This window comes from Ammoniphilus sp. YIM 78166 (assembly GCF_004522215.1).
Classification (GTDB): domain Bacteria; phylum Bacillota; class Bacilli; order Aneurinibacillales; family RAOX-1; genus YIM-78166.
This window is the reverse complement of record NZ_SDLR01000004.1, coordinates 804,133-861,803: the sequence shown is the minus strand read 5'-3', so window position 1 is coordinate 861,803 and position 57,671 is coordinate 804,133. Positions and strand designations below refer to the sequence as shown.

The following is a 57,671-nucleotide window of genomic DNA, read 5'->3' as shown; positions in this document are numbered from 1 at the left end:
GCAGTGCCTGTACACTGTCGAGGACCCGACTTGGCGCTATCGCATCGATGTGGGCGTCAATGGAAAGGACATAAACCTGGCTCCCCCATTCCTTCCCTAGGCATTCTACAGAGCCAACAATAATACTACAGTCACCACCCAAAATTAACGAAAAAGTCCCTGCCGAAAACAAGGTGTGACTTTGCTTCGCCATCGCTTCCCACACCTGCCGTGGAGCTGGCCAGTTTCGTATCGGCTCGATGTTATGGCGTGGTAGATATGGGGGAAGTTCCAGATCACCCACATCCTCGACATCACAGCCTCCATCTAATAATCTATCAATTAAGCCCGCTACACGAATCGCTTGAGGAGCATTTTCCGTCCCCGGGTATAGCGCTCCAGAAAATGTCGGGACCCCAATAACCTTTATCCTCATATCTACCTCCGATCAACCTTTTTCCAGATCATCATACCGCAACTCTCAACTCAACGGTTATTGTTCAGAGTGATATTTTTTGACAAATTTCGGGGATTTTCGGGGAGTGACAGTCACCCATTAAGGCAGGGGTCCAAGCAATTCTTCCTTCACTCTCATATGCTTGTAGGAGAAACAAATCTAGTTAATAGAGGAGGTTTGGAAAGATGTTGCTAGAGATTTCTTTTGTCGTTGGCGCTGCCATGATGGCAGCTGTGGCTTACTTTTTACATGAACAGCACCTAGACAGTAAATTCCAGCCTCATAAGCCTAACGAATTGGTCGTAAAGTTCACAGAAGGCACGTCTGCAGAGGAGATCGATCAGATCCATCGAAAAGCCCGGTGTGAAGTGCTGGAAAAAAACGAGGAGCTAGGGACGTATACTGTGAAATCGACTCGTAAGATGCGGCGGATGCTGAACCATTATGAGAAGCTTTCACAAATCGAGTACGCCGAGCCAAACTATACGTTTAAAGCTTTCTATACACCAAATGATCCTTTCTTCTCTTCTTTTCAATATGGATTGCAAAGGGTTCAAGCTCCTTCCGCCTGGGATGTCACTCAAAGCACCCCCACTACCATCATCGCCATTCTCGATACCGGTGTTGATCCCAATCATCCCGACTTACGGGGCAAATTGCTCCAGGGATATGATTTCGTCGAGCGCGATCTTGCCCCCAATGATGCAAATGGCCACGGCACCCATGTAGCCGGGATTGCCGCGGCCGTTACAAATAATGCTGTTGGTATAGCCGGGATGGCTCCTCGCGCCTCTATCCTTCCCGTTCGAGTGTTGGGCAGTGACGGCAGCGGATCCCTGCAAGCTGTTGCGAATGGTATTATTTACGCCGCAAACCAAGGAGCCCAGGTCATCAATCTAAGCCTTGGATCACCAGCCACCTCCACTACCCTTCAAAACGCCATCCAATACGCCTGGAACCGAGGCACCGTAATTGTTGCCGCAGCAGGAAATGAAAACTCCCGAACCCCGAACTATCCGGCCAACTATCCTCACGTCATTGCGGTTGCCGCAACCAATCAAAATGACACTCGTGCCTCTTTTTCCAACTATGGGAGATGGGTCGAAGTGGCTGCACCCGGTCAAAGCATTCTCTCCACCTATCCAGGTAGCCGCTATACGTATTTAAGTGGAACCTCTATGGCCGCTCCATACGTTGCAGGTCTTGCCGCATTGCTTGCCGCACAAGGACGTTCACAAACCCAAATTCGTGATGCGATCCTTAATACCGCAGACCCAGTCGCCGGAACAGGCGTATTCTGGGTGCACGGAAGAATCAATGCCGCGCGGGCCGTGAGATCGCCATAGGATCGACAGGATTCGAGGAGTTTCGGGGGATTTCGGGGAGTGACAGGCACCATTTGAAACAAAAACCACCAGCTCCGACTTAGCGGACTGCTGGTGGAAATCTCTCTTTCAATGCATCTAACATCCTTTTACTCGTTGTGATGATCTTCCCCGGCAATTGATCCAAGGAGAAATAACGAAGCTCCAGTCCTTCATGATCCTTTTCTAGTTGGCCCCTAACATCCTTGGTAAGGAAACTGACGATCACATTGTACACTTGGTCTCCATTCGGATAGGTGTAGAAAAACTCTTCACCGGAAAAAATCTCAAAAAAATTCAATTGACCAGCGGTTAATCCTGTTTCCTCTAATAGCTCTCTTCTAGCTGCTTCCTCTACGGTTTCCCCGAGTTCCATAAATCCCCCAGGAATGCCCCAATCCTGTGTGTCAACCCGATGTTGCAGCAAAACTTTATCCTGCTCATCCATAACCATTACAGCCGAGGCCACCAAAATCAGGGGCCGATTTCCTACAGCCTTACGCAAACCTTCTATGTATCCCATCCCGTTCCTAACCTCCTAGGTTACTCTCCATCCCTTATATTTTACCGTATCTTTCCACCAGTCTCCATTCGGTTTCTGGACATCACACCACTCTTTCATTAAACTTAGGTCGAAACACTACTCCGTAACCTAATAAATAAGGACTGAAGCGAAACATGAATTTTCTAGATAAAATCGAACCCTTTATCCTTAGTGACGATCCCATTGTCCAGGAATATATCCTACATACCTTTAGAGATTACCCTGATGTCCCAGAGCAATGGACCGAAAAGCTAATTAATGAAGCGTTGCATTCCAAAGAAAAAGAAACCAACATTCTCATCAATATAGAGAATCACAACCTGAGTGAAGGAGCTGTACAAGCTCTCCTAAAAGGGTTGAAAAACGCAGACCGTAATAAAGTTCATCTTTTTGCCCAACTGCTGAATCATGTCGAGCCTGACATCGCCATGAAGCTGAAGGATGAATTGACCCCTTTGGCAAACAAGGAAGCATGGTCGTTCTATGAGTTACTCCTAAACGGTTCCGAGGAAGAGATCTGGGAAGAGTATGGGGCGACATTGGGTGAGCTTGAGGACTCCACGGATTTTGTACCCTACTTATTTACAAAAGCGAAGAAACTAGCTCGAGTATTGGCTCGTAAAGGATGGATCACCGAAGATGAACTTGACATTGTCATGAACGAGCAATTAGAGCGAGAATGGTTTTCTTATGAAGGAATCTTAAATATCTACTTCATCCAACTTCTTAAAGGTAAAAAACACATCCCAACCCTAGCCAGCCTGCTCGTAAGGGATGAAGATATTCTGCTGGAAGAAGTGTCAGATGCGCTGATCTCCTTTCAGTCGGATGAAGTCGTCCAAGCCATTTCGCCATACCTAACTAAAAAAGAATCCTTTATCTTCGCCTTCTCTATCCTTGAAAATACCAAGACTCCTTCTGCCATTGAAGTCCTGCGTGATTTACAGATTGATCAAAAGAATGAAGATCACAAGGAACTTTATATCCAGTCCATTTGTTATCAGCTCAACCCCGATCTGATTCCAGAGCTTGAAAGGACCCTTCAACAGGGCTATTCCTCCTTTCTTACGGATACGGAAAGGAATCTTTATAGTTTTTATACTATACTCGGCGAGAACCATCCTCAATTACAACGCTGGGGCCAAGTCGTGCAGGAGAAAGAGCTCCATTTCCAAAAACAGCTGCAAAAAATGAACGTCGCGGGGCCAAAAGTAGGAAGAAACGAGCCTTGCATTTGCGGAAGCGGGAAGAAGTATAAGAAGTGTTGTGGGGCTTAGTCTCGATTCGACATAATCCGAGGCGTGACAGGCACCGCTTAAATGCATATACAAATAAAAATGGTTGCGAACACTCGCAACCATTTTTCCATTATTCGACAATACCCGAGCAATTTCGGGGAGTGACAGGCACTCTTAAGAAAACCAATACACCCCATTCTCCACTTTCTGCAGCTTCACCACTTGCCCGATCAACACCTGCTCCAGCTCGGTTCTCGCGGTGACCCGTAATCCGTTTTCCAACTCCACCAGGAGAATCGGATACGGTATCTCCGAGGAGAACGCCCCAGGGGCGACGCGAATCGTGGTGTGTGAAAACACTTTGCCCTTACCCGGGATCTCGACTTCACTCAAGCTCTCTTCATGGCAGTTCGGGCATGTATATTTTGGAGGAATCGCTCGATATCCGCAAGATTGACAGGCTAATACCGTAAGGTTCATCATGATGTCTTTCCCCCTTCAAAAATATGGACAGTAGAGTACGCGCCGGTTCCGCCGAGGTTTTGTGCCAGGCCAATTCGAGCCCCCTCAACTTGATTACAAGCCGTCCCTCTCAGCTGCGAAACCACTTGATAAATCTGAGCTAAACCCGTCGCCCCAATCGGATGACCGCGAGACAGCAAGCCCCCGCTCGTATTCACAGGCACCTTTCCGCCAGGGCTGAAGCACCCCTCTTCCAACGCAACCCACCCTTGGCCTTTTTCGGCAAAGCCCAACTCTTCCACCGTAATCAACTCCGTCATGGAAAAGCAGTCATGCACCTCGACCACGTCCACATCATCCGGCCCCAACCCTGCCTGCTCGTAAGCTTGGCGAGCCGCCTCCCCAATCGCAGGAATCCGCAGCAAATCCGGGATTTCCTGCATCAAAGGTGGACCTGAAGCCTGGCCGGAAGCCAACACACGAACCCCCTCGCCACCAGCTTCCAATAGCATCGCCGCCGCCCCATCCGTCACCGGAGAGCAATCGAACAAGCCCAGCGGATCCGTAATCGCCCGCGCCGCCAGGATCTCCTCCAAGGAAGTCGGTTTCCGGAACTGAGCTAAAGGATTCTCCAGCGCATACGTCCGATTCTTCAACGCCACCCTCGCTAAATGCTCCTTCGAAGCGCCCGTCTCATGAAAATATCGGTTCGCCACCACCCCGAAGAATCCAGGGAACGTCAACCCCGCCAACCCTTCATTCGAGTCATTATCCATTGCCGTGTTGATCGCACCCGTAATCTGCTCAATCGAGCCATGGGTCATTTTTTCCACCCCGACCACCAGCACCCGCTCATACACCCCGCTGGCAATCAAGTGATACGCCTGTCGAAAAGCAATCCCACCCGAAGCACAAGCCCCCTCGACCTTTGCCGCCGGTACCGGACCCAAGCCCAGCTCATTAGCCAACATGGAACCTAGAATCTCCTGCCCCGCTAAAGAACCGCCCATAAAATTTCCCACATAAATCGCATCCACCTTCGGATAACCGGCATCCTTCAAAGCTTGGCGGGAAGCTTCTACCGCCAGCTTTTTGATGGAGCCCTCATGCTTGCCAAACCGGGTCATTCCTATCCCTTTGACCGAGACCTGCCTCATTTACGCATTCCTCCTATATTCCTCGCGAATTTCCTTGCGCAGGATCTTACCGTACGAACTCTTAGGCAGCTGAGCCACAATCCGAATCCCCTTCGGTTTCTTAAAACTAGCCAGATGCTCCCGACATAGCTCAATCAACTCCTGCTCCGTCACCGACACCCCGTGTTCCTCCCGCAACACCACATGGGCAAAAACAGCCTCGCCCCACTTGTCATCAGGAATCCCAAACACACACGTTTCCTTTATCGCCGGATGGAGATTCAGCACTTCCTCCACTTCCCGCGGATAAATGTTGGCCCCGCCGCTGATGATGACATCCTTGGCTCGATCCACCAGGTACACATAGCCCTCCGGATCCATCCACCCCAGATCGCCCGTGTGCAGCCAGCCGTCCTTCAACGTGTCGCTGGTCGCCTCCGGCTGGTTCCAATACCCCTTCATCACCAAGGACCCCCGGCAAATCACTTCACCGATCTCCCCCTGCGGCACCTCATTCCCCTCTTCATCCACAATCCTCACGTCCACAAAAGGACCAGCGGCCCCACAAGAAGCCGGACGATGCTCCAGCTGCTCGCGCGGCATCATCGTAATCGTCATCGGCGCTTCCACTTGTCCGTAGGTTTCCACCAGCTTCGGCCCGAGTAGCTCCAAGGCCAGCTTCAGCTTTTCCACCGCAATAGGCGATCCTGCCATATTGATCGTGCGCAACGAGGACAAGTCACGGTCAGCAAAACTCGGCTCGTGTATCATCAAATTCACCATCGTCGGAACCAGAAACACCGTCGAAATCTTTTCCCTTTCAATGGCTTCCAAAAATCCCTTCGGCTCAAACTGATTAAACACCACTTGCTTGTTCCCTAAGATATATGCACACTGGGACAAAAAATTGCTCCCATGGGTCAAAGGTGCCACATGCCCCATCACATCCCGCTGCGTCAGCCCGCAACCCACAATCAACGAAAGAGCACCCGCAATGAAATTCCGATGCGAAAGCATGACCCCTTTTGGCCGCCCCGTCGTCCCTGAGGTATACATGATGGCAAATAGATCATCTTCCTCAACCGGAACCATCGGATCTTCCTCTGGATGCGCAGCTACCCACTCCTCATACTCCTCACCCACCCGGATCACTTCCGGCAAAGCCTCAATCCCACCCAGCAGCTGCTCTTCCGCAATCAACAGCTTCGCTCCCGAATGCTGAAGGATATACTCATGCTCCTTTGGATGCAAACGATAATTCAACGGAACCTTAACCAGCCCCGCCATTGCAATGGCAAGATCCAGCTCAATATGCTCCGTTCGATTCGACATCAGAATGGCCACGCGATCGCCCTTGGTCAGTCCTTTGCCCAACAACGCTTGCGCCAACTTCAACGTCCGCGAACGAAGTTCGTTAAAAGTAAACGATTTCATTCCATCCGACAGCGCGGGTTGATCCGCGTACTGCCGGCAGGTTTTCATGGCTAATCGATGAATCGTCTCCACAGCTCATCACTTCCTTCTATAATTGATAACCGGAAACCCCAGCTCCGGGTCAAAAGAACGAACCGCCTGAATGCCCTTGCTTGTCTTCACCGTAAACTCCAGCGTGATCAACACCGGATTTTTTCCCTTGAGAAAATGTCCCCCACGAATCTGCCCTTGTTTGTCCACCACGAGCCCATGAAAATGAAGATCCAACCGCCCCGCCTCATCCCGGCAAAGGAACCCCGTTCCGTTCAAAATCTCCATCGGTCCTCGGAACGTGACAGGATCGCTGTAGGCCGGCTTTCCGTCCGGCCCTTCCACCCCATGGACATAATACGCCTCGTCTAAGGAACCGATGCACGTGACCTGCCCTGCATCGATTCCATGCCGCTCACACTGCTGCAGAATCCCTTCCATGAGGTCCGTCCCCTTGGTCAAAATCCCCCATAACGTCCCTGTTTCCTCATCCAAAATCGAATGGTTCTCTCTCGCCACGAATCCCGCCTCCTATACCATCTGCCAACCACCGCATACATTGAGGGACTGACCGGTAATGTAGCGCGCTTGATCAGACGCCAAAAACAACACCGCTTCCGCCACGTCCGTCGGCTGACCCAGCCGACCCATGGGAATCGGTCCAACATAATCCAGAATCGCTTCCTCTGGCGAACCGCCAAACAGATGAGCTCGCTCCTGCCCTATCCGCTGCAGCATCTCCGTATCCATCGCACCCGGGCACACCGCATTGACACGAACCCCGTGCTCTCCAAAGAAAGCCGCCATCGACCGAGTCAAGCTCAAAACCCCGCTCTTGGAAACCCCATACGGCATGGCCAACGGACGCGGCCAGCGTGCCGCCACCGAGGCAATGTTGACAATCGATCCTTGCTTCTGCTCCATCATCTTCTTCCCCACCGCCTGCGAAAGGAAAAAAGCCGCCTTCAAGTTCACCGCCAGCACCCGGTCCCAGTCTTCCTCTTCGATTTCGAAGAACGACTTCGTCTGCATAATGCCGGCATTGTTCACAAGAACATCAATCGGGCCGAGGACTGCGATCTGGGCACGTACAGCTTCGACGTCGGTAATGTCGAGGGTGAGCGTTTCTACCGACTCCGCCCCCCTACACTCCTCAGCGGTCTCCTTCAAAGCCGCCTCATCCCGGTCCACGAGCCATAGCTTCGCCCCCGCTCGAGCTCCCGCCAACGCGATGCCTCGTCCGACCCCTCGGGCAGCCCCAGTAATCATCATGGATTTTCCCGCTAGATTATCCAATGGCCAACCCTCCACACACTTTCAATACCTGTCCCGACACATAGTTAGAAGCCGGAGAAGCTAGATAAACCACCGCTTCTGCAATATCCTCAGGCTCTCCCATCCGTTGGATCGGCTGGTTATCTACCGGATAGTTCATATTCCGTGTCAACTCCGTCACGACCGACCCAGGCGCGATCGCATTACAGTAGATTCCGTATTTCCCCACTTCTTTCGCTACCCATTTGGTAAAAGCATTCACCCCACCTTTGGAAGCTGCGTAAGCCGGGCCGGAACGACCGGAATCCCCGCCTTGCACCGAGGAAACAACGCCTCCAATCATCCCAGAAATCGAGCTGATATTGATGATCTTGCCATACCCCTGCTCCTTCATATAAGGAAACACCACCGCTTGCGTGAAGAAAAAGCTGCCCTTCAGATTGGTGCTGATATCCCGATCCCAATCTTCTTCCGTCATTGCTTCTAGACTCAGTCGCGAGCACGTCCCCGCGTTGTTGACCAGGATATCAATATGGCCCCACTGCTCCGCCGTCGCTTGAACGGCTTGAACTACCTGGCCTTTGTTGCGAATATCAATCTCATAACCTAGCGTTTGCACCTCGGGAAAATCCGTTTCAATCTTCCCCCGAATGTCGTCTGCTGGCAGCAAATCCACAATGGCAACGTTTGCACCTCTTCGAGCAAGAGCATACGCGCAAGCCGCTCCAATCCCTCTGGAAGCCCCCGTTACGATCGCTACTTTTCCTTTTAAATCCTCATGACTACTTAAAGGCCACATGATAAAACCTCCTTTTGTATGTTTAATAGATAGGCCCCGCTTCATTAAGCGGAGACCTATCCGGTCATTTTCCTAATCCCACCAAGCGAGAAGCCATTAACCTAATTCCACTCCGGTTAATGCTACTTCACCCCCAACAAATCTGGCAACCAAGTCGAGAAAATTGGGAAGTAGGTTAATAGAATCAAAACCACGATCCCTGCCAAGATAAACGGCCCGACCGCGGAGGAAATCTCTTTGATCGACACCTTCGCAATCCCGCAAGCCACATAGAGATTGACCCCAACTGGAGGTGTAAACAATCCAATTGCGAGATTCACGGTCATGAATACACCAAACACCGTGGGATCAACACCCAAATGCAGCATCACCGGAAGCAAGATCGGCAGGAACAAATAGTAGGCAGAAATGGCATCAATAAAGGCACCAGCCACCAACAATAAAATATTGACCATCAACAAAATCAAAATCTTACTATCCGTAATCGACAGCAACATCGACGAGATGCTTTTGGCAATCTGCTCGGTGGTAATAATGTAAGCAAACACTGAAGCAGAGCTGACAATCAGCATGATCACCGCCGTTTGAATGCCGGAATCCCCCAAGATCTTATACATATCCTTGAGCTTGAGGTCACGATAAACCAAAAAGCCAATCGCCAACCCGTAGAACACAGCCACCACCGCTGCTTCGGTCGGCGTAAACACCCCGCCGTAGATCCCGCCCAAGATGATGACCGGAATCATCAAGCCCCAAAACGCATCGATAAACGCTTTAAAGATTTCCTTCAAGCTCGGCTTCTCGCGAACCACCGTGGCAGCCGACTCCATGGCCCCAAGCCCCTTCAACCCAGCTTTCTCCCGACGATTCATCACGTACATCGTCGCTACGATAAACGAAAGCCCCAGCATCAACCCGGGTACAATCCCCGCGATAAACAACCTTCCCACAGATACCGGAATCTGGTCCCCCGCGACGACGGCAAAGACGATAAAGGCAATACTCGGCGGTATGATAATCCCAATGGACCCGGAGCTCGCCAGCAAACCCGCTGCGGTCGCCTTCGGATAGCCATTCTTTACCAGAGCCGGAATCAAAATTGTCCCCAGTGCCGCCACCGTTGCCGGGCCGGAACCTGAGATGGCGGCAAAAAAGATTGCGGTAAACACGGTGACGAGGACGATGCCTCCTTTGCGATGGCCAATGCAGACATCAGCAAAGTGAATCAGCCTTCGCGAGATGCCCGCATACTCCATGATGACCCCCGCCAGAATAAAGAACGGAATGGCCAAAAGGGTAAATTTCGCCGTACTGGCATACATGATATCGGTGAGCAAAGAAAGAGAGGAAAATCCGTTCGTAACCACCAAAGTGATTCCCGCAGCAGCAGCCAGCGCAATGGCAATCGGCACATTCGCTAAGAGAAGGACAGCAAAAAGACCAAATAAGATCCAACCTGTCATGACACGGCCCCTCCTTCTTTCGCTAACATCTTCGCTTCTTGCCAGGTGACTTGCAAGGTTCGAACCAAACAAAACAGGCTACCCAGCGGAAGACCTAAGGAAAAGATCCATTGCGGCCAACCGAGAGCGGGTGTCATTTGGTTGAGCTGTTTTTGGAACAGCACCATATCCACGCCGTAGTAAGTCAGCGATACAAAAACAAACGAGGTAATCAACCCAATAAACAGGAGAAGCACCATCTGCATTTTGCGTCCGGCATTTTCAAATAAGAGATTAAACCCCAAATGACCTTTCCGATGAATCCCCACAGCAGCCCCCATAAACGTGACGACGACAAATAGGTTAATGGTGATTTCTTCAGTAAACGCGAGCGAGTGCGATAAAAAATAACGGGAGATTACGTTGACAAAAGCTACAATACACATAACGGCAAGGCTTAGCGCCAGGATGCTAAATTCGATTTTCTCAAGGAGCTTACTCAAGAGTCGCTCACCTTCCTCTAGATAGAATAAAAGGCAGGTATAATGGTTCTACCTGCCTTCATTTTTTTACTTCGCTTGGAATGCATCCAATAAATCTTTTGTCCAGATGGACTCGTACTGAGAGTAGATCGGCTCAACCGAATTCTTAAATGCCTCAAGCTGTTCTGCTGTCGGCTCGTAGAACTGCATGCCCTTGCTCTTCAGATCGGCGATTTGCTCGGCTTCCTTCTCACGGGCTAGCTTGATCTGAAATTCGTTCGCTTTCGCGGCTGCTTCTTGAACCACTTTTTGATCTTCTGGGTGCAAGGAATCAAACTTCTTCTTGTTCATTCCTAGAATCAGCGGGTCATAGGAATAGTTCCACATGGTGACATACTGTTGAACCTCATTCAGCTTAGAAGAATGGATGACATCGACTGGATTTTCTTGTCCATCGATCGTCTTCTGCTGAAGCGACGTAAACACCTCGGAGAACGTCATCTTGGTCGGGTCAGCGCCCATCGTTTGCCATAGATCCACATACATCTTGATTCCCGGAATCCGGATCTTTAACCCTTTAATATCCTCAGGGCCTTGGATCTCCCTTACACTATTAGTGACTTGACGGAACCCGTTTTGACCAAAGCCCAGCGGCTCCACGCCCTTTTCGCGAAGAAGGTTCTTAATCGCTTCTCCCCCGGCTCCGTTCATCGCTTTATCCACTTCTTCTAGATCCTTGAATAGGAAAGGAGCACTCACGACGCCCAATCTCTCATCTACAATAGAGTAAATAATGGTGGAGTGATAAGAAAGGTCGGTATTCCCCTTGATCACAAGCTCAACGCCTTTACCCGAGTCGCCTCCGGATAACTGTTCATTTGGGAATAAGGATACGGTAATGCGCCCATCGGTATTTTTGCTAACTTCATCGGCAAAAAGCTGTCCAGCTTGGTACCACGTGGACGTGTCTCCCACCGTGATGGACATTTTCAAATTATGCTTGTCTGTCGGCTTATCAGCCGCCTGCTCAGCTGGGGCGGAACTCCCTTGAGTCGCTGGAGCGGAATTGTTCGAGGAGGAACATCCTACGAGGGTTAAGGAAAGAGATAAGGCCAAAGACATAAACACTTTACTATACTTTTTCATCATGATCCCCACTTTCTTTTTCTATTAAATCCTCTTGATCACTCAAGAGGTTGATGCCTCTGATAAAGCAGCTCCCATCCGGCTCGAAATCTGGGCAGCCATGCGGCGAACGGTCGGTGACAGTTCCACCAATCTCTCTTCTGTCAAACGGAGGGAAACCCCAGCCACACAAATGGCCGCGATAACACGACCTGTCAAATCAAAAATCGGCGCCGCGATCCCGCGAAGCCCCACTTCATATTCCTCATCATCGGTGGCGTACCCTTGCAGCCGGACTTGTTCTAATTCCTCCAAAAGGGCTTCCTTCGACTGAATCGTACGGCTGGTGATGGGTTGAAACTTCAGTTGATTCAGATAATTAAAAAGCTGCTGCTCCGACAAATGGGCAAGATAAACCTTCCCTGAGGCCACACAATAGCACGGTGCACGCTTCCCCGCTTCCAGTACGATCCGAACCGCATGAGGGCTCTGCACCTTGTCCAAATAAAACACTTCATGCTGACTGAATCCAGCCAACAGCGTACACTCCCCAATCTCCTGCGAAAGCTCCACGAGATACGGCTTCGATACTTGCGTCAGCTCGAGATGGCTTAGAGCGCCCAAGCCCAGTTGAATAAACTTCTGCGACAGGTGATATTCATTCGTTGGGGATTGTGTAATATAATCCTGCTTCTCTAACGTATAAAGAAACCGATGCAGGGTGCTCTTGTTCATCCCTAATCGTTCAGTGAGGGACTTGGCCGTGGCCGGCTTTTCCGAAAGAGCTTCGAGGATTTCAAAAGATTTCACTACACTCTTGATCGTATAATCCATGTAAAGTCCCCTTAGTTTCACTATGGTAAACCGCGGTTTTACAAGAAGATCATACCATAGCCCTATTTAACCTGTCTACTCTGAATTGTCAAATTATCTGAAAGATTTGTTGCCAAACTTTTTTTAGAAAGCTGCAACGCAACATAAGCCCCCACCGACAAATTCACCACCATATTCGCCACTGCAGGCACCGCCGCCGCCGCACTGATATGATCGAGAGCCAGCAACGCAGCCAGAGCCGTATTGCAAATCCCGGTTTCAAACAAGATCGCCCGGCACTCCTCTTCTTTCAGTCCAAACCATTGGGCCAGCTTATACCCCAACCACATGGGCGCTGTTACTTGAATCACCACGGCTACACCCAATACAGGCAGCAAGTGAATATTTTCCGCCAGCATCGCCTGCGAATTCGAGACCACCGCGAGAACAATCGTAAACAAGCAAAGAGCCGACAAAACCGGCATCCAAGGGCGCACCCGTTCTACATGCTGACCCCACTTCCACTGAATCAACAATCCCAAGCAGATCGGAAGAAACACGATCAAGACCATCCTTGCGAAAAGCGGCCAAAACTGCACATCCACAAACGTCCCAGCGGAAACCTTCACGATAAGCGGGGTCAAAAAGGGGCCAATAAACGTGTCAATGGCCGACATCGCAATACTCAGCGCCGCCGCTCCATTGGCCATAAACGTATACAAATTCGCCGACGTCCCGCTCGGAACTGCCCCTGCCAAAATCACTCCGGTCGCCATCTCCGGCACATCCCGAAACGCCACATAAGCAATCAGGATGGAAATCCCTAACGTCACCGTCCACTTTAATAGAATTCCGATAAACATCGCCCTTGGATTACGGATGACTTGCCAGATGCTCTCCGTTTTCAAAGAAAGACCCATAAAAAACAACACCAGCCCCAGCGCCGGCCCTGTCCAGCCATGCAGATCCTGGAACCAAGCGGGCTTCCAAAACGCCACCACCGAACAGACCACGATCCATAGGGGCATGAATTTCGTTATCAACCTTACCAACCTTCCACCTCCCCCTCCTTCACCATTTGCTGGATATTGTATCACTAAAGCGTGGGGGATGGTATCCCTTCCTTTTCACAAACCCGAAGAAGCTCCAACAATAGAATATATGAACATTTTTCGAAAGATATTGAGTAGGATTAACTACCTATTGTATAATAAAGGAAATAGGAGTTAGGTACTAGGAAGGAAGTTGAACATGGGAATTCAAGTAGTAGATGAGCAGGCAGTCTTGGACTCCCTCCAACTCGAAATCCAGCTATTACAAGAGAAAATGTACGAGGCCGTTTCGCGATTAGGTTCCTTTACCCATCCTCAGGTCGTCAGCATCAGTGTAGATATAGATAAAAGAGTACTAGCATTCCAGCGAATACTGGCTCAACGATAAACTAGTGAATCCTCTACTTGTATGTAGAGGATTTTTTCAATCCTATCTGGTTGCTAGCTTCCGCATCCAGCGAAGCTTAAACCGCTTGCGGTCATGATGCTTTTTCCATTCCTTTGGATCTGCTAGAGCATCCATCATATGTCCAATCTCGAATGTTGTTTTATTTAATTGCTTTGTCAAAGCTACACATAGAATTCTTCCCGGTACACTTGCCCCGACAAGTGCAAGGTCCCACCGGTCTTTCGCATTTTTGAGCTGATTAAAAGTTTGAGTTAAATGGTAATAGTCAGGGAGATCCACTGCCCCGGCTACAGGGAGGTTCCTTTTTCGCAACTGCTGGGCTGCTGCACTAGCCGAACGCCCCACGAGTACGACCCGATGGCTACGAATCAGGCGGTGAATATAACCATGATCATACATTAGATCATTAATAAAAGAGTCGGTAATCAACCGTGGAGTCCAGCCTCTTATCTTCATATAGTCCTGAAGCTGCATCGCCCGCTTAGGAAAATAGGTCACCCCCACCACATCTGCCTGCCTCACCGACCAGTCAAGCTCATGAAGCAGCCTCAGCGTAGGCGGATAGGGAATACCTAAAAAGGGCGAAGCCTCTCGTAAACTAGCTAGATCTCTTTGTGATAACAGCTTTGCCATGACGTCCCCTAAACGAATGACAGAGATCGCTTTTTTCTTTTCGATGGAGGATCGAATCAACCGAAACACTTGATGCGGACGAAGCAGGTCACGCTTATACAGCTTTTTCATCAGAACAGCACGTTTTTTGGTTTCAAGGATCACCGTATTCACCACCTTAAGGATAATACATAGTACTATACTAGCTTTTTCTAGTCAGAGGGTGACCCCAAATAAATTAAGAAATTATATAATTGACAATTTTGTGAACAGCTTGTATAGTAGGACTAACAGCACCCCCGGAGGACTGTTAGGGATGAGATCATCAACATTAAATCTAGGCCTGCTCAAGCAAGAACTCATGAAGGATTACCAAGAGATTAATCAACAGCTTTTTGGCAATGGGACGAAGCATCAGCGCGTAGACATTCTTGGAGACAAGATTATGTTTATTGCCGCTCACCGGCGGGCGCCTGCGATTCGAGCCCTTGACGGCAAGAAGCGCGAAGCCACCCGGATGATGGATATCCTGCTGATTGATGAATTCAAGGAACACTTCAAGCAGAAGTTAGAGAGCAAATATCCTTTTAAGGTGGTCACCATCCTCAAGGATTACGACCCGTTTGTGGAGATATCCGCAACAGTGGTTGTATTAGATCGGATGCTGGAGACCAGCCTGTAGCTATTAAGTACTGAATGGACGAATGAACTCCCTATGAGGAGCGCAGGAACGCCGTCAGTTAAGTTAAACGTACCGCCCAAGTATGCTTGAGCGGAGGCGTTTTCTTACTGACGGCTTTTTTCATTATCTAAGAAAGGAGAAACATCATGACAACTTTACAAAACGTCGTAGAAGAACTGAATCATTTAACAGGAGGAAGAGTCCTGCTCCATCGGGAGCAATCGAAGCCTCAGCATCCCTTTGTTATTTTGAAGAGCTCTGGCATCGTCGGGAAGGAAGTGCTGGAAACCCCCGGGCTCGTCTACGGCGATCCGAAGCGACCAGTCAAAAAGCTCGCGGTGGCCATGACCTTATCGGAGCAAGACATTGAGCTAGCTGCTGCTACAGGGGTGGATGCGATTGTCGCTCACCATCCGATTGCAGATGGTGCCAGCTCAGGAGGAGTAACACTGCGCAACTATCTGGACTTGTACAACATTGCCGTTCTTGAACTGCATGAGGCCTTTCACGGTTTACACCCGGGAATCCCGTTTCTTCACGGTCATCGTGTACATCATGCGGATATCCACTTTGGGGGAAAAGAAGGCAACGTCCTCTACGCGGGGCGCACCCTACCCGAGATCGACGTGTTAGGGGATATCTTGGATCGACTGGATTCCTTTATGGGACTGGAAAAAGACGAAATGCTCCTAAAAACCGAGCAAGCTCTTCGGGATTCCTCTTCCCTCATTGAAACTTCTCAGGTCACCAAAGGACGCATTGTCCTAGGGGCTAAGGACAGTCCTACAGAGCATATTTTGCATATTTTCCCGCATACAGGGTTTACCCCTGAAGACTTGCGCCAAGCCAAAAAGCAGTTTCCAGCGTCCGATACGGTTCTGGCCTCCATCAGCCGCGTGCCAAACCATCATGCCTTAGTCCAGGAAGCGCGCAAGCTGGAACTGAACTTTATCATTGGAAACTGCCATGTCCTCGAAATCTTTGAAAACGGCTTACCCTTGGCTTATGCCTTAGATTATTTACTACCTGAGGTGGAGGTGGTGGTGTTTCGAGAGAAAGTCGTATCCTTCCCTCTCCGGCAGATGGGCTCTCCCCTGCTGAAAGAGTATGCACAACAGATGGCCATGCAGCATTTAGTCAAAAAGGTAAACGTTTAACACTATATTCCTTAAAGGGGGCTGTCCACTTATGGCACAAATTCCAGGCAAAATTCAACCCATGTACGATCTACCCCAACAGCAGGCGGAACCGCAGAAAAATAGGATGGCCACCGTCGGGCTTGTTCTTGTTGGAGCTCTTTTACTCCTCCTCATGTTTAAACCGGAGTGGATCGGAGGAGCCTTTACGGCTATGCTGGAAAAAGTCCAGCCCATGGTTGTCAATGTATTCCTAACCGGATCGGTCGGCGTCGCAATCATCCTTAGTGTCATGACCGGTCGGATGCTCGAGCGCCTGGGCTTTACCGATGCCTTGATGCGCCTGTTTGTCCCGATCACAAGTAAGCTAGGAGTAAATTCCTCCGTCGTCATCCCAGGAATCTATAATATCCTAGGCGATATCAATGCCGCCGGCCGGATCGGCGGTCCCATCCTTCAGCGAGCCCAAGCGACCAAAGACGAACAAAAAATTGCGATCGCGACCATGGTGCAGTCCCAACAGTCGTTCTCCTGTTTTATGCTTGGATTAATTGTCCTTTCTACTGCAGGAATCCACGCGTTCCCTTTAGTTATATTGACCATTTTTGCTCCCTTGGTCGTCGTCCCCTTTGTCTTAAGCAAAACCATCTGGCGGGATACTCGTTCGGTTTCACTTAAAGAAATGCCTTCTTTTACCCCGCGGACCCCTTTTTTCACTACTCTTTTCAACGGGGCCAAAGAAGGGGCGGAACTCCTGTTCCTCCTTGTCATACCAGCCATTGCAGTCATCTTTGGCATCATTGGCTTACTTGATTACATTGGCATTTGGAAGTCGATCGAGACCAGTATGTCTTTCGTGCTCGCTTGGATTGGCGTCGATCCCCAAACCGGAATCACCGCCATCATGGCCTCCCCTACCTTGGCTATGGCCCAGCTCAAAGACATCGCGGCCTCCATCGATCCACGGCTGGTCGTCGGCGCCTTTGTCCTAGCAGCTTCAGGACTCCCTCTTTCTGATATTTTTGGACAAATTCCAGCCATCTGGTCCACAAACTCAGACCTGAGCGCCAAGGAAGCTCTAACCGCTGCTTGCCTAGGCATGGTCATGAGATTAGTGACCGTTGCCATCATCGCTTATGGACTAACGCCCTTTATTATTAAATAATGAACAACGAAAAAGCTGTTCCTCAAGGGAACAGCCTTTTGTTGTGAACCTGGGTAAGTGGAGTTTCGACCATTATTTCCAATATGCAGGACGATCTCCCCATAAATAGATGGACATTCTCCATCTACAGCCGTGAAACACCCTAAAAACTGACTGTTCCTCGGATTTAATTAACGATTCTCCATCTACTGCCGCATGATTAGGGCTGAGCGAACTAAGTAAGTGGAGAATTTCCACTTAACCCCCCCTACCTCACTCCACCCTAAAAACATTCTCCAATTCAATCCTCATCTCTTCCAAAATACCGACCGGTAGAATATCATCCTTAAAATAAACCCCACTTGGCTTAAAGCTGCCCCCATCCCCTAGATAAACCTCAACGGAATGGTTATAAGGATCCACGATCCAATACTCCCTGACCCCTGCTTTTTCGTAGCTCTTAAATTTGATCAGCCTGTCATTCTTCGCTGTCGAAGGAGACAGCACCTCAACCACTAAATCAGGCGCTCCCACAATATTCTTCTGCCCGATCTTATCCTTATCGCAAACCACCACTAAATCAGGTTGGACCCAGTCTATAATATCCTCATTCCGTGTTGTCCGATCAGCAAACAAGCAAACCTCGATAGGGGCCGCGAATACCCTGCATTCTTTGCCCCTCAAGTACATCGTAAATTCAGCCGTTAGTTCAACAGCTATCGCCTGGTGCTGAGGCGTAGGGGAAGGAGACATGCTGATAATATCCCCATCAATCACTTCACATCTGTCGGTTTCGTCCCAAGTCAAATAATGAGCATAAGAGTATTTGCGCTGACCAGCAGGCATTCCCAATTTGAGCACCTCAACCTTCTATAGATCTCAGTATTTTCCATTATTATACCATATCCGCGAACCTCACTACTCCCCCCACACCACTCCCCGTTCCCGGAAAAACCGCTCCGCTCCTGGGTGGTAGGGTACGGGCAGATTGGCCCATGCACGCTCTAACTGAATATCCTTCGCTGCTTCATGATAGTCGGATAACTCCTCCAAGTTCTCAAAAAGCACTCTCGTTAAGTCATACACCTTTTCCTCAGGCAGATCCTGCCTCACCAGCATCATGTTTTGGATCGACACCGTGGGGATGGCTGCCTCGTTATGATACATTCCTGCTGGGATTTCCGAAGGCCTAAAAAAAGGATACCCTTCCGCTAACCGCTCTGCTTCCTCCATCGGGATAGGGATCATTCGCACGCCATGGCCATTAGCGGGGAGCATCTCTAACACGGTAGGATTGGGCAAACCAGACGTTACAAACGCGGCATCAATTGTCCGCTGCCGCAGTTGTTCCATTGCTTCCGCATAGGACAAGTAATGGGGCTCAAAATCCTCATACTGAATGCCATACGCATTCAACAACGACCTAGAGTTCGCCTCTACACCGCTATTTGGCGCACCGACTCCCACCTTTTTCCCACGCAAATCCTCCACCCGATGAATTGGGCTTCCCTGCAGTGTAACGATCTGCACATGATTCGAATACAAGGCAGCCATCGCTCGCAAATCCGTAGACGGTCCCCCTAGATAAAAAGAAGCCGTATCCGCCATCGCCAACGCCATCTCCACTTTGCCCGCTCGAAGCAGTTCTAAGTTTTCTACCGTGCCATCGGTCGATTGAACCGAAGTGGCCACCCCACCCGCCAAATCTCTCTCATAAATCTTCATCAGCCCCGTGCCAATCGAATAATAGGGTCCTTGAGGACTGCCTGTGGCAATCGAGATCCCATCCGGTACGCTGGGTGGAGGAACCAACCGCGCCCCGCCTCCCCATCCACAAGAGGAGAGCAGCAAACAAAGCAACACACACCACACCACTCGCATCCGCTACTCCTCCTCCTCTCCTTCACGGTACTTTTTCAGCTTATCTCGTAGACCTCGCTCACTGATTTGAAGCTGATCGGCCGTTCGCTTACGCTGCCCTCCGCACTCGTCCAAGGTATGCAGGATATAGCGTTTTTCCACTTCCGCCATGGGCAGACCGGAAGGGAGAAACAGTCCATCCACCGAAGGTCCACCCTCTTGCTCTTTCGCACGATCCCCCATCATCCCCGCGGGCAGATCGCGAACCTCCAGCACCTCACCTTCGGACATCGCTACGGCATACTCCATGATGTTGGAGAGCTCTCGAACATTGCCAGGAAACGAGTAGGAGTACAGCCGTTCCTTCGCCTGATGACTCAGGGTTAAGCTCCGTCGTCCCATCCGCAAGGCATATACCTCAAGGAAATGCCGAACGAGCAACGGAATATCCTCTGGTCGATCCCGGAGGGCAGGCAAGGTGACAGGGATGACGTTCAAGCGGTAATACAAGTCTTCTCGGAAGTTTCCTTTTCGTACTTCTTCTTGCAGATCCCGATGGGTCGCCGAAAGTATTCGCACATCCACTTCTTTTCGTTGCACGGACCCGAGCGGGGTAATTTCCCGTTCCTGGATCACGCGAAGGATCTTCGCTTGCAACGGAAAAGGCATTTCTCCAATCTCATCGAGGAAAATCGTCCCTTGGTGGGATTGCTCGAACAGCCCTGCTTTACGCATGGTAGCACCAGTGAAGGCTCCTTTTTCGTAGCCAAACAACTCACTTTCCAACAAGCTCTCCGGGATCGCGGCACAGTTGATGACGGAAAAAGGCGCTGACCTCCGAGCTCCCTCCTGATGGATGGCCCTCGCCACCAACTCCTTGCCCGTTCCACTTTCCCCCATGATCAACACGTTGGAATCAATATCCTTGACTTTGCGAATCAAGTCAAACACCTGCTCCATCCGAGGGCTTTGGCCAATGATCCCGGCATAGCCCACCTGGGGGTGGACAACCGAATGGAGGCGCTTGAACTGAAGACCTTTCTCGAGAAGCAGCTTGATCTCCTCGAGATTCAGCGGCTTGGTCGCATAGTGATAGGCGCCCTCTTTCATGGCGCGGATTGAGGTGTCGATGCTGCCGTAGGCAGTCATCATGATCACCACCACTTCCGAGGATATCGCCTTCAGCTGGGGAAGACAGTCCAACCCGCTGTCTTTTCCGATGCGGAGATCGAGCAAGACCGCGTCCATTCGGTGTTCTTGCATGAGCGCGAGTCCGGTCGCTACGTCCGTCGCCGTCCACACGTCATATTCATCCTCTAAGGCAAACCGGATCGAAGAGCAAATCGCCTGCTCATCATCGATTACGAGTAACTTCATCATAGGGTGTTCTCTCCTTTCGGAAAAGACAGCAGCATCTTCGTGCCCGCATGCTCTTGAGATTCCACGGTGATTTCGCCGCCGTGCTCTAGCAAAATATTATAGCTGATATACAGTCCTAGCCCCACGCCGTTTCCTTTGGTCGTATAAAAGGGCTGAAACAGATTTTCCATCTCCCGCTTGGTCATCCCTTTTCCCGTGTCGGTCAGCTCCAGATAGCACATCTTATCATCTTCCCGGGTCTCGATGCGAATTCGCTTCTCAGCAGCATCGGTCACCGCATCCACGGCATTGGCGATCAGGTTAATCAATACCTGCCGCACACGCTGACGGTCTCCATACACACGAGGACTACCCTCCAAGGCCAATTCGAACTGAATGTGTTCTTGGGCAAAACGGATTTCAAACGAACGCACGATGGAGTAAAGCAAGTCTTCCCACTCGATCCATTCCTTAACCGGCTCTTTTCTGCGCGTGTAATCCAACAGATCCTCGACCAAGTTATTGACCCGATTCATTTCCGCGGGAACGTGACGGAGCAGCTCCTCCCGGTAACGAGGATCGTCCACCTTTTTGGGCAACACATCCAAAAACATCTTCATTGAGGTCAAAGGGTTCCGCAGTTCGTGGGCGATGCCCGCCACCAGCTGTCCTAAGGCACGCAGCTTTTCTTGGACGCGCAGCTTTTCCTGCAGCTGAAGCTGTTCCGTCCGATCCTGCAAGCTGATAATCCAACCTCCTGAAGGAAGCGCCGCAATGTAATAGTAAATGTACTGGCTCCCAGACGACTGCATCCAAGTCACTTCTCCGCTTTCGCCTTGACCCGGCTTCGTATGGTCGAGCTTCTCCCAAATTTCCTGCCATCCGGAGCGATCCTCGTTCACCCCCAGAATCTCGTGGGCCCGCCGGTTCATCAAGGTGATTCGTTTCTCACTGTCACAGGAGATAATCCCATTGTCGATCCGCTCCAACACCTCTTGCTGAAAAGCCAACGAATGACTGAGCTCATTCGTACGCTTGTCCACTTCTTGTTTGAGCCGTTTGTTCCAGAAGAAGCTGAGAAACGCCGCCAGCAAGGCTGACAAGAGCCCCCCTCCCAACAGCCACGCCATGCGCTGCCACCAAAGGGTCTGGGAGTCGAACGGATCAAACCATTTGCGATAAATCGTCGCATACTCTCCGGATCGCTTAAACTGCTGAATTTGCTCATTGATCTGATCGAGCAGCTCCTTATTTCCGGCTTTGACAGCAAAAGAATATTCCGCAGGCTGGATAAAGCTAATCCGGATATCGTACTGGTCGGCAACTCCCATATGTTCGAGCACGGTTTGGGCGGTCCATCGGTTGCCGATAAACGCCTCCGCACGATCCTGCATAAGCAGGTGCAAGGCATGCGGTTGGGTCGTGGCCGCGTTCAGCTTGACTTTGCGAACATTGTCCAGCATGTCCACGGTGGCGGTTCCCCGCTGAACCGCGACGACTTTTCCTTTGAGATCGGTAAGATCATAGATGGCGTCATTCGCCTTAGGGACAATCAGGGCCTCGGACATGGTGAAGATGGAATCGGAAAAACTCAACACGGGCTCGTAGGAGCCTCGATATTTCATCCCAATCACCACATCGACCCGGCCGCTTTCGAGTTGGGAGACAAACTCATCCGCCGGAAGCGGGATAAAGTTGAGCAGCCACCCCGACGCTTGAGCCATTTTGCGAATCAGCTCTACGCTATATCCATCGGGGATTCCTTCCTTGGTAAAAGAAAAAGGAGGAAGGTTCGGGTCATACCCCACCTTCAAACTATTGCCCTCCAAGGTCGCTCCCGTTTCACTCATCATGAGGAAGAACAAACAAAGAAGCAGCACCCATTTTTTCATGTCTTCCTCCTTGAATCGCCAAAAGGGAATACGCGCGCGTATTCCCTTTTCGTATTAGGCTTCGACCGAGTGCTGCTGTTTGCGCTGCACCCAGAATTGAGCTCCTAAAATCGTTAATACAATCACTAATCCTATGATGTCCGTACTGCCTTCCGGGATAATCATCAGAAGCGCACCCGCGCCTAGGATGAGACGAGTCAACCAGTTAAAACGAGATTTAAAGTATCCTTCCACCGCTGCACTCAAGGCAATAACCCCAAGGAACGAGGTGAAGGTCACGGCGATAATATCTAGGACCGGCGGGAGCGGAAACTCCTTGGCATTCATCGCGAGCCCTGTGGTGTCAATCATCAGCATCGTTGGATTATAGACAAATAGGTAAGGCACGATAAATCCAGCCAGCGCGAGCTTCAAGGATTGGAAGCCCGTTTTCATCGGGTCTCCCCCCGAAATCCCGGCCCCCGCAAAAGCCGCCAACGCCACTGGCGGGGTGATGTTCGCAAAAATTCCAAAGTAGAATACAAACAAGTGTGCCACGAGCACCGGAACGCCAAACTCAGCCAAGACCGGAGCCGCCATCGTCGCGGTAATGATATAGCACGGAATGGAAGGCAGCCCCATTCCTAGAATCATCGAAGCAATCATCGTAAAGAAAAGAGTGAGGAACAAAGATCCTTGACCTAAATCCAAAATGGAGGACGTCATGACGGATCCAAAGGAAGTCAAGTTCACGACCCCAATGACAATCCCCACGACCGCACAAGCGACCATAACGGATAGAGAACCTTTCGCCCCGGCTTCCAATGCTTGCAGGATATCTTTGACCGACATACGGGTTTCTTTCTTCAGCATACTCACCAACACGGTGATCACAATCGTATAAAAAGCAGCATATCCAATCGGCAAACTAATATACAAGAAGTACACCAACGCTACAATCGGCAACAGTAAATGGCCGCGCGCTTTCAATACTTCTTTGACCCGAGGCAAACGATCCTTGCTTACCCCTTTTAGATCTTCCTTGCCTGCACGGAAATGAACCTGCGCGATGACGCCTACATAATACAGCAAGGCAGGCAATAACGCGGCTAGAGCAATCGTACCATAACTTACGCCTGTCGTCTCGGCCATGATGAAGGCACTGGCCCCCATAATCGGGGGTAAGATCTGCCCACCTACAGAAGCACTCGCTTCGACCGCTCCGGCAAATTCTTTTTTGTAGCCAATTCGCTTCATCAGCGGAATGGTGAACGCTCCGGTTCCTACCACGTTTGCAACAGCCGCTCCGTTGATACTTCCCATAAATCCGCTGGAGATAACCGCTACCTTTGCCGGTCCCCCTTGTTTATGTCCCGCGAGTGCAAGCGCCAAGTCGTTGAACAGTTGGCCCATTCCGGATTTTGCCAGGAAGGCTCCGAACAGGATGAACAAGAAGATAAAGGTAACAGACGCTCCGATCGCGGAGGAGTAAAGTCCTTCGGTTTTCAAATAAATTTGCCCAAAAATATCGCCTAGATCATAAGGTCGAGTCAACAGCTTATCCGGCATCCAATCCATATGACTGACAAACGGATACGCTAAGAAAATCAGGGATAGGATCGGCAAAATCCAGCCGGTAATGCGTCGGGCCGCTTCGAGCACGAGCGCCACCGTCAAGATCGCAAAGCCAATATCCGTCGGAGTCGGAATTCCTCCACGTGTGGTCACGATGGCTTGATACTCAATAAATAGATACGCCGTCGATGCGATCGAGAGGAGAAAAAGTACCCAATCGATGAGGGCAATGCGGCTTCGGTCCGAATTTCGGCTAGCCGGATAGATCAGAAAGATTAGGGCCATCCCTAAACCAACGTGAACCACTCGTTGTTTGAGCTCCGGCATCGGGTAATAGGTATTGTATAAATGGAACAAGGAATAAAGAATGGCTAGACTCGAGATAAAAAGAGCAATTTTGCTGTTGGCTAAAGTTCGAACGACGGATTCTCGGTCAAATTTTTCGAGTATTTCTTTTGTATTAGGTTCACTCATGGGGAATCCCTCCTTTTTCAATCAGATACTTAACATAGGCATAGGCCGGCAAGTGCGCCGGTTGGATGAGAACTTCTTCGTACGGGTCGGTGAGCTCGTATAAGTTGGTACGGCCCGACGTGGTTGTAAGCGTTGATTGGACGAGAGGAGAAACGACCAGACGGATCTCTTCCATCTCGCGTTGGACTTGCATTTCAATGTAACCGTCCTCGGTTAAGGTGGTGGGGCCTGTTACAGGGACGCCTGCCCCATAGGTTTTGAAGCGTGTTTTTTCTAGTGTCAATCCGGAATCGGTTTTATGGTAGGCTTCTATCCACTCTTCCTTTTCCACAGAATGAATCCACTGGATCGAAAACGAATCTTCGTTGAGATAATGAGTTTGATCCTGCCAGCTAACCTGGATCAGCTGCAACGGAAAGAAAAGCAGGGGCAGCATGAGCGTCAACACAAGCATGGCCCCTAAATTTCTCTTACTTCTTTTCGTCATAGTACTTTTGGGCACCCGGATGAAGCGGAGCAACCAAGCCGTTTTGAGCACCTTCTAGGGAGATTTCCTTCGCAGATTGGTGCGCATTGGCCAACGTATCTAAGCTTTCAAAGAAGGTCTTGGTCAACTTGTAGACATCCCCTTCACTTAGGTCAGAACGCACTACCAACGCATTCATGATCGCCGCAGTCGGGATATCCGCTTCATTCTTATACGTGCCAGCAGGAATCGTACCCGTTACAAAGTAGTTCTTCGTTTTCGCCAGCTCTTCAATCGCCGATCCTTCGATAGGAACAATCTTCAGGTCAAAGCTCTGCGCCAATTCCATCAAAGAAGAGTTCGGAATCCCGCTCGTTAAGAAAGCTGCGTCCAATTTACCTGCTTTTAAGCCATCCGCCGCTTCGGCATAGCCCAAGTAGTCGACTTTAATATCGTTGTACGTGATGCCATGAGCTTCTAAAAGGGTGCGGGCATTGACTTCTACCCCAGAGTTTTGTGCTCCAACCGCGATTCTCTTTCCTTTTAGATCAGAAAAAGTTTCGATTCCCGTGCTGTTGGAGGTCACGACTTGCACATAGTTCGGATAAAGAGCCGCGATCTGCTGTACGTTGTCTACTTTCTCGGTAAAGCTTCCTTCTGCATTGATAGCCTCGCTCAATACGTCACTCATCACGAAGGCCATCTCCACTTTGCCTTGCTTCAAAAGATTCATATTTTCAACGGAAGCCCCCGTGGTTTGGGTCTTCGAATTCACGCCATAAGTCTTGGAATAGATGTCCGTAAGGGAAGTGGCAAGGATATTATAAGGACCAGATGCTCCACCTGTGGCCACGGTGGCAAACTTCGTCTCTAGCTTGTCATCCGCTGCTGCTTCCTTCGGCGCTTCTTGAGCGGCATCCGTTTTAGCCGGTTCGATTGTCGTCGTGTTGGAACCTCCTCCACAAGCGGTGAGAACGCTTCCTAGCAAGAAAATCATAGATACTCCTGCAATAAAATGCTTTTTCATCTGTAAATCCCCCTTTGTATGTGTGTAAGCGATTTTAATTCGTTGACACATTACTATATAGCAAGAATGATGCCAAGTTAAAAAACACGATAAAAGGGAGCGTTCGAGGGGGAACGGCGGGATATACCGGCATTTTTTGCCGCTGGGTGGAGGTTTCTTCCGGCTGAAATTGCCGGGTTCTCGACAAAATTCGGGGAGTGACAGGCACTATCTAGTACCTAAGACTCTCTTCACAACCCTCTCGTTTTATGGTAAAAATATCTTATAACCTCGATAATCGCAAACTCACTGAAAGGTGAAGACGCAAAGCCACGGGCCTAAAGTTCCTTAAACAAACTATGGCAGCCGGGTTGCCGAAAGGAGATTCGAATATGTATACAGTCAATGACATTGAGATCCTCATTGAAACGAAGGAAAAGCTGAAGGACAATATCATGGACTCTTCACTAAACTGGAGAGAACGAATGGACCTATATCAATCCATTCAAGGCATTAACGCACAAATTCAAAAGCTGAGCAGCAGTATAGAACAAAGACCCTCTGCATAGAGGGTCTTTCTGTTTGTGAAATAGGTCTACCCTATTTCTGAGCAATGCGAGGTTTTGCCGGAACAAACAAATCGGCAATTCCAATAACCAAGGCGGCTAAGATGGCGCCCAAGATCGTCACTCGCATCCCGGCGAGGAAAAACTGGGTAAAGTAAATCACCACAGCACTCACGATAAAGCCAACCAGCCCGCGGCTGTAGGGAGAAATTCTCGGTCCCATCAGCGCTTCAATCCCCCACCCAATCAGGGAGATCAGGATAGCGGCCATAAACGCGCTCCAGAACCCAACGAGCTGAAAGCCAGGAACCATCCAGCCTACGATTAGCAATACAATCGCAGTTACGGCAAATCGAATCAGATGACGCATAATTGTCATGATGCAATCCTCCTTTCGAGTGTACCTTATGTTTTGTCCCTTTTTAAAAATAATATGTACGCTAGGCCCTACTTTCTATTTTTTTCAGCTTTTCAATTCCCCATTTAGCCACCACCGCATTCATCACATAAATGGGAACAGAGTAAATATGCTTCCATTTGATGGGGTCGTAGATCCCCATCCATTCCAGGAGCGGCTCAGAAATATAAGCAAAACTAAACGCAATCACAAGATTGACCCCCAAAAATGCCTTCCAACTCCTAAAAAACTGATAAACAAACATTTGTACAATTGGCAAGACAGAAACATCAAATGGCAATAAGGGGATACATACCGGAAGAAGCTGAATCGGATAACGCCACATCCCCCGATTCCAGCCATAAACATCCTGCAAAGAGGCAATGGTCGCGACAAAAAGTCCCACCGCTAAAATTTCTATGATTCTCCGTTTGTCCACCACTCTCCACCATAAGATCCAAGGTACGACAGACAAAACGACCAGCAACCACCATTGCCAAGTAAACAGTTCATAATGTAGCCAATGCTCATAATTAATCTGAACAATCTCGCTCTCCACTTGCTTCAGCCTATCGTACATAGTATCCCGTTTCCCCTCAACTATCGTCATTCCCTTTATTTTTTCCCTTTTGCGTACAAGCCAAACTACAGCCATCAAAGATGGTTACCTAAACCTCACAAAAAGGGTGTCCCCCAATTGGGAACACCCTCATTTTGCTTCGTGACTACGCGGCATGATCCTTTCGATCCAGACCATCATCCAGGCTGGCACCCTCTTCGCGACGTTTCACGGCCGAACGGAAGAAGAGATAAGTCACCACTACGGTAGTCGCGGCCGCTGCTACATAAGATAGATTCATCGGCAAGTTAAACCCGATTTTGGCATTGAAGATGTACGTAAACGTAGCCATCGTCATAAACAAAGCGGGAATCACGGAGATCCAGTAGTTTTTCTTCGCGATGAACAGATACATCGCCCCTACCCACAAGGCGATCATCGCTGTGGATTGGTTGGCCCAAGAGAAATAGCGCCATAAAATGCCGAAATCAATTTTCGTTAAGGCAAAGGAAATCACGAACAACGGCACAGCAATCCAAAGACGGCTGGCAAGCTTTTTCTGGGACAGGTTAAAATAGTCCGCAATGATCATTCTGGCGCTACGGAATGCCGTATCTCCAGACGTGATCGGGAGAATAATAACGCCTAGAACCGCTAGCGTACCCCCAACGGCACCCAGCATCATCGTCGCCACTTCACTCACGACCGCTCCTGGTCCGCCATTTTTCAATACTTCATTTAATCCGTTTCCATCTCCGAACAAGCTCATGGCAGCTGCAGCCCAGATCATGGCGATAATCCCTTCCGCAATCATCATGCCGTAGAAAATGCGGCGGCCTTGCTGTTCATTTTGCGTGGTACGAGAGATAATTGGCGACTGCGTCGCATGGAACCCAGACAATGCCCCACAAGAAATCGTCAAGAATAAGAGCGGAAAAATCGGTAAATTTTCAGGGTGCATATTGGTCAGAGAAAGCTCAGGAATCGGAGCTCCCGTCAGGATCAGAGACCCCCCAACCCCGATCGCACTAATCAAAAGAAGCGCGCCAAAAATCGGATAGAGGCGACCGATCACCTTATCAATCGGCAATAGGGTAGCAATAATATAATAAACGAAGATAATTCCAACAATGACACTTAAACTCATCCAGCTAGAAGTCAGGTTGTGCAGCAATCCGGCTGGTGCAGAGACAAACACCGTACCTACAAGCAATAGCAAAAGCACAGCAAAAACGTTGACCACATGCTTCATCGCAGAGCCCAAAAACTTTCCTGCCAGCTCCGGCAAATGCGCACCGCGGTTGCGGATGGAAATCATCCCTGTCAAATAGTCATGAACCGCTCCAGCGAAGATACATCCTAAGACGATCCAGAGGAAAGCAACAGGTCCATAAAGTGCTCCCATGATCGGTCCAAAAATCGGTCCAACCCCTGCAATATTCAAAAGCTGAATTAAAGAATTGCGATGAATGCCCATCGGCACGTAATCGACGCCGTCTTTCTTCGTGATCGCAGGCGTAGGCCGCTCTGCCTTCACTCCGAAAACCCTTTCAACAAACTTTCCATAGATGAAATAGCCAACGATGAGAAGAATAATACCTGCAATAAATGTATACATGTGAAATCCTCCTTCCAATGATTCGTGCCTTCAGTATAGCGTGAAAGCGTGAACACAGGAGGTTTTCACCAACAAGATGCAGAAATTGCCCCTTAACATGTCCGTTTTACCAATTAACATGCTACAGCTCTAGGCGATCCCGAAGCGATTTCACATAATTTCGGCTGACTGGTAAGGTCTCTTTTCGTCCCATCAGCTCCAGATGGTAGGCTCCATTAAACCAAGGGATCAGCTTTTGGATATAGTCTAGGTTGACGAGGAAGCTTTTATGAATGCGGACAAAGGCGTAATCCTTAAGCCGCTGCTCTAGCTCTTTTAAAGTCAGCTTGATCTCATACATCTGGTTCTCCGTGTAGATATGCGTACTATTTTCCTCACGGGATATATAGACCATTTCGCTCGGAGAAAGATAGACAATTTCTTTTTCTCCTTCCACCGCTAATTTTCCTTTTGGAGTCGCCTCCGGCTCTACCGGGGTCATCTGAAGCGCCCGTTCAATCCGCTGAACCGTCACGGCCAGCTGTTCTTCATCAAACGGCTTAAGCAGGTAATCGATCGCCTGGTAACGGAAGGCTTCCGCGGCAAAATTTGGATAGGCGGTGGCAAAGACAACCAGCGGGGGCTTTTTGAGCTTTTGAATCACTTTAGCCAGTTCCATCCCTGACATCTTGGGCATTTCAACATCGAGAAAAATTACATCTGGCTCCATGTCCGCAATCTGAGCTAGGCCCGCCGTCGCGGATTCCTCTGCGCCCATCACTTGAATCGAGTCATGGGCCTCTAGCAAATGCAACAGCTCCTCGCGAGAATAGCGTTCATCATCGATAATTAGCGCTTTGATACGTTTTTTCATCCGTCGATCCCTCCTTCTTGAATTTGGGGACATTAAAATAAACGAGCGTGCCTTGGCCTAGATGGCTTTCCACTTGAATGGCCGATTCTTCCCCTAGCATCATCGTGAGGCGCCGATTCGTATTATAAAGTCCAATCCCCGTTCCCTCGGCGGAGGCCAGCTGCTCCTTTCCAAGCTTCTGAAGCCGCTCACTCCCCATGCCTTGACCATTATCCTGCACACTGACCCGTGCTCCATCCTTCCCCTTTTCCACCCGAATCACGATCTCACAATCCTTCTCCATCCCATGGATTCCATGCTTAATGGCATTTTCCACGATGGGCTGCAGGGTCAAAGGGGGGATCTCGTAATGAAGAACTTCCTCATCCACCTCATAGCTTACTCGAAGCTTGTCCACAAAACGGGCTTCTTCAATATTCAGGTAAGCCTTCACCTGATTCAGCTCCGCTTCGATCGTGGTCCATGACGTGGTGGTACCGGTAAGATTTTGCCGGAAAAAGTGAGATAACGAAACGAGCAGCTTTCGCGCCTTCATCGGATCTGTACGAATGAGCGACACGATTACGTTCAGCGCATTAAATAGAAAATGCGGACTGATCTGCGCCTGCAAGGATTTGATCTCCGCTTCCTTGGCCAACTTATGGTAGCGGTCGGCTTCCGCAATTTCTAGCTGGTGGCTAAGCAGGGTGGACAGTCCTTTGATCAGCTCCATAGCCAGAAACGAAACCTCCTTCCCTTCTCGAAAATAAAAAATGATCGTCCCAATCGTCTCCTCCTTGCGTTTCAAAGGAGCAATCACAGCAGATGGGGCTTGTACGACGGCCAGCTCCCCAGCTTCGAGCACCCTCCTGATCTCCGCCGCTCCGATCCTTTCCCTTTCCCTTTCCCTTTCCGCGCCCACATGAGCCAGGATCACTTCGCCATCTGTCATGGCAACCGCCTTGACCCCCACCTCATTATGCACCAGTTCACAAGTCGCGCGGGCCGAATCAGCCGTCAAACCTTTCCGCATATGCTGTAAAGTAAGACTGGCCAGCCGCAGGGCTTTTTGCGCTTGAATGGCACCCGCGCGCTCTTCTTCGTTTAATACATTTCGAATGATCAAAATAAATAAACTGCATCCGACTCCATTTGCGAGGATCATGGGCAATCCAATACTTTGCACGAGCAGCCAAGCCTCCGTAAAAGGACGCGCCACCAGAAGAATTACCAGCATTTGAATCGCTTCGGCAAGCGCCCCAACTGCGAATGCCGTGGGAAGCTCCAGCCTGCGCCCTGGCATCTTGTGATGGAACCATCCTGCCAACCATCCCGCAAGTAGAGCGGCCCCCCCGCACGCCACATTCGTGAAGCCTCCCAGCAAAAATCGGTGAATCCCTGCGATCAGCCCTGCTCCCAAACCGACCCGGTAACCTCCTAACAATCCTGCCGCAACCACGCCGATTACCCGAGAATTAGCCAAAGCTTCTTCTTCATCCAAGGCAACGGACCATCCGGAGAACTCCCCTAAAGCGGGGTTGAAGGCAACCCCGGTATACGTCCCGATAATGCCAAAAAAACCGAACATCAGCATCACGACGCCCTCCCGGGAACGAGTGACCTGCTGCCGGTTCATCGTCTGGCGGAAAAAAGCAAATCGGGTCATGACGAAGGCCACCGTCACAATAATACCCATACGCTCTAACATGACGATCAGCAAGTCATACACAGCGTTGTTCCTCCTGTCGTTTTTTTTATAATCCACATAATAAAACCTCCCCAGCGTTTTACGCAAGGGAGGTTTTATTATGGTGCAGCAACATATTCAAAATAATTCTTCTCGGTCTCCCAGATTCCGATCTTGTGCAGTTGCGGTAAATGAGGTTCGAGCATCTGATACACCACCATCGCAACGACTTCTGACGTCGGATTCAAATGCTTAAACTCTTCCACCTCATAATTCAGATGCTTATGGTCAAGCTTAGAAAGTACTTCCCGCTGCACAATCTCATCCAAATCGGCCATATTCGTAACCATCCCTGTGACCGAATCGATTTCCCCTTTGACGCTGACTTCGAGGTAATAATTGTGGCCATGACCGTAGGGATTATTGCACTTCCCAAAGATTCTCTGGTTTTCTTCATCGCTCAGCTGGTCGCTATGCAGACGATGCGCCGCGCTAAAGTGGTATTTTCTCGTGAATTGCACCAAGGGTCCTTCCTCCTTCTCGGCAAATAGGAATGCATGTTCATACAGCCTGATTTTCTGAAGGGTATGAGGCCTAAATTTATCCTTCAACGTATTCCAAAGGTATTTTACGATATTCTCGGTAGTCGGTACGACCGTTTCAAAATAAGGATGTTCCCGATTCAAGAACCGCCCATCAAACTCGTTTTCGATGACATCCTTGATTACTCGATCCATATCGGTAATGTTGACAACGATCCCAGACTTAACATCTAAAGCTCCTTCGACCGTCACTTCTAAACTATAATCATGCCCGTGGCCATAGGGACTGCTGCATGGCCCAAAGATCTGTCGGTTCTTTTCCTCACTCCAGCTCGATATCCGGTAATAATGGGCAGCGGAAAATCCAACCTTTCTCATCAGTCGCATAGACATCTCTACACCTCCTTTCTACACAGGTAACATTTACCTATTTCAATTCGACTATATCCAATCAATCCCTTTAGGACTTTTGTCACATTTTGTCGGATTAGAAAGAAAAAAGGGACTCCCACGAAGGAGGCCCACTACACTTTCTTATTTTTGTTAAACCTTACTGATCTTAGTCATGGCAGCTTCTTGAATTCCCTGAAACAACCGATTAAAGTCTTCAACCGATAACGGCTTGCTAAACAGATAACCCTGTGCCTCATTACATTGGAGTTCTCGCAAGAGATCAAGCTGCTCCTCCGTTTCGACTCCTTCAGCAATCACATTTACCTTGAGCTGGCGGGCCATGGCCATAATCGTACTAATAATCATCGCATCGGATTCATCGCCAATATCCCGCACGAAGGATTTATCAATTTTGAGGCAGTCAATTGGAAACTTCCTCAAGTAACTTAAGGAAGAGTAGCCTGTGCCAAAATCATCGATGGCAATCTTCACCCCAAGGTTTTTCAGGGCTTGAAGCTTAGAAATCACATATTCCTCGTTATACATCGCGATGCTTTCCGTAATCTCAAGCTCCAGGTACTGTGGATCTAAGCCAGTTGCCTCCAGCGCCTCTTTGACTTGATCCACCAGGTTGATTTGCTGGAACTGGTGCACGGACAGATTGACGGAGATCCGCATAGGCGGGAATCCGTTTTCTTGCCACTGCTTATTTTGTTTGCAGGCTGTACGGATGATCCATTCTCCCATCATGCTGATTAATCCCGTTTCTTCTGCTAAGGGAATAAACTCCATCGGGGAAATCATGCCCAAATCCGGATGATGCCAACGAATCAACGCTTCATTCCCCGTGAGAATTCCCGTCTGAATATCCACCTGGGGCTGATAATGAAGAATGAACTCCCCTCGCTCCAGCGCTCGGCGCATCCCTTTTTCCAACAGCGCTCTTCGCTGAATCGCCTCATTCATATCCGAACAGTAGAACTGGTAGTTGTTTCGGCCTCGCTCCTTTGCCCGATACATGGCCATGTCCGCATTATTGACAATCGCCTCTACATCCGTGCTATCGGTAGGATAAAGACTGATTCCGATACTTACCGTTATGAAGAACTCGTTACCTCCATAAACGAACGGCTTTTCAAACTCTTTCTTGATACGTTCCGCCGTCTCCTTCGCCCTCTCCCGCTGACTATTCGGAAGCAGCAGCAAAAATTCATCTCCGCCAATGCGAGCCAAGGTTTCTCCGTCCTGTAGAAGACTCGTCACGCGCTCCGCTGCCGCTTTGAGAATATGATCTCCCGCGGCATGTCCCAGCATATCATTGACAAATTTGAATTTATCCAGATCCAAAAACAAGATCGCAAACGAGGATTGGTTGGCTTCAGCGGCCTTTTCCGAAGTGATCTGGTTAAACAATCGCAGGTTAGGCAGACCGGTCAGATAATCGTGATTTGCCTGGTATTGAATTTCGTTTGTATAGTTGAGCAGGTTAGTTGACATCTTATTTACACCGTTGGATAGCAAGCCAAGTTCATCTCGGCGGTCAATTTTCACCTGGGACCCAATATTGCCTTCCGCGATCTCATTGACTTTCTGCAGAATTCGGTTGAGTGGCCTCACAATGTAGTCGGCCAAGAGATAGCTGATGCAAAAAACAAAGACAAGGACAATCACAGAAATAATCAGACTATTGAGCAGCTGCTTATCTAGCACTTCTTGTACCACCTTATAATCGGTAACAATTCCGATCACATAAGGCGTTTCAGCCAGAATAGGAATAAAGCTCTTTAAAACAGCTTGGCCACTCCATTCCGCTAAGAAGCTAACGACGTTTCCCGATTCCATCGCCATTCTTACCGCTGGAACATCCAACTCTTCTTGTTGAAACTTATAATCGCCAAATTGGATTTCTTGATTAGCCAGCTCCACAAACTTTTGGCCATTCTGTTCGGTATACACAGGCGGGTGTCCAAATGTCCGTGGATTAAAGCCGGTAATGGATAATAAAACCGGGTTGCTGCTTAAAGTTTTTTGAATGACGGCTACGGGACCAATCTGATCCTTGAAATCCATGATCTGCTTGTCTCGCATATAGGGGCTGATGATATAGTTGGTAGTCCCATCGTAATAATAGCCCCATTTATCCACATGATTAGGGTCGGAAGCGGAGACGTTCATCGGGCCTGCCCAATAATTTTTGAGCTTTTGCCCTTCAGGGATCGTCACCTGCTTGTGTTCAAATAACTGCTGGAAGGCTGTATACCAATAGCCCCATTCCTTGGTACTCAGATCTCGTTCTTTCGGATCGGATGATTTTACCCCTCTGATATCATCCTGCTCCTGAACCATTAAAGTGATATAGGATACGCCAAGCTTTTCACTTAGAGCAACCAGTTCTTCATCAGAGACCTTCTCGATGTCTGGATCCAGGGCATACTGGGCAGCCAAGCCAGCCACACGCAACTTTTCCCCAATCAAATCTTCTACGTAATTCGCTCCATACTGAGAGTGCTCAATGGAAATGCTGATCTCCTTAGCCAACAGCTCCATCTGCTTCACTTGGTCCTGCTGCAAGAGATCTTGGGTATAAAAATAGAATAGGGTGTTATTGATGACCAAAACAATGGTTACAACTGAGGAAAAGATAATGGCTAATTTCTTTTTTAACGACATAGCTACAGCACTCCCTTAGGAGGTGTTACCGTGATATCATCTATTCTCACATGGAGGGGGGTCGTTGCAATAAAGCTGACCACGCGAGCCACATCGTCAACATGAAGCATATCCTCAGCCGAAAATCCTTCTGCATCCTTCCAAATATCCGTATACGTAGCTCCTAAATGTAGATTCGTAGTAAAAATATGATACGGAGCCCACTCTTCCCCTAATACGCCGCCAAATCCCCTAAGCGCATGCTTAGAAGCGGCATAGACGGTATTGAAGGGGAGCTTTCGTTCGGTGGCAATCGAACTCACATTGATAATGCGACCGCCCCTCTGCCTTAGCAGTGGAAAAGCTTTTTGCGTGCACTGTAAAATCCCCAGTACATTGGTCTTGAATACATTCTCCCACTCCTGAGTCGTGATTTCCTCGAAGGCTTTAAACACGCCAACTCCTGCATTATTCACCAGCACATCGAGTGATAGCCGATCTTTTCCAATCTGATTCATTGCTATTTCCACATCTTCTTCACTTGTAACATCCAGTTGAAGAGGAATCAGATGTTCACTCCCGGTATCCGCTACTTCCTCACGAGTGGTGGCATACACGGTAAAACCATGATGGACTAGATCCTGACTAATCGCCCGCCCAATCCCTTTTAGCCCTCCAATAACAATAGCTGTCTTGCCCAATTCTCCCCCTCCTTCCTTTCTTTTCGGACAACATACGAGTGGCCGAAGATATCTATCCATCTCTCATAATGATCATATCGTTTTTTTTCCTTAATCCAATTTCCATTAAGTCGGAGAAGAGAACGTTTCACTCGATCCTCCATCTCTCCCTGATCCACATGGTAATTATACTCTTCAATCTTCCCATGTTTCAGATGAAAATATATCCACTCAAAAGGAGCTGAGACCCTCAATCCGTCCCCTGCTGGCACTGGTCGGGGAACCCGGCTGCTCTTGCATGACCTTCCAGGCATTATAAACTGATAGACTACCGAATGATCCCCTATCAGATCAATATCATCGGTATAATCAAAGGCATTAATCTTAATAGGAACATCCCCTAGCTCCCGTTTTAGTCCCTTAAGTTCATAAAGGGAAAAAGGAATCTCTGAACGTTTTGTATACTCTTTCTCCTGCAGATACTCCAGGTTAAAGTCTTCGATGATCTGATGAACCGAGGCCTCAATACCTAGGGTTGAAAGTCTCTTGACAGCCGTTTGAATCGCAATCCTTGAGTTATCGCTTGCAATCCATCTCCGATTCATTTTTTGGGCGACAAGGGGCAGCGTTCCACTTCCACAGTAGAAATCACCCACGAGTGCGCCGGCCTCGGTCGTCATATCGAGTATCCGCTCGATTAGCTTTTCAGGCTTTTGGGTAGCATAATAGGTATTTTCTGCTTGCATGTCATCGTAAGTTCCAATATCATCCCAAACGGAGGAGTAGCACTTCTCTGCTTTCTTCGTGAACGCTTCCGATTTCGCATAAAAAAACAAGGTTTCATGGTTTAACCCAAACTGAGCCTTTTGGTAGACCGGACCATTAGCAAACTTCCAAACCACTTCGCCGAGAAATTGTCTCTCTCCAAACACCTCATCAAGGATGACCTTTAAATAATGCCCTTCTTTTTGTGAAGTATGAAAGACCAAGATCCCTTCATCGGCTAACAGATGCTTGGCGACCTCTATTCTCTTTCTATAATCATTGCGATAATCCCCGGGATTAAAAAAGTTTCTTATCGTTTTCCATTCGTTCCACGGATCCACAATCTCTTCTTTTAATTCCTCACTGTATGACGAAAAGACCCATCCTGAATTAAAAGGTCCATCAAAATAGATCATACTAAATTGCCCTTCGTATCCTTGCTTCTTTAATTCTTGCATGATAAGAAGATTATCACCATAAAAAAGTCCACATGATGAGGACCACTCGGGTTGAATGACCATAATAGATACCCTTTCCAATATGCTTCTAAGCTTATTTTAAAACCAATAAGGAATAAAGACATGAATCTATTATCCTACTTATTATCCTATAGTTCGTACTAAAGTTCTATATAAGTAAAAATTGGATAAAAAATATAGCAAATTTTGTTAATACGACTTAGAATAAGATTATCGTAATAATATTGGCGGTGATTCGATGCAGTTCAAGGGAAGAATGATAAGCTCCCTTTTCGTCCTGTTTCATACTTTCTATTTTCTACTATTCTATGATTTATCCATCTCAGAGCATCCCATTTCCTTTTACTTGATGACAGGCAGCTTCACTCTATTTGGATGGCTGTTAGGCTTTCAATACGATAAAGCAATGTACTTCTCAGCGAAAGACCCCTTAACCCGCGTCTACAACCGCAGATTTGTCACCCAACGCTTCGCGAAACTTGCCAACCATGCCTTAAAGAACAACAGTACCTTTTGCTTGTTCATCCTCGACTGCAATAATTTCAAAACGATCAATGATACCTATGGCCATAAAATGGGAGATAACGTACTATCCGGCCTCTCGAAAATTCTTAAGGAAAACACCAGAAGACAAGACATTGTCGCTAGGTGGGGTGGAGATGAATTTGTCATCCTTGCCTGCCTGCACCATCCGTCCGCGATCTCAAGCTTTCAACACCGCTTGGATCAAAACATAGCCAAATTATCTCTCTCCATGAAAGTCGACATCAGCGTGTCCGTCGGTGTCTCGGTTTCTCAAGGAAAGATGAAGTCCCTTCAGGAGATGATCCATGAGGCGGATGAGAATCTTTATAGTCAGAAACGATTGTTTCGTCATGGAATAAAAAAAGAGATGGCTGAGTAAAGAGTCACGATATCCATGAAACCTATGTATTATTATACAATTATTGGATATTATAATTCACATATACAATAGTCCGTCAAATAAAGAAATTTGCCGTAGAGGACTCCTTATACTGTTAAATGGAGGGCGACAATTGAAAACCGAACATCACTCTAGATTAACGGCCCCAGAAATAGGTAATCTTTGGACCCAATATTTAAATGATACGGCGGCAATTTGTTTTCAAAAGTATGCGGTCGCGAAAATCGAGGATGAAGATATCCGATTGTTATATCAATTTGCCCAAGAGCTATCAGAGCGTCATGTAAAAAGGATTAAGGAATTTTTTATACAGGAAAACTTTCCAATTCCCCACGGTTTTACTGATCAGGATGTAAATATAAATGCTCCGCGCCTTTTTGACGATGCACTTTTCTTAAACTATTTGTATGTCATGTCATTGCACGGCATAGATGGTTATGGAGCGGCTGTGACTACTTCTATTCGCTCGGACCTTAGATCATACTATATCAAGTGCAATATGGAAGGCATGATTCTCTATCATCGAATTATGGAAGCTATGCTGGCAAAAGGGCTTATGGTCCGCCCTCCTTATATCAATCCTCCTGAATTGGTGACTTTCGTTAAACAGCCTGATTTTTTAACCGGATGGATTGGAGAGCGACGTCCGCTAACTTCTGTAGAAATTAATAGCATCACGTTTAATTTGATAAAAATGAATCTGCATAGCACCTTAAAGGTTGCCTATAGTCAAGTTGCTCAATCACAGAAAGTCCGAAATCATCTGTTGAGAGGACTTGATATATCAAATAAGCATATCGAGATTTTCAACTCGCTGCTTAGTGAAGATCACCTCAATTCCCCTATTTCTTGGGAATCAAGAGTGACAAACTCCACCACTTCGCCTTTTTCGGATAAATTGATCATGTTCCAAATCCAAATGTCAACTATCACAGCCGTAGCGTTTTACGGGTTAGCTTTATCGGTATGCAGCAGAAAAGACCTGGGCACACATTATTTGCGCCTTATGGGTGAGGTGTTAGAGTTTGGTAAAGATGGAGCCGACCTCATGATCCAAAACGGTTGGATGGAGGAACCTCCAACAGCCGATGACCGTAAAGAATTAGCGAAAAGATCATAATATTAAAAGAACCTGGTGAGTTCACCAGGTTCTTTTAATTCTGTAAATCCACACCACGAACTACTGTATAGCTTTTTCTTGCGTGCTAAAATCATACTCATAACAAACCTGATACAACTGAACAATCTCCTCGTGGGTCGGCACCTTCGGATTGTTGCCCGGGCTTCCGCTCGCCAGCGCATCTGTCGCCATCTTGGAGACCAATTCCTGGAACTTCGCTTGGTCAATCCCCCATGTCTTCATGTTCGGGATCTTCAAGTCTTGGCAAAGCTGCTTCACTTCAAGGATCACAATATCCGCTAGCTCTTGGTTGGATAGGTCTTTCCATTCTGGCTTGATGATTCGACCAATCTCCGCTAAACGTTCCACTGCGCTCTCCTTCGTGAATTCCAAAACGGCTGGAAGCAGCATCGCATTAGAGACTCCATGAGGCACATGGAAAAGCGCTCCGATCGGACGGGACATGCCATGAACTAAGGTAACGGAAGCATTAGAGAAAGCCACTCCAGCCAACATGGAGCCTAAGGCCATTTTATCTCTAGCTACTACATCCTCCCCTTGGTTGTAGGCTTGACGGAGGTTATTCATGATCAGCTCGATCGCTTGCAATGCCATCGTGTCCGTGACCGGCTGGGAACGGCGGGATAGATAGGCTTCTACCGCATGGCACAAAGCATCCACTCCGGTTGCCGCCGTGACGGATGGTGGGCAGGAAAACGTCAAGACAGGATCAACAATGGCGATCGCTGGCAAAAGTTCCGGCTGCTTAATCATCATTTTGACATCCGTCGCTTGATCGATAATGACCGTCACAGAGGTTACCTCTGACCCTGTCCCTGCCGTCGTAGGCACCGCAATCAACGGCAACGGCTTCTGAGTAAAGGGCTTGGTGTTGCCCACATAGTTGCTGATGGTCCCCTCATTGGTCACCATAACGGCGACAGCCTTTGCCGTATCAATACAGCTTCCGCCACCTACAGCGACGATCACATCGCACTGCTCTTCATGACAGATCGCTAGCGCTTCCTTAACATGAACGTCCGTCGGCTCCGTGTCTACACCGAGATATTTGGCAGTCTCAAGTCCTTGCTCTTCCAGATACTTCTCACAAAGGGCTACATTGCCGATCTTGTCCATGATCGGATCGCTGATAATTAAGACTTTCTTGCCCAACAACTGGGCTTGCTTTCCTACTTCACCGAAAGATCCTTCTCCATATAATATCCTGCTTGGCATAAGTAATTGATGAAAGGCCATGGTTATCCCCCTTTGAAATGCTGATGACGCTTTCTTTTAAATGCAATTCTTATACCAAAACATCCCATGGCTCTATACCAAGCCTCCTCTTCAACGGAGTGTAGGATCTCCCTCCACCATCGAACAAAAACCAGACACTTTAAGACACACCAACAACATTACAATTGATATTTCTTCAGCTTTTCATAAAGCGTCGATCGATGAATCCCTAGTCGCTTCGCCGTCGCGGCCTTATTGCCTTTTTCTTCGATTAAGGCTTGCACAATCCATTCCTTTTCGTTGTCCACAATCAATTCTCGCCAATCCCTGTCTTGCGGCACTCTGCTAGGTGGTTGCGTCACCGCAGGCTCGGGCATGTCCTTAAGATAGGGAGAGAAAAAATGTTTGGGCAAATCCCCTCGCTGAATCACGCTTCCTTCTGCCATTCCAATCATCAGCTCCAAGGTATTGACCAGCTCACGGATGTTTCCCGGCCAAGAGTAGCTAAGCAGGACTTCCATGGCCTCCTTCGTGAAATCCTTGGGCTCAAAACCGAACTTTCGGCACAAGCGATCCATGTGAAACTCAATGAGAAAAGGAATATCCACTTTTCGTTCTCTTAGGGCAGGGATATGCAGGCGGATAATGTTGAGTCTGTAAAATAAATCGTCCCGAAACAGCCCTTTGTGTACCATCTCCTCAAGGGGTTTGTTAGTGGCCGTAATAATCCTCACGTCCACTTCCGTTTGGGTTAAGCCTCCGACTCGCTCCACCACTCGCTCCTCTAGCACACGAAGGATTTTCGCTTGCATATACAGCGGCATATCGCCGATTTCATCTAAGAAGATTGTCCCTTTATGAGCCAATTGGAACTTACCCGGTTTACCGCCTTTTTTAGCCCCTGTAAAAGCGCCCTCTTCATAGCCAAACAGCTCCGCCTCCAGCAATTGTTCGGGGATGGCCGCACAATTCACGCCGACAAATTTGCCATCCGCATACGCGCTTTTTTGGTGGATCGCTCGCGCAAACACCTCTTTTCCCACGCCGCTCTCTCCGGTAATCAGGACTGTCGAGGGCACTTTTGCGGCCCGACTGGCAATCCGCTTAATCTCGGTAATAGCGGGACTTTTCCCAATAATCCCATCCAATTGATTTTTTTCCTTATCGCCTGCCTTCCGAGACAGCCCCTGTAAACGCTGTAGAATCTTATAGACCTCAGACACACCCTGAAAAATCAGCATCCCGATGGCCCCAACGACGACGCCATCCCGCCAGATCGGGATGCGATGAACGACCATGTCCTGTCCAAAAATCCGCTGAATCACTCCGCGCTCCGCGATGCCCGTTTCAATGCAGCGATGGACTTTGGTATTTTCAATGACTTCTGTGACATGCTTGCCAATCGCTTCTTCTCGTTTAATCCCTAAAAACTCACTGTACGCCTGATTCAGTTCTTTAATGATGCCTTGAGCATCAATCACTACTACCCCTTCAAAAGCAGAGTCCAGTACCGTCTTTAATGTTTCGACCATGTTTTCTGCGTCTTGCAGGCGTTGAGATAGAGACTCCAAGGTCGGTTCCGACTGCAACATGGTTCACCTCGTAGATTTGACTTTCTCTAAGTGTAAAGGAACCCTTGATTGTTGGAAAGCAAAAAAATAGGACTCCACACGGAGGTGGAATCCTGATAGCTTGGGCGGGGTGACCCGACCTTGGGGCCGCCCAATTCCGGCGGGCGAACGCCCATTCGAGGGCGGGATGCGACCAATTATTCGGTGGTTGCGCCCAATCCAGAGCGAGTCGCCCAATTCCGGCAGCTAAACGCCCAATTAAGGGTCTGAAGCGACCAATTATTCGGTGGTTGCGCCCAATGCCGACGGGCGAACGCCCATTTGAGGGCCGGAAGCGACCAATTAATCGGTGGCAGCGCCCAATCTATTAATACCTAGCCGTTAACATCTTCTTACGTGTATAGAATTCCACTCCATCACGACCATTGGCATGCAAGTCGCCGTAGAAAGACTTCTTGTAGCCGGAGAATGGGAAGAACGCCATCGGTGCTGGCACGCCTAAGTTTACGCCGAGCATCCCCGCATCAATATCCTCGCGGAATTGGCGAATAGCTTTTGCACTGTCGGTGAAGAGACACGCGCCATTCGCAAAATCGGATTTATTCGTCAGCTCAATCGCTTCATCCAGATCGTTCACGCGAACAATCGATAATACCGGAGCAAAAATTTCATCGTTCCAGATGGTCATACCAGGCTTCACCTGATCAAAAATGGTCGGTCCAACAAAGTAGCCTTCCCCGCTCACTGCTGCGTCCAAGCGACCGTCACGAACAAGCTCTGCTCCTTCTTTTTCCCCGATCTCGATGTACTTCAGCGTACGCTCTTTGTGCGGATCCCGAATGACTGGACCCAAGAATACGCCTTCTTCCATTCCATTTCCGATGCGAATCTCTTCAGCTGCTTGCTTTAAACGGCTTACCAGTTCATCCGCAACATCGCCAACCGCGACTACTACTGCGCATGCCATGCAGCGCTCTCCAGCAGATCCAAAAGCAGCACCGATGATGTTGCTTACTGCGTTATCTAAATCAGCATCCGGCATCACAATGGAATGATTTTTCGCTCCAGCCAACGCCTGAACACGCTTGCCGTTAGCAGCTGCTGTTTTATAAATATACTCTGCCACTGGCTGGGATCCCACGAAGGATACCGCTTTTACATCTTCATTTTCCAAGATTCCATTTACTACGTCATGTGCCCCATGAACAATGTTCAACACTCCTGCTGGCAGTCCAGCTTCTGTGAACAATTCGGCTAAACGATTGGCCAATATCGGCGTACGCTCGGATGGCTTCAATACGAAAGTGTTTCCGCACGCAATTGCCAGCGGGAACATCCAGCAAGGTACCATCATTGGGAAGTTAAACGGAGTAATTCCCCCTACTACTCCGATTGGGTAACGATACATACCAGATTCCACTCCGGTAGCGATGTCTGGAAGCTGATTTCCCATCATCAAGGTTGGAGCCCCTGCCGCAAATTCCACACACTCGATTCCACGTTGTACTTCTCCGTACGCTTCTTCATAGCTTTTTCCGTTCTCTAGCGTTACTAGGCGCGCAAGCTCTTCCCAGTTTTCGACCAACAGCTGCTGGTAACGGAACAAGATACGCGCACGGCGAGGAACTGCAACCTTCTTCCAGGATTTAAACGCTTCATTTGCCACAGCCACCGCTTGGTCCAAATCTTCTCGGGACGACAGAGGCACCCTTGCTAAAACTTCCCCTGTCGCAGGATTTGGAACCGTATCCACCTTTCCGGAAGTGGCTTCTACCCACCTGCCTCCGATATAATTCTTCAACATTTGAACTTCAGTCATGGTTGACATGATCATAACCCCTCTCCGTGAACTCACTTTATTTCATTAGCAACTTTTATGCCAAGTCTCGAGACAACATAAATCAACACTTCTACCCTAGCCCCCCTGAACACACCCCATCAAAAAACCGACACTAACCAGACAGACCATTTCATCAGCCAGACACTTTAACCATGAAGCACCTCTTGGACGCGGCAAACAAGAGCTACCCTGTCCCAATGCAACCCTCTCCTCCGAAATCGCATGAATTACGATCATCTCGGACGGACCTCATACCCCTCTACCTTCACTCCATACGAGATCGACTCCAGATACTTTAACAGGTCCTCTTGCTCTTTCTTACTGATCGCGGTAACCTGGTTGCTTTTGATATAATAAGGCTTGAACTCTAATCCAACCTTATCCTTCTTCAATTGCACTGTTAAAAGCCCCGTTTGGGCTGTTGGTCCTTTCACATAGTCCGGGAAAACGAAGTTTCCGATCGAATAGGCAATCGGCTTTCCCTTGTAATATTCAAACCCCTGAAGAACATGCGGATGAGCTCCGACGATCCCATCTGCTCCGGCGTCAATCATCTTTTTAGCAAAACTCCTCTGCCAAGCTTGAGGGCGGGTATCCCGTTCGACTCCCCAGTGGATGTAGACTAGTAAGTAATCGGTGTCCTTTTTCTCTCGCTTGATGGCTTCGAGTACTGGACCCTCTTGATAGGCGCTGGCCATGCCTGGACGATTTTTCTGAGCATACCAAGTCGTAGACGGGAGGAACCGTGAGAACGCCATGAATTTGATCGTCTTTCCGTTGATCTCCACTTTTTCCGCACGAAAAGCTTCTTCTAGATTGATGCCTGCCCCAATAAACTTCAAGTCCTGTTCTTTTAGATACTTGAGGGTATCCAGGAAGCCCTCTTTTCCGTAATCCAGCGCATGATTATTCCCAAGCGAAACCATGTCAAAGCCCGCGTTTTTCACACCCTTCAGCGAGATCGGATCCGACCTGAAATTAAACTTTTGTACAGAATCCTTCTCCCCACGGTTCGTCACAGCAGTCTCTAGATTAACTATGGCATAATCTGCTTTCTGTACTTCCTCTTTTACAAATAAAAAAGGATAATCTGGTCCGTGCTTTCGTACCGCAGTCTTAACCGACCCATCAAACATCGCATCTCCGGCAAACAGAATACGAATCGGAGGCAGAGCTGCTTCGTACTGTTTCCGCAGGTTGTCGAGCTTGGCTTGGTCCATTCCCTCCTGACTGACTACGATGAACCCTCGATCATACGTGACCTTCCAATCCAGTACTTCAACTAACGCACGCAAAGGAAGATACGTTCTTCCCTTGATTAATTGGACAGGAACGTCAAGTTCCACCCACTGTTCCTGGACTTGCATTCTCGGTTGTCCGACAACCATGGAAATCTGTTTGCCCTTGACTACGATGGTAATTGATTGATTCGTCTCTTCCCAACCTACGGTGGCCCCTAGCTGCTCCGCGATAAACCGGGCAGGTACAAGCGTTCTTCCCTCTTTGACAAGAGGAGGATCAATCGGTTTGGTAGATGCGCCAATCAGAGCATAGGGCTGATCTTTAGCCAACAAAATGGGGGGAGCAGACGTTGCTTCCGCCCGGAAGGTGGTGGTTAACAAGAAAAACAATAGGAAACCTAATCGGAATATCATACTTTCCTCCAGAGTTGTTAGTTAATCAAACTAATTTGACACGGAGGAGGTGCTTTCCTTCTTTTGGCTGCGGCATGTTGCTTGGAGATCCATTTTTCACAAGGCTCCTGATCATCCAGGCTCTTTAATACAATGGTTATTGAGCCAAGCCGTGCTAATTCTCATGAAACTCACCCACGGTTCGTGCCCTGAAACGGAGGGATCGCTTGGTTGAGGTACCGCCTGGCTCAAGTTTTCGGGTAATTTTAGTCTAGTTTTTTATGAGTACTCTCAACTTTGGTTTAGAGCCTCCGATTTCATGCTGATTTTTTAGGTAACTAGGCTTTTATTTTTCATCCTCGCCAGGTCCGGGAAGGCTTGTTTCCCTTTCGGGTCCGGATGATCACGAAACCGACCATTTTGCTCCCATACCAGTAATGATTCCAAGACCTCGCGAAGGTTTTTGAAGTTTGGAGTGATTTTGGACTACTTTTTCTAAGAGCATCTAAACTTCGGGTTAGAGTCTCTGATATTTAAGCTGCTTTTTTAAGTAATTACGCTTTTTTTTTATGATCCTTGTCCGTTCTCGAACCCCATAACTGGCGTCCGGGTCTGTTTGGTCACGAAAATTTGGTTTTGCTCACGAAAAGATGGCCGATGCTCACGAAAGGATGCCGTTTGCTCCCATACCTGGAACAATTCCAAATAACCAGCCTACTTTGATCACGAAACCGAGCGTTTTGCTCCCAAACCGATAATGATTACAATGAACTGGAGGACCTCTTTATGTTTTTTCGAGGTTGGGAGTNGGACCTCTTTATGTTTTTTCGAGGTTGGGAGTGATTTCGGTCTACTTTTTCTAAGAGCAATCTAACTTTGGTGCAGAGCTTTCAATTTCAAGCTGCTTTTTTAAGTAGTATCATCCCATTCCCATACCGGGTTCGGATGAACACTTATAGTCATTTCACTTTGGTTGCCGGGCCCCCATTCTCACAGAAACCGCACTTTTGCTCACTGATCCGCAACATAAAAAGCCCTCCCAGAATCGGAAGGGCTCACCTCCATATTATAAATCTACAAACACCGTCCGCGACTGTGCATCCCACTCTACTATGGCCCCCAAGGCTTCACTAATAAAGCGCAAAGGCACCATCGTCCGACCGTTCTTGTTCCGTGCAGGGGCATCTAGAGATACCTTCTTACTATTCACCTGGGCTACCTTTGAACCGATCTGCAGCTGAACGATCGTTGCACCTTTAAACGCGGTTACCGTCTTGGTCCTCTGATCCCACACCACGTCTGAACCCAACGCCTCAAAAATTCCCCGCAGTGGCACCATGGTACGTCCTTCTTCGATATAAGGCGCGATGTCATAGGTTTGTACTTCATTGTTTACGACCACACGAATCACCGGCTGAGCCGTATAGTCAGACCTACTTGGCAAAGGATTTTTTGGTTCTTCCTTCACAGGTTCTTCTTTCACAGGTTCTTCCGGCACCGGCTTATCCTGTACTACCTTCTTGCCCACCAGCTCCGTACCTGGAAAATAGAAACCTAGAATATCTCTATAGCTGTGTCCTTGGTCCGCCATACTTTTCGCCCCATATTGACTCATTCCCACACCATGGCCGTAGCCTCGGCCTGCAAACTGAAAGACCGTTCCATTATCGGTTAAAGAATCTATGAATGTACTTCGTAAAAATCGAGTACCGATCATGTTACGAATGGAGCTGATTGGAATGTCTTCATAAAATACCGAGACTGGCAAAACCGCCCCGTTCTCTCTCACCATAAAATCAACAGCCATGCTGCCCCTCGTCCTGCGTTCTCCACTCGTTCGCTCTTCGGAAATCGACAAATGAGGGATGGAGACAATCTTGATTTCTTTTCCGGCATATCCATTTTGCATAAGCCAAGCCTTGATGGACTGGGCCATTTCCCCGTTCACCTCAGTGGCTGCTCCCCACCAGCTATCGGGCTGGGTGAGATCCTTATCGGTCAAGTCGATTTGAACCTTATGGAGATCTAGATTCCATTGGATTTTCGGGTCATAGGGATCCGGCTTTGCAGATAAGTATGCAAGGGGTGGGCTGTTCCAGATATGATGGTTGGACTCTAGCATCCCCCCGTTGCTGGAGGAGTAGACGGCTTCCACCCATTTTCCATTAAACTTCAGCACTTGCCCTTCGGTTTCTTCGACTGCTTTTCGTACATTGGAATTGGTCGATAATCCTCCGAATACCTGATACCTCACCGTATCATCTATCGTTTGATCTAATTTCCCCATCACATAAGTCCGAGCGAGAACCGCCTGGGCTTTCAATGCTTCTAGATTCCAAGCTACTGGCATTTCCTGCGGGACGACACCGAGTACGTAATCTTCAAGCAGAAGTCGATTGGTGGGACGGACCCGATTGCCGTTTTCTACGGTAAACGTCATTTCCCCTAAGTAGGATCTGTCCTTTATCGTTATGTAGTGATCTCTATTGTAAGTCTTGGGTGTAAAGGTGACACTTGTCCCCTGGTTCGTGTTCTCATTCCATGACAGCTGTCCATTATCTACTCTGACTTTCACCGAACTTCCTGATGGGATCAGGGTACCTCCTGAGGTGACGTAATCTCCTTTCACTTGAATCGAAAGCTCGCTAGGGCTACCAACATAATTTACGAGTTTAATAGATACATAGTGCGATTCAGCCGCTGCGTGGGGGGACGGAATAATCAAGCTGAACACAGTAAGCATCATCATAAGTAAAAATCCTCGCTGCACGTTTTTCCTCTCTCCTTTTTCTACTGTTTTTTTCCATACTATCATAGGTTGAGAGGAAAGTTGCAACAAAAGTTATTTTGATTAGTCCATTAACTAATTCTCATCATTCACCATTTTTCTATCGCCACTTTTCAGTGAACCCGTCGAAATTTCCCGGAAAATGTTAGACTTTCGATCTAACCTTAACTCCTTCTCAATATAGTATACTAACGTATCGAGTAGATTCCCTATCACGACATTTTTGTCACCAGATACCTGAAGAGCAGCATCTGCCATCGATAACTGCCCTACCGAGATCATAGGAGCTCCCTTTTCTATTAATTCAAGAATAAAATTGGAAACCTCGCGGTTATACCCATCCTGGTCTCCTTGCATGATTAGAGAAAATGCACCCTCAGCCACCTGAACATCAATTTCCAATATTTTTCCTCTCGATGCGGCGAATTGGTTCAGTCGCTCCATTGTCCCGTTCACGGTAGCTGGATTAGTGAACACCAGCACTTGTGAGCCTGGATAATCACAAACGAATGCAAAGAAGGGTTCATCTATTTTGATAATGGGTGTGGAAATAGACATCTCTTGAAGCAGAGCGATATAATTCGTGCACGTGATCAGGATTGCATCCACTCCACATTTATCTATCCATTCGATCTGTTCTTTCACTTTTGCCTGTGCCGCTTCCATAGTGAAGCTCTCATCATGCGAGACACGATAAATTAATCCAGGCTCCACAAAATGTATCAACTCAACCTCATAAGGTCCAAAAGCCCTTTCCATGTACTCAATATTGGAATGATGAACATGTAAACAACCGATTCGCTTTTTCAACTAATTCACAACCTTTCTTAAGTGATAAAAAAAACTTCTATCGAAGTATTTTCAGGGTAGCCAGACCGCCTTTAGAGGAAGTTTTTTATGCGTTTAAGAAAGTTTGTTCACTTTAATGCTTTAGTGAACTTAAACTTTCTTAAACAGTAAAAAACAAAAGCCTCAATCTTGATCAGATTAAGACTTTTGCTTCAATATTCTTATTATAGATTCCAGTTTCTTCTTGGCTTATAGCCGGCTTTTTCCAAGAAACTCATTTCAGTTTCACGCGACAAGCCATTCATTTCAATGTTAGCTGTGCGAGAAACAATGAGCATTTTGCAGGCCATCTCGAGGGTCTGCAGCGACATCCGGGCTTCCTGAATGCTAACGTCATAAACGAGTACCCCATGGTTTTCCAGCAGCAGGATGTTGGCCGCTTTTGCTTTTTCAGCCACTGCGTCCCCTAAGTTCGTACTTCCTGGGTGATGATACGCCACTCGCTCTACTCGCTCGAGATAATACATCGTTTCCACAAACCAGTTGGAAGGGATCTCAATTGAAGAACAAGCAACAAGCGTGCTGTAAAATGGAGAGGCATGCAGCACCGCTCCAATATCTGGGCGGTTCTCATAGATCGCTCGATGCATCGGCGTTTCCTTCGAAGGTTTTTTACCGTTTGAATCTACAATTTGTCCAGAAAGCGAGCACTCCACCAGATCCGTATCCTCTAACTCACCCAAGAAGGTGCCGCTGGCGGTAATGAGATAGCGGTCATCCGTTGTACGAGCGGAAATATTCCCTGCATTTCCCCAGGCCAACTCATATTCCATCATATATTTCCCTGTTTTTCTAAGTCCCTGTCTTACAACTTCAATATCGGGCACGAACATTCACCTTCCCATCTAAGATTTAAACAGTTGGACTAAACCGATAGACAGCTGAGGGATAAAGGTAAGAAGCAATAGCGTTACCAACAGCACCGCGTAATACGGAAGCATTCCCACAGAGATTTGATCCAAACGGATTTTCGCCAGTTGCGCAGATATGAACAAGTTGACACCCAATGGAGGCGTACACATCCCTAAAGCCAGGTTTACAATCATGATAATCCCGAAGTGAACCGGGTCAATTCCCATTTGCATCGCCACCGGCAGAAGCAATGGAGCCAAGATAATAATGGAGGCATTGGTCTCCATAAACATTCCGACAATGAGAAGGAACAGATTGACCAGAAGCAAGAAGATGATCGGATTACTGGATATACCGGTAAAGAATTCAGCGACCATTTGCGGTACATTTTCACGCGTGATAATCCAGCCAAACAAACCGGCAGTGGAGATGATAAACATGATGATGGCTGTCGTTATACTGGATTGGGTGAGAATCGTGACAATTTGCTTGATCTTGATTTCTCTATAAATCACGACACCGACTATGAAAGCATACCCGACGGCGATTCCCGCGGCTTCCGTTGGAGTAAATATCCCCCCGTAGATTCCGCCTAGGATAATCACAGGCATGAGTAAAGCCCAGAACGCTTCCTTAAACGCTTGAAAAACTTCTGGCATGGATTTTTTCGGCTCGCGCGTATAACCACGCCTTTTGGAAACCACATAAACCGTCATAATCAAGGCAAAACCAATTAGGATTCCCGGAACAAAACCTGCTAGGAACAGATCCCCAATGGATACCGAAGCCGTTACCCCATAAAGGATCATCGGGATACTTGGCGGAATAATAATTCCGAGCTCACCCGAAACTGCCTGGGTGGCACCTGCAAAATTGGCATGATACCCACGATTAATCATGGCTGGAATCAACATACTACCCAATGCTGCGGTTGTAGCCGCACTTGAACCGGATATAGCAGAAAAGAACATGGCTGTCACTACAGTTACGATGGCAAGTCCTCCAGGTAAATGCCCCGTGAGTGCATTAGCAAGAGCAATTAATCGTTTGGATATTCCGCCATATTCCATTAGGGTTCCCGCTAATATAAAGAACGGAATCGCCATCAAAGGAAATGAATCGATGGAAGTGAAAGACCGCTGCACCAAGACAATGATCGGCGTTCCCCCATCCCACCAGAGCGCTATGGCGGAAGCCAAACCGATGGAAACGGCAATGGGGACACTCAAGGCAAAGAAAATCAACATACATACCATTAATATAGTGAACATTATTTTGCCTCCTCTTTCCCGGAGGTGAATACATCAATGATAGCCGCAAGGGAATTTAAAGCTAAAAGAAAAGCTCCAATGGGGATCGACGCATACGGAATGGCCATCGATAACTGCATGCCAGCTGATGACTGCGCTTTCACTCGGTCTAGCATATCTATTCCTTGCTTAAACATGATAACGAAAAAAACAATGGAAATCAGCATAACCAATGCCGTTACGAATTTCCGCTTATGCTCCCCTAGCATTTCCGGGAGCAATTCAATAGAAATCAATCGATTATGCCGCATAGCGAGGCTCGCTCCCAGAAAAACAACATAGATCATCAAAAAACGGGACAATTCCTCCGACCAGTGTAAGGGTAAATTAAAAATAAAGCGGCTAGCCACTTGGATAATAATTAATATGGACATGACACCCAACATCAATGCGAGAACATATCCCACCACTTTATTCAATGCGTCAATCATTCTTACCACGTGATGCATGGCACAGCTCCTTTATTTTCGGTCATATGACCGGAGTAAAAAGTGAAGACGGTACCCGAACACTTCCTAAGGTTCGGGTAGCCGCCAGGCCAATGGATTACTGCGTGTTTACAATGCTTTCATAAAGCTCTTTAGCTGCATCTGACTTATTTGCGAAGTTTGGATGAACGGTTTTTGCTTTTTCCATGAATGGAGCCGTATCCACGTCCACAATTTCCATACCTGCATCCGTCAATTTCTTCAAGACTTCTTTTTCCTGTTCATATACAATTTCGTTCTCGTAGGTTGTTGCTTCTTTTGCGGCTTCCTCAATCGCTTGCTGTTGCTCAGGAGTCAGCTTGTTATAAGTTAAGTCACTCATGGTCAGCATGACGTAACCATACACATGGTTCGTGTTGATCAGATATTTTTGCACCTCATTGATCTTAGAGCTCTCAATTAACGCTACCGGGTTTTCTTGCGCATCAATTACACCCGTTTGCAAGGAAGAATACACCTCACCGAAAGCCATTGGCGTTGGGGTTGCTCCCATCGCTTCCCAAGCTGCAATCGATGCCGGGATTTCAGGAACACGGATCTTGATCCCCTTCAGCTCTTCCGGCGTTGTCACTTTCTTGTTGGCGGTGAGCTGGCGCGGGGTGCGCTCCCAGAATTGAAGTCCGCGGATATTGGCGCTAGCAAGAAGATCTGCCTTCAGCTTGTCGCCAACAGGTCCGTATAATACCTTCTCCATATGTTCCTTATCACGGAATAAGTACGGTAGCTCTAAGATGGCGTAAGGCTCATAAAAGTTGGAAAGTACGCCTGCAACCAAGGCAAAATCAACGGAGCCCAACTGCATCCCTTCAATAAGATCGCGGTCATTCCCGATCGTGGAGCTTGGATACACATCCACCTCCACTGTCCCATTGGTTTTTTCTTTTACTAGCTCAGCAAATTTTTTCGCACCCAGGTTCCAAGGGTCATTTTCTCCTGCAATATGCCCAAGCTTAAGCTTAACCGGCTGCTGTGCACCCGCTTGCGGGTTTTCAGCTGGCTGCCCTTGATCTGCAGTCCCTCCGCCACAAGCCGCTAAACCTACACTCAGAGCAAGAACCATAGAGCTAATTCCCAGTTTTTTGAACAGTTTCATTCTTATTTCCCCCTTTATTTGTGTATGATCCATTAGAATTCAACAAGCACTTTCAACGAGCGGTCTTCCTTCTTGTCTACCATCTCAAAGCCTCTTGCCGCCTCATCATATGACAGCTTGTGCGTCACAATTACGTCTTCTTGGACATGCCCAGCAGCAATCAGGTTAATTGCCGCAATCGTATCCTCGCGAGTATAAGTCATGCAACCGACAATTTCCTTCTCACCTTGCTGCAAGTTCACGATATCGAAGGTCTGCGTTCCATGAAACATGGCAATCGTAACCACGCGTCCACCTTTGCGAAGCAGTGAAATCGCCTGATCAATAATGCCCGGCACACCTACCGCAACTAATACCTTATCAAACTCTCCGCCCACAAGCTCCTTGGCTTCGGTTGTCCATTCAGGCTTGTCCATGATATTCATCGTATGGGTAGCTCCCATGTTTTGAGCCCCTTCTAAGGCATAATCGATGACATCTGTGACAAGAACCGTAGTAGCTCCCGCCGCTTTCGCTGCAGCCAGCGTCAATAGTCCAATTGGACCTGCCCCCAGGATCGCTACTCGGTCACCAAGCTGAATATCGCCTTTTCGCACAGCATGAACCCCAACTGCGAACGGTTCAACCAAAACCCCTTGATCATAGGTCATGCTATCCGGAAGCTTGAAGACACATGTCTCAGGAGCCGCAAAATATTCCGCCATGGTACCATACCAGCCCTTGATTCCTGGTGCTCCTCGATCTCCGCAATAGTTTACGTTTCCGGTCAGACAGTTCTCGCATGTTCCGCAACCGCTCTGTGGTTCCACCGTCACCCGGTCTCCTACCTTAAACTTCGTGACAGCCTCCCCAACCTGAACAACTTCTCCCGCAATTTCATGACCAATGATCACCGGCGGCTTGCGGAATAAATGGAGCCCTTTATAGGTGTGGATATCCGATCCGCAAATCCCGGTTACCTTTACTTTAATCAGTACTTCATGAGCAGCTAGCTGTGGCATCTCCACATCTTTAACAACTACTTTGTATGCATCTTCTACAAATACTGCTTTCATGATTTCCTCCACTTTGTTTGTATTTTTATAATAATAATTTTTGTTTCGATTGATGTAGATGTTCGCGAATTAACTCCACGCTTTTGAAGTCCCCGCTCTTCAGACACGAATAGATTTCTACATGTTCTTGCCAGAACTGCTTCATTCGCTCTGGATCTTTTCGCAAGTGACGATGGGTGATTCGCTTGAGCTGATCCTGGTAATTCAGTAGGACCTTGTAGATTTCTTCATTTCCTGAGCATTCGCAAAGGAGGAGATGAAACGCATGATCCGCCTGAGCAAATCCTTTGATATCTAATTCCCTTGCCGTTTCTTCGGTTTCCTTCAAATTGGCTTCAATTAATTCGCTCATGTCTTTCGTGATCTTCCCAGTAATCTCGGCACAAATATAGGTTTCCAAGGCAATTCGCAAATTATAAATATCGACGATCTGGGTAATGGACAAGTCATTGATAATAATGCCCTGTTTAGATGAAACGGTGACAAATCCCTCGGTCTCGAGTCGAACCAACGCGGCTTTGATCGGTGTCTTGCTCATTTCCAGCATTTCGATCAGTTCCCGTTCTGATAGAAAACGGCCGGGAGCAAACTGCTCATCCAGGATCTTTTCCTTAATAAACTGGTAAGCCTGATCTTTTAGAAGGGGGGCTGATGTGCTTTTGGTCTGTTCCATTCCATTCCCTCCCTAGTCGCGAGCAGCGTTTCTCACATCCGAGAAGTAGTTCGGCCCACCCAATTGGCCGCCCTTCAAAGCGACTTCCATGCCATCAATTTCCCCTTCCAAGGAATACGCTTGGCATAATGGAGCACCCGGTGAAACAGGCAGAAGCAACTCCAACCCATAGAGTCCCATTTCACGACTCACAAATCCCGACGTATCTCCACCCGCTACGATGACCCGACGGATGCCGGTAGCCTGCATGACTTCACGCGTCCATTTACCGAGTTGTCTACCTATGATCTCGCCTGATTGTAATTCTGGAATGCCCAACTGGCGGAAGCGCTCACGTGTAGCTGTAATCGATTCATCCTCTGGCCCAAGCGCGGTGTAGAGAATCACGCTTTTTCCTTCTTTAATAAGCTGGATGGACTGATCGAGCAACTCGCGAGGAACCGTCTCTGTATCCACAATCTGATCCACGGATACGCGAATACCATGGAATCCGTCCTGGATGGCATTTTCAATTTGACGTTGAGTTACCATGGAAGCACTTCCGGATACAGCAAATACCTGCTCTGCCGATTTTACTGGTCTGGAAACTTCCTTATTCTCACTTATCTTAAACCCTGCCTCTTTCCAATAAGCCGTCAGGGCATAACCCAAACCGGATGAACCTACCACGAAGTGGCTGTTGCCTGTTGCCGATTCCCAAATCAATTGTCCGCTCACCCGCATTCGGGCATCATCTAGAACATCGAACAGAACGACACCGAATTCATCCCATTTCGCACGGTACCGATCGTTTACCGCCTGCCAATCACCTTCAAGCTCTAGAATGTTCATTAAGCCTATCGCTTCCGGTGTTTGTTTGGCTAAGTGCAATCGCAAATCCGCTTCCTTCATTGGAGTAATGGGGTGTCTGGACATGACCGGATGGCGATCCAAACGATAAACCGTGTCCTGCATTCTAGCAAAATGCTGACCGAAAAGCGTATAGCGCCCTAATGGAGGGGCACCGACCAAAAGGGGAATCACAGGCTGATCCTTAAAATAATCCTTGGCTACTTCGATTGCTTTCCCTATGTTGCCGACTTCCACTGCAGAATCAAAAGTAGAACAAACCTTGTAATGGATAATCTGCGGTTGAATCTCAGCAAATTGCTGGTACACGGGGCGCAGCTCTTCTTCCATCTCAGCCGGGCCTTTCGCTCGGCTCGTCCCTGCTACACCGATGCAACGCAAGCCTTCAAATCGCTTTAATAGCTCCTTTGTAGGCGGTTCAAAAAACAATACCGTTCGGTACCCGCTGATGGCTAGCGACTCCATGGCATCTGTAGATCCGGTAAAGTCATCTCCATAAAAAGCGAGCAACAGTCCGTTTTCTTTCATCGTTGTATTCCTCCAGCCTTATCATTTTGCAAACTTCTGCATTGCTGCCGATAACTCAGGATGGGTCTGACTGTAAGACTCTAGCGAGATTCCCTTTACAGCTGCCTCCCAGCCCTGTCTCATGCTCAATACGCCTGCTGCGATTCCCTCTGGATGGGCAAGGATGCCTCCCCCGGCCAGATGGATAACATCCGTCGTTGGTACAGCTTGGTAAGTCGGAATAGCTGTAGCTGCCCATTGCCCTGAAGATAATACCGGCATAATGGGGTACCCGCCTAGAAAAGGAGTCAAACTATCCTGAATTGCATTCGCTACTGTTTCATTGTCTTCTGAAAACTTATTATTTAAACCGTTCGTATGCAGATGATCCACACCTGCAAGGCGACACAACTTCTGATACACCCTAAAGCTCATTCCCAGCAACGGACTGCGGGACATGGCCCCCCACTGCGTGCGGTGCCCATGGATCGGGAGTTGGGAATACTGCCGTAGAAAAGCGGTTCCAGGCAACCCCACACTGTTAATGCAGACCATGACGCAGGTTCCACCCGCCTCCTTCACGAGATCATGGTTTTTTCGCAACTCATCAATATCCCCGGTGATGTTGAAGGCATACATCAATTTTTTCCCGGTCCGATCAGCCACTCGCTCAATCTCTTCCATGATGACCTTTACTCGCTGTTCTAGCGGAGCAAATGACGGATTGGCACAAAGCTCGTCGTCCTTGATAAAGTCAATGCCGGCTTCTGCTAATTGTCGAACCAACGGGCCATAATCTTCGGTATGAAGGCCAATACTAGGCTTAATGATGGTTCCTATCAAAGGTCTATCATACACGCCGCATAATTCCCTCGTCCCTTGAATACCAAATTGAGGACCCGGGTAGCGATGGGCAAATGGGGCAGGCAATTCAAGATCGATTAACCGAAGCCCAGAAAATTCACCTAACTCATACAAGTTCCCGGCGACGGTAGACATCAGATTCGGAAGAGATGGACCGATATTATCGATCGGAAAGGATAGTTCAACAATTGCCCGCCGATAGGTTCCATCCCAGTCCTTTTTCGGAACACGGGCACCAGGCAAAGAAGGCTCCCGGACTTCTTCCAATTCTTGAATGCGAACCACCCTTGCTCCATGCTTTTCTTTCAACTCAGGCGTCTCCCCAGGTACGGAAACGAAGGTGCCGGTAGATTGTTCTCCTGCCATCACTTCAGCTGCATACTCAAGGGGAAAAGCGGTTTCTATTAAATAAGTGGCTAAGATCCGATGATTCTCCAAATCGAATCCCTCCTATCCTAGACTTCAAAGCAAAGTTCTATCTTAGATCCATGTTAGATCTATCTTAGATCTAAGTTAGATCTTAGTGTAAATCGCTTTCATTGTCAATAATTTTTTCTTTATTTTGAGCTAAAAGAGCAAAAAAAAACCAAGAGTATATACCCTGGTTTGTAGCAAGAAATAAAT

The 57,671-nt window shown here is 48.2% G+C and carries 54 protein-coding genes and 1 riboswitch (1 of these 55 running past the window's edge); of the genes, 10 read left to right on the top strand and 44 right to left on the bottom strand.

Annotation, left to right across the window (positions count from 1 at the left end; genetic code table 11):
• Window positions 1-415, bottom strand: the 5' portion of a protein-coding gene (locus EIZ58_RS20775; RefSeq protein WP_134702762.1) for an arginase family protein. Its footprint begins 23 nt before the window's first position; the window shows 415 of its 438 coding nt (coding positions 1-415); the start codon lies at window positions 413-415; its stop codon lies off the left edge, out of view.
• 206 nt (window positions 416-621) lie between these two features.
• On the opposite strand from EIZ58_RS20775, the gene EIZ58_RS20770 reads away from it, so the two are divergent.
• Window positions 622-1,782: a S8 family peptidase gene (locus EIZ58_RS20770; protein WP_134702761.1), complete on the top strand. Its 1,161-nt coding sequence runs from the start codon at window positions 622-624 to the stop codon at window positions 1,780-1,782.
• Between the two features lie 79 nt (window positions 1,783-1,861).
• On the opposite strand, the gene EIZ58_RS20765 is transcribed toward EIZ58_RS20770, so the two are convergent.
• Entirely contained in the window at window positions 1,862-2,323 is a 462-nt protein-coding gene (locus tag EIZ58_RS20765; protein ID WP_134702760.1) for an NUDIX hydrolase, read from the bottom strand.
• A 155-nt stretch (window positions 2,324-2,478) separates the two neighbouring features.
• Between EIZ58_RS20765 and EIZ58_RS20760 the strand changes: the two genes are divergently transcribed.
• A complete protein-coding gene (locus EIZ58_RS20760) occupies window positions 2,479-3,621 on the top strand; it encodes a YecA family protein (RefSeq protein ID WP_134702759.1) in 1,143 nt (380 codons plus the stop codon).
• A gap of 135 nt (window positions 3,622-3,756) precedes the next feature.
• On the opposite strand, the gene EIZ58_RS20755 is transcribed toward EIZ58_RS20760, so the two are convergent.
• From EIZ58_RS20755 to EIZ58_RS20705, 11 genes are all read right to left on the bottom strand, one after another.
• Complete coding sequence (locus tag EIZ58_RS20755) at window positions 3,757-4,065, bottom strand: Zn-ribbon domain-containing OB-fold protein (protein WP_134702758.1); 309 nt, start codon at window positions 4,063-4,065, stop codon at window positions 3,757-3,759.
• Window positions 4,062-5,201, bottom strand: a complete 1,140-nt coding sequence (locus EIZ58_RS20750) for a thiolase C-terminal domain-containing protein (protein WP_134702757.1) — start codon at window positions 5,199-5,201, stop codon at window positions 4,062-4,064. Before EIZ58_RS20750 ends, EIZ58_RS20755 begins: the two co-directional genes overlap by 4 nt.
• Window positions 5,202-6,686 (bottom strand): class I adenylate-forming enzyme family protein, encoded by a 1,485-nt coding sequence (locus EIZ58_RS20745; protein WP_134702756.1) that lies wholly within the window; start codon window positions 6,684-6,686, stop codon window positions 5,202-5,204.
• Between the two features lie 6 nt (window positions 6,687-6,692).
• Window positions 6,693-7,163 carry a PPC domain-containing DNA-binding protein gene (locus EIZ58_RS20740; protein ID WP_134702755.1) on the bottom strand — a complete coding sequence of 157 codons (471 nt, stop codon included), beginning with the start codon at window positions 7,161-7,163 and terminating at the stop codon, window positions 6,693-6,695.
• A gap of 12 nt (window positions 7,164-7,175) precedes the next feature.
• Window positions 7,176-7,955, bottom strand: coding sequence for an SDR family NAD(P)-dependent oxidoreductase (locus tag EIZ58_RS20735; RefSeq protein WP_134702754.1), 780 nt, complete (start codon window positions 7,953-7,955; stop codon window positions 7,176-7,178).
• Window positions 7,933-8,718: an SDR family NAD(P)-dependent oxidoreductase gene (locus tag EIZ58_RS20730; RefSeq protein ID WP_134702753.1), complete on the bottom strand. Its 786-nt coding sequence runs from the start codon at window positions 8,716-8,718 to the stop codon at window positions 7,933-7,935. The genes EIZ58_RS20735 and EIZ58_RS20730 overlap by 23 nt, the downstream gene beginning before the upstream one ends.
• A gap of 122 nt (window positions 8,719-8,840) precedes the next feature.
• Window positions 8,841-10,181: a TRAP transporter large permease gene (locus tag EIZ58_RS20725; RefSeq protein ID WP_134702752.1), complete on the bottom strand. Its 1,341-nt coding sequence runs from the start codon at window positions 10,179-10,181 to the stop codon at window positions 8,841-8,843.
• The gene (locus EIZ58_RS20720) at window positions 10,178-10,663 is read right to left on the bottom strand and encodes a TRAP transporter small permease (RefSeq protein WP_240689252.1); all 486 of its coding nucleotides are present in this window, start codon (window positions 10,661-10,663) and stop codon (window positions 10,178-10,180) included. Before EIZ58_RS20720 ends, EIZ58_RS20725 begins: the two co-directional genes overlap by 4 nt.
• A 66-nt stretch (window positions 10,664-10,729) precedes the next feature.
• Window positions 10,730-11,788, bottom strand: coding sequence for a DctP family TRAP transporter solute-binding subunit (locus tag EIZ58_RS20715; protein WP_240689250.1), 1,059 nt, complete (start codon window positions 11,786-11,788; stop codon window positions 10,730-10,732).
• Window positions 11,789-11,830: 42 nt separating this feature from the next.
• Window positions 11,831-12,601, bottom strand: coding sequence for an IclR family transcriptional regulator (locus tag EIZ58_RS20710; protein ID WP_134702751.1), 771 nt, complete (start codon window positions 12,599-12,601; stop codon window positions 11,831-11,833).
• A 62-nt stretch (window positions 12,602-12,663) separates the two neighbouring features.
• A complete protein-coding gene (locus EIZ58_RS20705; RefSeq protein WP_240689248.1) occupies window positions 12,664-13,632 on the bottom strand; it encodes a bile acid:sodium symporter family protein in 969 nt (322 codons plus the stop codon).
• Between the two features lie 199 nt (window positions 13,633-13,831).
• On the opposite strand from EIZ58_RS20705, the gene EIZ58_RS20700 reads away from it, so the two are divergent.
• Window positions 13,832-14,020 carry a Spo0E family sporulation regulatory protein-aspartic acid phosphatase gene (locus EIZ58_RS20700; protein ID WP_134702750.1) on the top strand — a complete coding sequence of 63 codons (189 nt, stop codon included), beginning with the start codon at window positions 13,832-13,834 and terminating at the stop codon, window positions 14,018-14,020.
• A 42-nt stretch (window positions 14,021-14,062) separates the two neighbouring features.
• On the opposite strand, the gene EIZ58_RS20695 is transcribed toward EIZ58_RS20700, so the two are convergent.
• Window positions 14,063-14,818 carry a GT-D fold domain-containing protein gene (locus tag EIZ58_RS20695; protein WP_134702749.1) on the bottom strand — a complete coding sequence of 252 codons (756 nt, stop codon included), beginning with the start codon at window positions 14,816-14,818 and terminating at the stop codon, window positions 14,063-14,065.
• Window positions 14,819-14,969: 151 nt separating this feature from the next.
• Between EIZ58_RS20695 and EIZ58_RS20690 the strand changes: the two genes are divergently transcribed.
• The 3 genes from EIZ58_RS20690 (at window position 14,970) to EIZ58_RS20680 (ending at window position 17,636) form a co-directional block, all read left to right on the top strand.
• The gene (locus EIZ58_RS20690; protein WP_134702748.1) at window positions 14,970-15,335 is read left to right on the top strand and encodes a Na-translocating system protein MpsC family protein; all 366 of its coding nucleotides are present in this window, start codon (window positions 14,970-14,972) and stop codon (window positions 15,333-15,335) included.
• A 146-nt stretch (window positions 15,336-15,481) separates the two neighbouring features.
• The gene (locus EIZ58_RS20685; protein WP_134702747.1) at window positions 15,482-16,492 is read left to right on the top strand and encodes a Nif3-like dinuclear metal center hexameric protein; all 1,011 of its coding nucleotides are present in this window, start codon (window positions 15,482-15,484) and stop codon (window positions 16,490-16,492) included.
• Window positions 16,493-16,523: 31 nt separating this feature from the next.
• Entirely contained in the window at window positions 16,524-17,636 is a 1,113-nt protein-coding gene (locus tag EIZ58_RS20680) for a hypothetical protein (RefSeq protein ID WP_240689246.1), read from the top strand.
• A gap of 252 nt (window positions 17,637-17,888) precedes the next feature.
• Here EIZ58_RS20680 and EIZ58_RS20675 read toward each other — a convergent pair whose 3' ends face one another.
• The 7 genes from EIZ58_RS20675 to EIZ58_RS20645 all read right to left on the bottom strand — a co-directional run bounded on the left by EIZ58_RS20675 (window position 17,889) and on the right by EIZ58_RS20645 (window position 26,247).
• Entirely contained in the window at window positions 17,889-18,467 is a 579-nt protein-coding gene (locus tag EIZ58_RS20675; protein ID WP_240689281.1) for a Uma2 family endonuclease, read from the bottom strand.
• A 66-nt stretch (window positions 18,468-18,533) separates the two neighbouring features.
• On the bottom strand, window positions 18,534-19,496 hold the full coding sequence (locus EIZ58_RS20670; protein ID WP_134702746.1) for a TAXI family TRAP transporter solute-binding subunit: 963 nt from the start codon (window positions 19,494-19,496) through the stop codon (window positions 18,534-18,536).
• Between the two features lie 3 nt (window positions 19,497-19,499).
• The gene (locus tag EIZ58_RS20665; protein WP_240689244.1) at window positions 19,500-20,855 is read right to left on the bottom strand and encodes a sigma-54-dependent transcriptional regulator; all 1,356 of its coding nucleotides are present in this window, start codon (window positions 20,853-20,855) and stop codon (window positions 19,500-19,502) included.
• The gene (locus tag EIZ58_RS20660; protein ID WP_134702745.1) at window positions 20,852-22,726 is read right to left on the bottom strand and encodes a transporter substrate-binding domain-containing protein; all 1,875 of its coding nucleotides are present in this window, start codon (window positions 22,724-22,726) and stop codon (window positions 20,852-20,854) included. Before EIZ58_RS20660 ends, EIZ58_RS20665 begins: the two co-directional genes overlap by 4 nt.
• Window positions 22,727-22,780: 54 nt before the next feature.
• Window positions 22,781-24,754: a TRAP transporter permease gene (locus tag EIZ58_RS20655; protein ID WP_134702744.1), complete on the bottom strand. Its 1,974-nt coding sequence runs from the start codon at window positions 24,752-24,754 to the stop codon at window positions 22,781-22,783.
• Entirely contained in the window at window positions 24,747-25,241 is a 495-nt protein-coding gene (locus EIZ58_RS20650) for a DUF1850 domain-containing protein (RefSeq protein ID WP_134702743.1), read from the bottom strand. The genes EIZ58_RS20655 and EIZ58_RS20650 overlap by 8 nt, the downstream gene beginning before the upstream one ends.
• Window positions 25,225-26,247 (bottom strand): TAXI family TRAP transporter solute-binding subunit, encoded by a 1,023-nt coding sequence (locus EIZ58_RS20645; protein WP_134702742.1) that lies wholly within the window; start codon window positions 26,245-26,247, stop codon window positions 25,225-25,227. The genes EIZ58_RS20650 and EIZ58_RS20645 overlap by 17 nt, the downstream gene beginning before the upstream one ends.
• A gap of 268 nt (window positions 26,248-26,515) precedes the next feature.
• Window positions 26,516-26,605, top strand: a riboswitch (cyclic di-GMP riboswitch).
• Between the two features lie 13 nt (window positions 26,606-26,618).
• On the opposite strand from EIZ58_RS20645, the gene EIZ58_RS33645 reads away from it, so the two are divergent.
• The gene (locus EIZ58_RS33645; protein WP_167577841.1) at window positions 26,619-26,795 is read left to right on the top strand and encodes a hypothetical protein; all 177 of its coding nucleotides are present in this window, start codon (window positions 26,619-26,621) and stop codon (window positions 26,793-26,795) included.
• A gap of 31 nt (window positions 26,796-26,826) precedes the next feature.
• On the opposite strand, the gene EIZ58_RS20640 is transcribed toward EIZ58_RS33645, so the two are convergent.
• The 9 genes from EIZ58_RS20640 to EIZ58_RS20600 form a co-directional block, all read right to left on the bottom strand.
• Window positions 26,827-27,171, bottom strand: coding sequence for a phage holin family protein (locus tag EIZ58_RS20640; protein WP_134702741.1), 345 nt, complete (start codon window positions 27,169-27,171; stop codon window positions 26,827-26,829).
• A 61-nt stretch (window positions 27,172-27,232) separates the two neighbouring features.
• Window positions 27,233-27,799 carry a CBO0543 family protein gene (locus EIZ58_RS20635; RefSeq protein WP_167577840.1) on the bottom strand — a complete coding sequence of 189 codons (567 nt, stop codon included), beginning with the start codon at window positions 27,797-27,799 and terminating at the stop codon, window positions 27,233-27,235.
• 115 nt (window positions 27,800-27,914) lie between these two features.
• Window positions 27,915-29,366 (bottom strand): carbon starvation CstA family protein, encoded by a 1,452-nt coding sequence (locus EIZ58_RS20630; protein ID WP_134702739.1) that lies wholly within the window; start codon window positions 29,364-29,366, stop codon window positions 27,915-27,917.
• Window positions 29,367-29,487: 121 nt separating this feature from the next.
• Window positions 29,488-30,219, bottom strand: a complete 732-nt coding sequence (locus tag EIZ58_RS20625; protein ID WP_134702738.1) for a LytR/AlgR family response regulator transcription factor — start codon at window positions 30,217-30,219, stop codon at window positions 29,488-29,490.
• Window positions 30,185-31,963, bottom strand: coding sequence for a LytS/YhcK type 5TM receptor domain-containing protein (locus EIZ58_RS20620; RefSeq protein ID WP_370297756.1), 1,779 nt, complete (start codon window positions 31,961-31,963; stop codon window positions 30,185-30,187). Before EIZ58_RS20620 ends, EIZ58_RS20625 begins: the two co-directional genes overlap by 35 nt.
• A gap of 41 nt (window positions 31,964-32,004) precedes the next feature.
• Window positions 32,005-32,820 (bottom strand): 6-carboxytetrahydropterin synthase, encoded by an 816-nt coding sequence (locus tag EIZ58_RS20615; RefSeq protein ID WP_240689242.1) that lies wholly within the window; start codon window positions 32,818-32,820, stop codon window positions 32,005-32,007.
• Window positions 32,821-32,970: 150 nt separating this feature from the next.
• A complete protein-coding gene (locus EIZ58_RS20610; RefSeq protein ID WP_134702737.1) occupies window positions 32,971-35,490 on the bottom strand; it encodes a bifunctional diguanylate cyclase/phosphodiesterase in 2,520 nt (839 codons plus the stop codon).
• Between the two features lie 2 nt (window positions 35,491-35,492).
• Window positions 35,493-36,170, bottom strand: coding sequence for an SDR family oxidoreductase (locus tag EIZ58_RS20605; protein ID WP_167577839.1), 678 nt, complete (start codon window positions 36,168-36,170; stop codon window positions 35,493-35,495).
• The gene (locus EIZ58_RS20600) at window positions 36,137-37,372 is read right to left on the bottom strand and encodes a DNA methyltransferase (protein ID WP_167577838.1); all 1,236 of its coding nucleotides are present in this window, start codon (window positions 37,370-37,372) and stop codon (window positions 36,137-36,139) included. The genes EIZ58_RS20605 and EIZ58_RS20600 overlap by 34 nt, the downstream gene beginning before the upstream one ends.
• A gap of 259 nt (window positions 37,373-37,631) precedes the next feature.
• Here EIZ58_RS20600 and EIZ58_RS20595 point away from each other — a divergent pair, with 259 nt between their 5' ends.
• On the top strand, window positions 37,632-38,297 hold the full coding sequence (locus EIZ58_RS20595; protein ID WP_134702734.1) for a GGDEF domain-containing protein: 666 nt from the start codon (window positions 37,632-37,634) through the stop codon (window positions 38,295-38,297).
• Window positions 38,298-38,430: 133 nt separating this feature from the next.
• Window positions 38,431-39,438 (top strand): DUF3231 family protein, encoded by a 1,008-nt coding sequence (locus EIZ58_RS20590; RefSeq protein WP_134702733.1) that lies wholly within the window; start codon window positions 38,431-38,433, stop codon window positions 39,436-39,438.
• Between the two features lie 60 nt (window positions 39,439-39,498).
• On the opposite strand, the gene EIZ58_RS20585 is transcribed toward EIZ58_RS20590, so the two are convergent.
• Window positions 39,499-40,695, bottom strand: coding sequence for an iron-containing alcohol dehydrogenase (locus tag EIZ58_RS20585; RefSeq protein WP_134702732.1), 1,197 nt, complete (start codon window positions 40,693-40,695; stop codon window positions 39,499-39,501).
• Between the two features lie 158 nt (window positions 40,696-40,853).
• A complete protein-coding gene (locus EIZ58_RS20580; RefSeq protein ID WP_134702731.1) occupies window positions 40,854-42,266 on the bottom strand; it encodes a sigma-54 interaction domain-containing protein in 1,413 nt (470 codons plus the stop codon).
• A 120-nt stretch (window positions 42,267-42,386) separates the two neighbouring features.
• Between EIZ58_RS20580 and EIZ58_RS34895 the strand changes: the two genes are divergently transcribed.
• Complete coding sequence (locus EIZ58_RS34895; RefSeq protein WP_255438354.1) at window positions 42,387-42,515, top strand: hypothetical protein; 129 nt, start codon at window positions 42,387-42,389, stop codon at window positions 42,513-42,515.
• Window positions 42,516-42,612: 97 nt separating this feature from the next.
• Here EIZ58_RS34895 and EIZ58_RS20575 read toward each other — a convergent pair whose 3' ends face one another.
• The 12 genes from EIZ58_RS20575 to EIZ58_RS20520 form a co-directional block, all read right to left on the bottom strand.
• Window positions 42,613-44,073: a CoA-acylating methylmalonate-semialdehyde dehydrogenase gene (locus tag EIZ58_RS20575; RefSeq protein ID WP_134702730.1), complete on the bottom strand. Its 1,461-nt coding sequence runs from the start codon at window positions 44,071-44,073 to the stop codon at window positions 42,613-42,615.
• A 245-nt stretch (window positions 44,074-44,318) separates the two neighbouring features.
• Window positions 44,319-45,740 (bottom strand): CapA family protein, encoded by a 1,422-nt coding sequence (locus EIZ58_RS20570; RefSeq protein ID WP_134702729.1) that lies wholly within the window; start codon window positions 45,738-45,740, stop codon window positions 44,319-44,321.
• 1,045 nt (window positions 45,741-46,785) lie between these two features.
• Entirely contained in the window at window positions 46,786-48,489 is a 1,704-nt protein-coding gene (locus EIZ58_RS20565; RefSeq protein WP_167577837.1) for a SpoIID/LytB domain-containing protein, read from the bottom strand.
• Between the two features lie 93 nt (window positions 48,490-48,582).
• Complete coding sequence (locus EIZ58_RS20560) at window positions 48,583-49,317, bottom strand: hypothetical protein (protein WP_240689240.1); 735 nt, start codon at window positions 49,315-49,317, stop codon at window positions 48,583-48,585.
• 203 nt (window positions 49,318-49,520) lie between these two features.
• Window positions 49,521-50,183 (bottom strand): class II aldolase/adducin family protein, encoded by a 663-nt coding sequence (locus EIZ58_RS20555; RefSeq protein ID WP_134702727.1) that lies wholly within the window; start codon window positions 50,181-50,183, stop codon window positions 49,521-49,523.
• A gap of 18 nt (window positions 50,184-50,201) precedes the next feature.
• A complete protein-coding gene (locus EIZ58_RS20550; RefSeq protein ID WP_134702726.1) occupies window positions 50,202-51,479 on the bottom strand; it encodes a TRAP transporter large permease in 1,278 nt (425 codons plus the stop codon).
• Complete coding sequence (locus EIZ58_RS20545) at window positions 51,479-51,967, bottom strand: TRAP transporter small permease (protein ID WP_134702725.1); 489 nt, start codon at window positions 51,965-51,967, stop codon at window positions 51,479-51,481. Before EIZ58_RS20545 ends, EIZ58_RS20550 begins: the two co-directional genes overlap by 1 nt.
• 97 nt (window positions 51,968-52,064) lie before the next feature.
• Window positions 52,065-53,099: a TRAP transporter substrate-binding protein gene (locus tag EIZ58_RS20540; RefSeq protein ID WP_240689238.1), complete on the bottom strand. Its 1,035-nt coding sequence runs from the start codon at window positions 53,097-53,099 to the stop codon at window positions 52,065-52,067.
• A 32-nt stretch (window positions 53,100-53,131) separates the two neighbouring features.
• Complete coding sequence (locus EIZ58_RS20535) at window positions 53,132-54,154, bottom strand: zinc-dependent alcohol dehydrogenase (RefSeq protein WP_134702724.1); 1,023 nt, start codon at window positions 54,152-54,154, stop codon at window positions 53,132-53,134.
• Window positions 54,155-54,179: 25 nt separating this feature from the next.
• Complete coding sequence (locus EIZ58_RS20530) at window positions 54,180-54,827, bottom strand: GntR family transcriptional regulator (RefSeq protein WP_134702723.1); 648 nt, start codon at window positions 54,825-54,827, stop codon at window positions 54,180-54,182.
• A 12-nt stretch (window positions 54,828-54,839) separates the two neighbouring features.
• The gene (locus EIZ58_RS20525) at window positions 54,840-56,204 is read right to left on the bottom strand and encodes a four-carbon acid sugar kinase family protein (RefSeq protein ID WP_134702722.1); all 1,365 of its coding nucleotides are present in this window, start codon (window positions 56,202-56,204) and stop codon (window positions 54,840-54,842) included.
• Window positions 56,205-56,225: 21 nt separating this feature from the next.
• On the bottom strand, window positions 56,226-57,485 hold the full coding sequence (locus EIZ58_RS20520; RefSeq protein WP_134702721.1) for a ribulose-bisphosphate carboxylase large subunit family protein: 1,260 nt from the start codon (window positions 57,483-57,485) through the stop codon (window positions 56,226-56,228).
• Window positions 57,486-57,671: the final 186 nt, after the last annotated feature.

Bases quoted from the DNA above. Each gene is read 5' to 3' on its own strand.
- EIZ58_RS20570 (WP_134702729.1), bottom strand. From the start codon at position 45,740: ATGATATTCCGATTAGGTTTCCTATTGTTTTTCTTGTTAACCACCACC.
- EIZ58_RS20655 (WP_134702744.1), bottom strand. From the start codon at position 24,754: ATGAGTGAACCTAATACAAAAGAAATACTCGAAAAATTTGACCGAGAA.
- EIZ58_RS20670 (WP_134702746.1), bottom strand. From the start codon at position 19,496: ATGCGAGTGGTGTGGTGTGTGTTGCTTTGTTTGCTGCTCTCCTCTTGT.
- EIZ58_RS20540 (WP_240689238.1), bottom strand. From the start codon at position 53,099: ATGAAACTGTTCAAAAAACTGGGAATTAGCTCTATGGTTCTTGCTCTG.
- EIZ58_RS20760 (WP_134702759.1), top strand. From the start codon at position 2,479: ATGAATTTTCTAGATAAAATCGAACCCTTTATCCTTAGTGACGATCCC.
- EIZ58_RS20700 (WP_134702750.1), top strand. From the start codon at position 13,832: ATGGGAATTCAAGTAGTAGATGAGCAGGCAGTCTTGGACTCCCTCCAA.
- EIZ58_RS20615 (WP_240689242.1), bottom strand. From the start codon at position 32,820: ATGTCTATGCGACTGATGAGAAAGGTTGGATTTTCCGCTGCCCATTAT.
- EIZ58_RS20690 (WP_134702748.1), top strand. From the start codon at position 14,970: ATGAGATCATCAACATTAAATCTAGGCCTGCTCAAGCAAGAACTCATG.
- EIZ58_RS20725 (WP_134702752.1), bottom strand. From the start codon at position 10,181: ATGACAGGTTGGATCTTATTTGGTCTTTTTGCTGTCCTTCTCTTAGCG.
- EIZ58_RS20585 (WP_134702732.1), bottom strand. From the start codon at position 40,695: ATGGCCTTTCATCAATTACTTATGCCAAGCAGGATATTATATGGAGAA.
- EIZ58_RS20595 (WP_134702734.1), top strand. From the start codon at position 37,632: ATGCAGTTCAAGGGAAGAATGATAAGCTCCCTTTTCGTCCTGTTTCAT.
- EIZ58_RS20625 (WP_134702738.1), bottom strand. From the start codon at position 30,219: ATGAAAAAACGTATCAAAGCGCTAATTATCGATGATGAACGCTATTCT.
- EIZ58_RS20635 (WP_167577840.1), bottom strand. From the start codon at position 27,799: ATGACGATAGTTGAGGGGAAACGGGATACTATGTACGATAGGCTGAAG.
- EIZ58_RS20575 (WP_134702730.1), bottom strand. From the start codon at position 44,073: ATGTCAACCATGACTGAAGTTCAAATGTTGAAGAATTATATCGGAGGC.
- EIZ58_RS20645 (WP_134702742.1), bottom strand. From the start codon at position 26,247: ATGAAAAAGCATTTTATTGCAGGAGTATCTATGATTTTCTTGCTAGGA.
- EIZ58_RS20770 (WP_134702761.1), top strand. From the start codon at position 622: ATGTTGCTAGAGATTTCTTTTGTCGTTGGCGCTGCCATGATGGCAGCT.
- EIZ58_RS20580 (WP_134702731.1), bottom strand. From the start codon at position 42,266: ATGTTGCAGTCGGAACCGACCTTGGAGTCTCTATCTCAACGCCTGCAA.
- EIZ58_RS20640 (WP_134702741.1), bottom strand. From the start codon at position 27,171: ATGACAATTATGCGTCATCTGATTCGATTTGCCGTAACTGCGATTGTA.
- EIZ58_RS20530 (WP_134702723.1), bottom strand. From the start codon at position 54,827: ATGGAACAGACCAAAAGCACATCAGCCCCCCTTCTAAAAGATCAGGCT.
- EIZ58_RS20685 (WP_134702747.1), top strand. From the start codon at position 15,482: ATGACAACTTTACAAAACGTCGTAGAAGAACTGAATCATTTAACAGGA.
- EIZ58_RS20680 (WP_240689246.1), top strand. From the start codon at position 16,524: ATGGCACAAATTCCAGGCAAAATTCAACCCATGTACGATCTACCCCAA.
- EIZ58_RS33645 (WP_167577841.1), top strand. From the start codon at position 26,619: ATGTATACAGTCAATGACATTGAGATCCTCATTGAAACGAAGGAAAAG.
- EIZ58_RS20660 (WP_134702745.1), bottom strand. From the start codon at position 22,726: ATGAAAAAATGGGTGCTGCTTCTTTGTTTGTTCTTCCTCATGATGAGT.
- EIZ58_RS20550 (WP_134702726.1), bottom strand. From the start codon at position 51,479: ATGTTCACTATATTAATGGTATGTATGTTGATTTTCTTTGCCTTGAGT.
- EIZ58_RS20610 (WP_134702737.1), bottom strand. From the start codon at position 35,490: ATGTCGTTAAAAAAGAAATTAGCCATTATCTTTTCCTCAGTTGTAACC.
- EIZ58_RS20545 (WP_134702725.1), bottom strand. From the start codon at position 51,967: ATGCATCACGTGGTAAGAATGATTGACGCATTGAATAAAGTGGTGGGA.
- EIZ58_RS20755 (WP_134702758.1), bottom strand. From the start codon at position 4,065: ATGATGAACCTTACGGTATTAGCCTGTCAATCTTGCGGATATCGAGCG.
- EIZ58_RS20665 (WP_240689244.1), bottom strand. From the start codon at position 20,855: ATGATGAAGTTACTCGTAATCGATGATGAGCAGGCGATTTGCTCTTCG.
- EIZ58_RS20710 (WP_134702751.1), bottom strand. From the start codon at position 12,601: ATGGATTATACGATCAAGAGTGTAGTGAAATCTTTTGAAATCCTCGAA.
- EIZ58_RS20535 (WP_134702724.1), bottom strand. From the start codon at position 54,154: ATGAAAGCAGTATTTGTAGAAGATGCATACAAAGTAGTTGTTAAAGAT.
- EIZ58_RS20650 (WP_134702743.1), bottom strand. From the start codon at position 25,241: ATGACGAAAAGAAGTAAGAGAAATTTAGGGGCCATGCTTGTGTTGACG.
- EIZ58_RS20715 (WP_240689250.1), bottom strand. From the start codon at position 11,788: ATGAAAAAGTATAGTAAAGTGTTTATGTCTTTGGCCTTATCTCTTTCC.
- EIZ58_RS20750 (WP_134702757.1), bottom strand. From the start codon at position 5,201: ATGAGGCAGGTCTCGGTCAAAGGGATAGGAATGACCCGGTTTGGCAAG.
- EIZ58_RS20525 (WP_134702722.1), bottom strand. From the start codon at position 56,204: ATGAAAGAAAACGGACTGTTGCTCGCTTTTTATGGAGATGACTTTACC.
- EIZ58_RS20765 (WP_134702760.1), bottom strand. From the start codon at position 2,323: ATGGGATACATAGAAGGTTTGCGTAAGGCTGTAGGAAATCGGCCCCTG.
- EIZ58_RS20630 (WP_134702739.1), bottom strand. From the start codon at position 29,366: ATGTATACATTTATTGCAGGTATTATTCTTCTCATCGTTGGCTATTTC.
- EIZ58_RS20730 (WP_134702753.1), bottom strand. From the start codon at position 8,718: ATGTGGCCTTTAAGTAGTCATGAGGATTTAAAAGGAAAAGTAGCGATC.
- EIZ58_RS20600 (WP_167577838.1), bottom strand. From the start codon at position 37,372: ATGCAAGAATTAAAGAAGCAAGGATACGAAGGGCAATTTAGTATGATC.